This window comes from Allobosea sp. 05T433, assembly GCF_056396065.1.
Genome location: NZ_JBFTKS010000021.1, coordinates 54239 through 109943 on the forward strand (window position 1 = coordinate 54239; position 55705 = coordinate 109943).

Consider the following 55705-nt stretch of genomic DNA (forward strand, 5'->3'; position numbering starts at 1 on the left):
CATGTCGATGGTCTTGAAGCCGTGCTTCTCGTAGAAGGCGCGGGCGCGTGCGTTGCGCTGGAAGCAGAAGAGATGCAGCCGCTGTGGGCTGCGCTCCCTGGCCTTGGCGAGGAGCTGTGAGCCGAAGCCTTGCCGATAGTGACCGGGCTTCAGATAGAGTTGATCGAGATCGTCGCCGTCGAGCGCCATGAAGCCGACGACCTCGTCGCCCAACCGGGCAACCCAGTTCTCGCCGCGCGCCAGGCGATCATGGATGATCCAGTCGCGCACTGCCTCATCGCTATGGACTCGGCGCAGCCAGGGCAGTGCATCAGCCCGGGCGGCGAGGTAGAGATCGGCGATGGCGGCGGCGTCCGACGCAGCCGCGCGCCCGATAATGGCCAGGTCGCCCGATTTCGTCGAGACAGCCGCGGCCATCAGGCGTTACGCCTCGAAGACGTCGGCGAGGAAGTCGCGCTTGCCGATGTCAAATCCGTTCTCGCGCAGGATCGCGTAGGCGGTGGTGGCATGGAAATAGAAATTGGGCACGGCAAAGCGGGTCAGATAGGCCTCGGCCGTCATCGTGACCGTCTGCTGCGGACCGCGCGGGAAGGTAACGTCCTTGCCGATGCCGCTTTCGAGGGCGGCATCGTCGATGCTCTGCACGAAGGCGAGCGTCTTGGCGATCCGCTCCTTCAGTTCCGGGAAGGTCTTCTCCTCATCCGGGAATTTCGGGTTCTCGCCGGCGCTCACGCGCGCCGCAGCATTCTTGGCGAAGTCGCAGGTGAGCTGGATCTGTCGGGTGAAGGGCAGCATGTCCAGCGCCAGGCGGCTGTTGAGCAGGACCTCGGGCTGGATCTTGCGGGCTTCCGCCTGCGCCACAGCCTTGTCGAGAATGGCGTCGAGCGCCTTCAGGGTCTGGATAATGCCCGCGAAGGCGGCGGCATGAACGGAAATCGGCATGATGCAGGATCCCTCAAAAACGAAACGGGCCCGGAAGGGCCCGTTCCACTATCGATAATACTGCTGGCCCGTCGATGACAGGGGCAGGGCTGCATCAGTCCTTGGCGCGCTCGACATAGGAGCCGTCAGCCGTCATCACGACGATGCGGGTGCCGGGTCCGATGTGGGGCGGCACGGCGGTGCGCACGCCGTTGGTCAGGATCGCGGGCTTGTAGGAGGACGAGGCAGTCTGACCCTTGGTCACCGGCTCGGTCTCGGCAACCTCGACCGTGACGCGCTGCGGCAGCTCGATTGCGACAGCCTTGTCCTCGAAGACCGAGAGAGAGACCTTCATGCCTTCCTGCAGATAGGGCGCCGTGTCGCCGACCACGGAGTTGTCGACATGGATCTGGTCGAAGGTCTCGGGGTTCATGAAGACGTACTGTTCGCCGTCCTGGTAGAGATAGGTGAAATCCCGGTCTTCGACATAGGCGCGCTCGACCTGCTCGGTCGTCTTGTAGCGCTGCGTCATCTTCACGCCGTCGGAGATGCGGCGCATGTCGATCTGCGTCGTCGGGGTGCCCTTGCCGGGAAAGAAGCTCTCAGCCGAGATGACGGAGCAGAGATGCCCGTCGAGTTCGAGAACGTTGCCCTTGCGAACGGAGCTGGCGATGACCTTGACCACGTGAGTTTCCTTGCTGGTGCGCATCGAGCGCGCGCGCTATGCGGATTTCGTCGCCGCGGAACTACCGCATTCGCGGGCGAAACGGAAGCTTGCAGAGATTCTTAACCGAGGTTCGATGGTCGAGGGACATCCGCCCTGGTGGCGGCGGGACATTCATGCCGACCGCCGGCCCGCATTGCTGGCGCGCGGACGCATCAAGGCAGCGCTGAGACGCTGGTTCGAGGCGCGCGACTTCATCGAGGTCGAGGCGGCGATCCTGCAGGTCTCGCCGGGCAACGAGACACATCTGCACGGCTTCGCGACCGCGCTGATCGACGATGCCGAGGGCGTGCATCCCTATTACCTGCACACGTCCCCGGAATTCGCGGCCAAGAAGCTGCTGGCGGCCGGCGAAAGCCGTATCTTCGATTTCGCCCGGGTGTTCCGCAATCGCGAACGCACGGCGCTGCACCATCCCGAATTCACCATGCTGGAATGGTACCGCGCCGGCGAGGATTACGACGCGCTGATGGCCGATGCCGCGGCTCTGCTGGCCGAGGCGGCCCGCACCGCTGGCGCAAGTCAGCTGCACTGGCGGGGGCTGGTCGCCGATCCTTTCGCCGAACCCGAGCGCCTGACCCTGCATGATGCCTTTGTCCGACATGCCGGCATCGAGCTGCTCGCGACCATCGCGGAGAACGGGGCGACCGATCGAGAGGCTCTCGCCGCAGCTGCGCTGGCTGCCAATATCCGGCTTGCTGGGGACGACAGCTGGTCTGACATTTTCAGCCGGGTTCTCTCGGAGAAGATCGAGCCGCATCTTGGTCGCGGTTGCGCCACCATCCTTTGCGAATACCCGATCTCGGAGGCGGCCCTGGCGCGGCCGAAGCCGGACGATCCGCGTGTCGCCGAGCGTTTCGAGCTCTATGCCTGTGGTGTCGAGCTTGCGAATGCCTTTGGCGAACTGACGGACCCGGCCGAACAGCGTCGGCGGTTCGAGGCGGACATGGACGAGAAGCAGCGCATCTACGGCGAACGCTACCCGCTCGATGAGGATTTCCTMACAGCGCTGGATGCGATGCCTCCGGCCTCCGGCATCGCGCTCGGCTTCGATCGGCTGGTGATGCTCTGCACCGGTGCGCGCCGGATCGAGGACGTGCTCTGGACGCCGGTAGCCGAAGCGGGCAGGACACGCCGATGACCGCCCATACCCCTCTTCGCAGCATCGACGCGCTTGTGGCGCGGGGGCTTGTCGTGCCGGCGCGGCGTGAGGCGCTGGATGCGGTTGCCGAACGTTACGCCGTTTCCGTCACTCCCGCGATCGCGGCATTGATCGACCCGTCCGATGCGGCCGATCCGATCGCGCGCCAGTTCATCCCCGATGCGGCGGAACTGCTGACCATGCCGCAGGAAATGGCCGACCCGATCGGAGACGACGCGCATTCGCCGGTCGAGGGGGTGGTTCATCGCTATCCCGACCGCGCGCTGCTGAAGCTCGTCCATGCTTGCCCGGTCTATTGCCGCTTCTGCTTCCGGCGCGAGATGGTCGGCCCCGGTGGCGCCTCGCTTGCCGGAGAGAAGCTCGACGCGGCGCTGGCCTATCTCGCGTCGCGGCCGGAGATCTGGGAAGTCATCATGACGGGGGGCGACCCGTTCATCCTCTCGGCGCGCCGCGTGCGCGAGGTCGCCAAGCGGCTGGCGGCGATCCCGCATATCAAGGTGACGCGCTGGCACACGCGGGTGCCGGTGGTCGACCCCGAGCGGATCACGGCCGATTACGCCCGCGCCCTGCGCGTGCCCGGCAAGGCGAGCTACATCGCCATTCATGCCAACCATCCGCGCGAATTCACGCCGGCGGCGCGTACCGCGATCGCGCGCCTCGCCGATGCCGGCCATGTCCTGCTCAGCCAGAGCGTGCTGCTCAAGGGTGTCAATGCCGATATCGAGACCTTGGCTGCGCTCATGCGCGCCTTCGTCGAGAACCGGGTGAAGCCCTATTACCTGCACCATCCGGATCTCGCACCGGGCACCTCCCATTTCCGGCTGTCTCTGGCGGAGGGACAAGCGCTCGTCAAAAGCCTGCGAGGCCATCTTTCGGGCCTGTGCCAGCCGACCTATATCCTCGATATTCCCGGAGGGGCCGGCAAGATTCCGGTCGGTCCATCCTTCCTTTCGGGCTGCGAGATGCCGGGCGCCGAGGCGCAGGCTGAAGACCGTTTCGGTACGCAGCATTCCTACCCGCCAGCTTGAGTACCAGCGCGGCGCATCGCCAAGGAGCGATCATGCAAGAGAAAATGCCCATCGCCATCGTGTCGGATGTGGTCTGCCCGTGGTGCTTCATCGGCAAGGCGCGGCTCGAGACGGCGCTGGCCAATCACGGCCTGACCGACCGCGTCGCCATCACCTGGCTGCCCTATGAACTCAATCCGGACATGCCTGCGGAAGGTGCGGACCGGGCGAGCTATCTCGATGCCAAGTTCGGGCCCGGCAAGCGCAAGGAAATCGAGATCAGGCTCTCGGAAGCGGCACTCGAAAGTGGTGTGACGTTCAACTGGTCGAAGGTCATGCGTACGCCCAACACCCGTATGGCCCATATGCTGATCGCGGCCGCGTCCACCGTGCAGCGCGGCAGTGAGATGAAGGCAGCCCTGTTCAAGGCCTATTTCCAGGACGGGCGAGATATCGGCGATCTGGAGACGCTGGTGGCGATCGCGACCGAACTCGGGTTCGAGGAAAATGCGGCTCGCGACGAACTCACCAATGATGAATTGCGTGAGACGATCATCGGCCTCGAGGCCCACGCCCAGAAGGTCGGGGTGACCGGGGTGCCTTTCTTCATTGTCGACGGCAAGCTCGCGGTTTCGGGCGCGCAGACGCCGGATGTCTGGACCAAGGTCTTTGCCCAGCTTGCGCGCGAGACGGCGTGAGCGAGAATATCTCCGGTTTTCGTTTGCCTCCGCGCTGGTCTAGAAGGGGCCGGCGGGGGGCAGAGTCGAGATGAGATCGGACGCGACGACACGGGCCGTTACGACTGCGGACGGCCGATTGACGATCGAGGGCGAGCGCAATGCGTTCGTACAGAGCCCGGCCCGGCACCTCCTTCTTGAAACGGGGCCGCTCGATGTGGTCTCAGGCTATGCCAGCCAGAACGGTTCGCTCGGTTCCGCTGCTAGACTTCGCGGATTTGGCTCCCTGGGGCGCGATTGGCTCGGGCGTGCCGGATTTGCGGACCGTGCTCAGCACGTCGCGCTGAGCATACGGGCCCTTCCTGAAACCGGCGAAGGCAAGATGCTGCTCAGGCTGGGTTTTGACGACGAAGCGGATGCTCCGCATGCCGGGGCCTTTTCGGCCGATCTTTTCGTCTCCGCACCGGTCTATGCCGAATTGAAGAGCGATCTGCAGGCGGGCCTGGTCGATGCCATCTCGATCTCGGCGGCGACCAATCTCTGGATCAGCGATGCCGATCGCGATCCGCCGGCCGGCGGCCCTGTGACCTGGTATCTCGGTATCGAGGCGGACGGTCGCACGAGTGGCAGTGCCAAGGGGCTGGTGCAGAGCCTGAGCTGGTCTCAGCGCGGGCGCAGGCAGGAAGAGCCGCATCCGGTGCTTGCTGTCCATCCCACTGGAGCTGCGGGTGAAGACCCGGAGGACGGTATCGAGTTCCGCAAGCTGCGCCAGATGACCGTGCTCAATCGCTGGATGATGAATCTGCTGATTGCGCTGATCGCCATCATGTTCGTGCTGGCTTTGAAGTGATGTTCATGTGCGAAGGTCCGATGTGATGGGTGTCGTCCGCTATCTCAGCCACCCCCAGGTCAAGATTGATCCAGCCGTGCCTGTGCCCGATTGGGGGCTGTCGGATATCGGCCGGGCACGGGCCCAGGCCTTTGCGGCTGCGCCTGGGCTCGTCGGAACCCGGCTCGTCGTCTCGTCGGCCGAGCGCAAGGCGATCGAGACGGCCGAATGCGTCGCGGAGCAGCTCGGCCTCACCGTCAAGATCCGCGAGGCCATGCACGAGAACGATCGGTCGGCCACGGGTTTCCTGCCGCCGTCGGAATTCGAGAAGGTGGCCGACGAGTTCTTCGCCAATCCCGAGCTGAGCGTTCGCGGCTGGGAGCGTGCGCTCGATGCGCAGTTGCGGATCGTTCGGGAAACAGAAGCCGTACTGGCCGCGGCGGGGGATGGCGACATTCTGCTCGTCGGCCATGGCGGGGTCGGCACCTTGCTGCTCTGCGCTACGTCTGGCTGGCCGATCAAGCGCCTGCGCGATCAGCCCGCAGGCGGTGGCAATCTCTTCGCATTCGACGTAACGACGCGAATCGTGCAGCACGGCTGGCAATCGATTGAGGAGTTCGCAGCGTTATGACCGCCAAKATCAACGATCTTCGTGACCGCATGATCGTGGCGCTCGACGTGCCGACGATCTGGGACGCCTACCGCATCGTGTCCGAACTGGGCGATGGGGCGAGTTTCTACAAGATCGGCTACCGCCTCGCCTTTGCCGGCGGGCTCGACCTGTCCCGTCAGCTGATCTCGGAGGGCAAGAAGGTCTTTCTCGACCTCAAGCTGCACGACATCGGCAACACGGTCACCGAGGGGGTCGATTCCCTGACCAAGCTCGGCGTCACCTTCCTCACCGTCCACGCCTATCCGCAGACCATGCGCGGAGCGGTCGAGGGGCGGGCCGACTCCGATCTGAAGCTGCTCGCCGTCACCGCGCTCACCTCCTACGATGATGGCGATCTGCGCGATGCCGGCTACGGCCTCGCCGTGCGCGATCTCGTGCGCCTGCGTGCCCAGCAGGCCCGCAGCGCGGGCATCGACGGTATCGTCTGCTCCGCCGCCGAGACCGAGATCGTGCGCGACATCATTGGTCCCGACATGGTCATCGTGACGCCCGGCATTCGCCCCGCGGGAAGTGCCGCCGGCGACCAGAAGCGGACCCTGACGCCCGGCGAGGCGATCCGCGTCGGCGCCGACTATCTCGTCATCGGGCGCCCCATTATCCGCGCGGCTGACCCGCGTGCGGCGGCTGCCGCGATCATGGACGAGATCGCCGCGGCTTCGTAGTCTGGCCGGATCAGGTTTCAACCAAAGAACGGAAGCTGGAAATGCCCAAGGGATATGTCATCGGTCGCGCCATGGTCTCCAACGCGACGCTCTGGGCGGTCTACGCCGCCAAGGCCTCCGAGGTGATCAAGCAGTATGGCGGTACGCCGATCGTGCGTGGCGGCCAGATGACGGTGGCCGAAGGCGAGGGCCGGGCCCGCAACGTCGTCATCGAATTCAAGGATTTCGAGACGGCCAAGGCCTATGCGAATTCGCCGGAATATGCTGCGGCCCGCAAGGAGCGCGAAGGCGCTGGCGAGATCGATCTCGTTGTCGTGGAAGGGCTCTGAGCCATGGCGAAGGGATATTGGGTCGCCCGCGTCGATGTCGAGGATCCGGAGGCATACGCCAGGTATCGCACCCTGAATGCCATCGCCTTCGCCAAATTCGGCGCGAAGTTCCTGGTGCGTGGCGGCGAGTACAAACTCGCGCGCGGCGAGGGACGCAAGCACAACGTCGTCATCGAGTTCAAGGACGAGGCAACGGCGCGCGCCTGCTACGAGTCGCCTGAATACCAGGAGGCGACCAAGCATCTGGCGCAGGCGGGTCAGTCCGACCTCGTCATCATCGGGGGCTATGACGGGCCTCAGCCCGGCGCGTGATGCCTCCGCACCAGCGATAGCGCGCCTGCAATCGCATCGCCTCTGACGGCGGAGAGCCTGCGCCTGACATCGGGCGCAAGCCAGGCCTCCATCGCGGAGGACAGGCCGCCGATCAGCGCAACGCGTGGCACCTCGCGCTCGAACAAGGTGCGCACCATGGCGTCGATCAGGGCCGCGCCATTCTGCATGATGGCCCGGGCATGCGAGTCGCCGAGGTCCGCATGGCGCAGCACCAGGGGCGCGAGCGTCGCGTAATCCGTGGCGTGGGCCTTGTCCATCCAGGCGATGACCTCGAACGGATCGCCCTGGAACCTGGCCAGGACGTCCGTCGTGAAGCGCGTTTGCGGCTCCCGGCCGTCATGGGCACGCAGCGAGACGCGAATGGCGGCAAGGCCGAGATCGGCGCCGCTGCCCTCGTCACCAACCGGGAAGCCGTAGCCGCCAATCCGAATCTCGCGTCCGTCGACGCGGGCGAGGCCGATCGAGCCGGTGCCGATGATGATGATCCCACCGTCCTCACCGGCATGAGCGCCAAGGCAGGCGCCGAGCCCATCGCTCTCGAAGACTGTGACGGCGAAGGGGCTTGTCCAGCCTGCAAGCTCCTCCTGCATGCCCTTGCGGCCGATGCCGGCAAGGCAGATTCCGGCGCGGACCCGACTGAACTGATCCTCGCTGAGGCCAGCCTCGCTCATCGCGCCGCGCGCTGCCTGCATCACCGCGGCAAGCGAGGCCTCCAGACCGAGACGGAGCGAGGCCGGCCCCGCGATGCCCGAGCCGAGCACCTCTCCCTGGGCGGTCTCGAGCCGGCAGCGGCAGCCAGTGCCGCCGCCATCGACACCAAGATACAGATCGGCCACAGCGCTCATGCGCCGACCCGTTCGATATCGGCGCCGCAGCGCCTGAGCTTGCGGTCGAGAGCCTCATAGCCGCGGTCGAGATGGTAGATGCGGCTGACCACGGTCTCGCCCTCGGCAGCGAGCCCTGCGAGCACGAGGCTGACCGAGGCGCGCAGGTCGGTCGCCATGACCGGCGCCGCCTTGAGCGCTTCGACGCCGCGCACCATGGCGCTGGTACCCTTCAGCGTGATGTCGGCGCCGAGCCGGACCAGCTCCGGGACATGCATGAAGCGGTTCTCGAACACCGTTTCGCGGATCAGCGAGGTACCGTCCGCCACGCTCATCAGCGCCATGAACTGCGCCTGCAGATCGGTCGAGAACCCGGGATAGGCCTGGGTCATGATGTCGATGCCGGTGAGACGGCCTGGCCGCGACACCATCAGCCCGCGATCGGTCGGCCAGAGTCTGACGCCGGCGGCTTCGAGCGCTTCGCCGACGGCTGCGAGATGTTCGAGCCGTGCGCCGACCAGTTCGAGTTCGCCGCCGGTGATCGCGGCCGCAACCGCATAGGTGCCTGCCTCGATGCGGTCGGCGACGATCTCATATGTCGCTGGCCTGAAGCTCTGGGCGCCCTGGACCTGCAGGCGATGGCTGCCGATACCCTCGATCCTGACGCCCATTGCGACGAGGCAGCGGGCGAGGTCGAGGACCTCCGGTTCCTTCGCCGCGTTGACGATCTCGGTTTCGCCGCTGGCAAGGCCCGCCGCCAGCAAGGCGGTTTCGGTGGCTCCGACCGAGGAGAAGGGAAAGACGATGCGCGCGCCGCGCAGACCGGCGGGAGCATTTGCCTCGATATAGCCGCCGGCGACGCTGATTTCGGCGCCGAGGGCCTCAAGCGCCTTCAGGTGAAGGTCGACCGGGCGTGCGCCGATCGCGCAGCCGCCGGGCAGGGAGACGCGGGCATGGCCGAAGCGGGCGATGAGCGGCCCCAGCACCAGAATGGTCGCGCGCATCTTGCGGACGATGTCATAGCTCGCATCCCGCGGCGCGGCTTCGCTGGCGTTGAGCGTCAGCGCATCCGCCGCGCGCCCGGAGAAGCTGACGCCGTACCCTTCCAGCAGGGCCTGCATTGTCCCGATATCGACCACATCAGGCAGGTTGCGCAGGGTCAGTGGCTTGTCGGAGAGGAGCGCGGCTGCAAAGGCAGGCAAGGCGGCATTCTTGGCGCCGCGGATATCGACGGTTCCGGACAGCCGCTGGCCGCCGCGGATCAGGAGCTTGTCCATCAGGGGGCCTCTTGCGCGCGTTCGGGGGACTTCTCATAGCGCAGGAAGCGGTGCTCCGCGCCGGCGAAATCGCGGCTGTACTCGCTGGCTCGATGCCAGCCAGCCCGCTCATAGAAGCGTCGCGCGCCCATATTGGCCGCGAAGACCTCGAGCGAGCAGGCGCCATTCGCCTCGGCATGGGAGAGCAGGGCTGCTCCATGGCGGCGGCCGGTCTCGGCCACGAAAAGCATGATGACATGACCGTCGAGCAGCAGCAGGACGCCTCTGACGCCGCCATCGTCCAGGACTGTGAGATGCTCCAGGTCCCGTTCGAACCGGGCCTCGAAATGCGCAACGTCATAGGTCGACGCCGCATCGCCGATGATGGGACGGAAGCTGGTCTGATAGGCTTGCGCAAGGATGGCTGCCGCCGGAGCGATATCGCCAGGCTCTGCCTTGCGGATGATCACGACCGGCCCCGCAGACGGGGATCGAGTTCATCGCGGAGCGCGTCGCCGAGCAGGTTGAAGCCGAGCGAGAGGAAGAGGATGCCGAGCCCGGCGAAGATCGCGTTCCAGGGCGAGAGCAGCACGAAATTGCGCCCTTCCGCCAGCATCAGCCCGAGCGAGGGCGTCGGCGGCTGGGTACCGAGGCCGAGGAAGGAGAGCGAGGCCTCGACCAGGATGGCGGCCGACAGCAGCAACGAGGTCTGGACCAGGATCACGGAGGCCAGATTGGGCAGGATATGGCGCAGCATGATGCGCAGGTCCGAGGCGCCGATCGAGCGGATGCCGGCGACGAAGTCGCTCTCGACCAGAACGAGGGCCGGGCCACGGATCAGTCGTGCGAAGATCGGCACATAGACGACCGCAATCGCGATGGCGGCGCTTTCCGTTCGCGGCCCGAGCATGGCGATGATGCCGATGGCGAGCAGCATCACGGGAAAGGCGAAGAGAATGTCCATCAGCCGCATCACGATGCGCTCGCACCAGCTGCGATACAAGGCTGCGAGGAGGCCGAGGCCGCCCCCGACGAGCAGCGCGAGGCCGACGGCGATGCCGCAGGCGATCAGGGCGGTGCGGTAGCCATAGAGGATGCGCGCCAGGATATCGCGGCCGAGATGATCGGTGCCAAGCCAATGCGCGAGGCTCGGCCCCTTCAGGCGGGCGACGATGTCCTGGGCGAGCGGGTCATAGGGCGCAATCAGGGGGGCGGCGAGCGCCAGCACGATCTGCAGCGTGACGATGATGCCCGCTGCGATGGCGATACGGCGGCTCTGGCTCATCACGTAGTCCTGAGCCTTGGGTCGATCAGCGCATAGGCGAGATCGACCAGGGCGTTCACCAGCACGAAGCCGACGGTGACGATGAGGATGGTGGCCTGGACCAGCGGGTAGTTCCGCTCGGCGATGCCGCCGAGGATCAGCCGCCCGAGGCCCGGAATCGAGAAGACCTGCTCGACCACGATCGCGCCCCCAAGCAGATAGCCCGTCATGATGCCGACGCTGGTGACGAAGGGAATGAGCGCGTTGCGGAGCGCATGCCGGTAGAGCACCGCGGTCTCCGAAAGCCCCTTGGCGCGGGCCGTGCGGATATAGTCCTGGCTGAGCGCGTCGAGCATCGCTGTGCGGACAAGGCGCGACAGATTGGCAAGGATCGGCAATGCCAGCGCGATCGCCGGCAGCAGCAGCCGCTGCAGGTTACCGAGCGGGTCCTCGCTGAACGGGACATAGCCGAGCGAGGCGAAGCTTGGGGCCAGGCTTGCCACGGTGATCAGCATGACGATGCCGAGCCAGAAGGACGGGATGGTGAGCCCCGCGATCGCGCCGATGCGCAGGACGAGATCAGCCCGTCCGCCGCGCCAATGCGCCATCAGGCAACCGACGGGCACAGCGAGGCCGGCGCCGATGACGAGCGCCAGCACGGTGAGCTGCAGGGTCGGCCAGATCTGGGCCGTGATTTCCTGGAGCACCGGCCGGCCGGTCCAGATCGAGGTGCCGAAGTCACCGTGGAGCGCTCGCCCGAGCCAGCTCAGATATTGCTCGAGCAGCGGCCGGTCGAGCCCGAGTTCGCTGCGCATCGCCGCAACGCGTTCCGGCGTCACTTCGGTATTGGCGCCGAGCATGATCGCGACCGCATCGCCCGGGATCAGCCGGATCATCATGAAGACGATCACGGAGATTCCGAAGAGCACGATCGCGAGGTCGAGGCAGCGCTGGAGCAGATGGCGGAGCATGCCTCGACCGTGCCGGATCAGCGCAGGCTGGCGCGGCCGAGCGAGACCAGCGAGCGGTTGGCGTAGATGTCATAGCCCTGCAGGTTGCCGCGCACGGCGCTGAACAGGGTGGGATAGGCGATATGGGCCGCCGGGCCCGAGCAACCGAGGATCTTTTGCGCGTCGCGATACGCCGCCTGCCGCGCTGGCTTGTCGAGTGTCGCGCGGCCCTTGTCGAGCAGCGCATCGAGCTCGGGGTTGCTGTACTTGAAGACGTTGGTCGATCCTCCCGTGCGGAACGCGCGGTAGAAATAGTCGTCGGGCTCGATGCTGCCGGCATTGGTCGAGGCGAAGAGGTCGAAATTCGAGTTGCGCCAGTCCTGTACGAACTGGCCTAGCTCGGGGTTCTTCAGCTCCACCTTGAAGCCGGCCTTGCCGAGCTGCTGCTGCACGACCTGGGCGATGTCGCGGATGTCCTGCCGCGGCAGGACCGTCATGCTGACCGAGATCGGCGTGGCGATGCCGGCTTCCTTGAGCAGTGCCTGGGCCTTGGCCGGATCATGCGTGTAGCAGGGCAGGTCCTTCACATCGACCGCCCAGTCCTTCAGCACGGGAGGCAGCGGGGCAGCCGGTGCACCGCTGCCGAACAGCGCTGCGTCGATGATCTCCTTGCGGTTCAGGGCGTAGTTCAGCGCCTCGCGCACCTTCGGATTGTCGAAGGGCGGCTTGGAGACGTTCATGCCGATCAGCGTGTAGGCGAGCTCCATCGTCTCGCGGATCGCCACATTGGGCTTGCCCTTGAGCTGAAGCGCGGTGGCTGCATCGATATGCGGCAGCAGCGCGAACTGGCCATTGCCGATTCCGACCTGGCGCGTGGCCGCTTCGGGAACGAAGTTGAACTTGACGCCTGCAAGCTTCACCTCGGCCGCATTCCAGTAGCCGGCATGCTTGGCGAGTCGGATGAAGCCGTTCGGCTGCCATTCCTCGAACTTGAACGGGCCGGTGCCCATCGGCGCGCGCTGCAGCGCGTCCTTGTTGCCCTCGAGCCCGCGTGGGACGATCGCGATGCCGGTCAATGATGCGAGCAGCGGGGCCGACGGCTCCTTGAGCTTGAGCTTGAGCGTGGTCGCGTCGACGGCCGTTGCGCTTTCCAGCGCTCCGAGGCGGCTCGCGAGCGGCGAGCCGACATCCTTCGAGAGCACCCGCCGCAAGGACGAGGCGGCGTCTTCCGCTTCCATCGGCTTGCCGTCATGGAAGGTCACGCCGGAGCGGAGCTTGAAGGTCACGGTCTTGCCGTCGGCGGACGCGGTCCAGGACTCGGCCAGGCCGGGGATGATGTTGAGGTCCTTGTCGAGCGCGGTCAGTCCTTCATAGATCGGGCCGAGCACGAGCTGCGACGAGGCGAAGGCTGTGACGATATGGGGATCGAGCCCTGCGGGAGAAGCCTCGACGGCGACCTCGAGCACCTGGGCGGACGCAGCACCGGCGATCAACGCGAAGGCCGTGGCAGCGATGCTGCTGCGCAGCGCGCGGCATCGTCCCGAACCCTGCTTCATGGCGCGATACATGGCCCATCCCTCCCGGCAGACGGCGCATTCTCGGGCGCTCGTGCGATCAGTTTCGCATATGGACCACTTAGGGACCAATCTGGACAACGCTTAGCCGATCGCCTAGAGCCAGTGCAAGCCTTGAAGCTTGCCATGGGCATTAGGGAACGGAAGATGCGCGATCTGGCCAAGCAGACACTGACCGCGATCGGCGTGATCAGCGGCACGTCGATGGACGCGATCGACGTCTCCATCGTCGAGAGCGATGGCCGCGAGACGCTCCGCTTCGGCGCCGGCGCTTCCTACCCTTATCCGGCACAGACGCGGCGTGAACTTCAGGCTCTGATTGCCGAGGCCGAACGAGCGGTCAAGGAACCGCTGCTCGAGCTGGAGGCGGCTGTCACCGCCGCCCATCTCGATGCGGTCAGGCGCTTCATGGCCGAACAGGCGCTCGATCCGCAGAGCATCGACCTCGTCGGCCTGCATGGCCAGACCGTCTACCACCGGCCGGAAATCCGCTTCACCCGCCAGCTCATCGACGGGCCGGCGGTTGCAAGAGCGCTTGGCGTCCCGACCGTCGATCGCTTCCGCTACGCCGACGTTGCGGCGGGCGGCGAGGGGGCTCCCTTCGCGCCGCTCTATCACCGTGCGCTGGCGCAGGGGCTGGAGCAGCCCGTGATGGTGCTGAACCTCGGTGGCGTCGGCAATGTCACCTATATCGACGGCGACGACGTGATCGCGTTCGACACCGGTCCGGCCAGCGCGATCCTTGACGATTTCGTCTTGCGGCGGTTGGGCCGTGAATACGATGCCGGCGGGGCACTGGCGGCGAGCGGGCAGATGCGTGAGGACCTCGTGGCAGATTTCATGGCGAATCCGTTTTTCGAACGCCCAGCGCCGAAATCTCTGGACCGCAATGATTTTCATCGCCGCGCCAAGGGCGTGGAAGCTCTCTCCGACGCCGATGGCGCCGCAACCCTCGCCGCCTTTACGGTGGAAAGCGTGGTCGCCGCGCTGCGTCATGTGCCGAAGGCGCCGAGGCGCTGGCTGGTCACGGGCGGCGGTCGCCTGAACAGTCATTTCATGGCGAGGCTGCATGAGCGCCTCGGTGTGCCGGTCGAGCCCGTAGAGGCTGCTGGCTGGGCTGGCGATGTCATCGAGGCGCAGACCTTCGGTTATCTCGCGATCCGCTCGGTCAAGGGCCTGCCGCTCAGCCTGCCCGGCACGACCGGCGTGCCGGAACCGCTGACCGGCGGGCGGCTCAACCTGCCGAGCTAGTCTTCGCGTCGGCGGCGCGCTTCGGGCAGCCAGCGCCGGGCCCCGCATCGCAGCATCCGCAATCCGACCTTTGGCGGCGCAGCCCAATGATGAATTGGCCCGCCGCGGCGCGATCGGCTGGCTTGCCTTGCCGTGAAGCGAGAATCGGGTCGGCGTGGTTGGTCCGACAACCGAGCAAAACGAGGGACGCTGGTCGAGGCCGCATGCCTTCCAGACGAAACAACTCTTCCCTGTCGGTTCCTCGCTTGCTACTGGGCTAAAGTGGACTTATTTTGGTCTGGTCACGAGGGGGCTATCCATGGCGACTGAAGACGTCAGCGCGCGCTTTCGAGAACTTGATGCCTGGGGCGACCTCGACATCCTCAAGGCGCTTTACGAAGGCCAGCTTGCAGCGGTCGCCACCATCGCGTCGTCCTTGCCGGCGATTGCGGAAGCCGTTGCCGCGGCCGTGCCGCGCCTCGAGGCCGGTGGCCGCCTGATCTATGCAGGTGCCGGCACCTCGGGCCGCATCGGCGTGCAGGACGGCGCGGAACTGACCCCGACCTTCGACTGGCCGGAAGAGCGGTTGGCCTTCGCCATCGCTGGCGGCGACGAGGCGATCCTCCACGCCGTCGAGAATGCCGAGGATTCGGTTGATGACGGCGCGGGCGCGATGCGCCGCACCGATGTCGGGCCGAACGACGTCGTGATCGGTCTCGCTGCCAGCGGCCGCACGCCTTACACGCTCGCCGCCATCGGGGAAGCCAAGGCGCGTGGCGCCCTGACCATCGGCGTCGCCAATAACCGCGGCTCGGCACTGCTGCGCACGGCGGATCTCGGCATCCTCACCGAAACCGGGGAAGAGGTCGTTGCCGGCTCCACCCGGATGAAGGCCGGAACCGCCCAGAAGATCGTGCTCAACCTGTTCTCGACGCTGCTGATGATTCGTCTCGGCCGGGTCTATCGCGGCCTGATGGTCCATATGCGCGCGACCAATGCCAAGCTCCGGCTGCGGGCGGCGCAGATGGTCGAGATGATCACCGGATGCGGCATGGAGGCCGCCGCCCGCCATCTCGACCGCGCCGGCGGCGATGTGAAGCGCGCCGTGCTGCTTGCAAGCGGCGCCGAGGCTGCCTTGGCCGAGAGCTTGCTCGCTCGCCATCATGGCAATCTGCGCCTGGCCCTGTTCGATCTCGGCGTCGGGACGAACGGCCCGGCCAAGGCGCCTCCAAGGGCGGCCCGGTGAGCGAAACCTCACCCGGGCGCGGTCCGCGGCGTCCGCGCGAGGGCGCGTCCGACGCTGCCCCCGAAGCGATGCCGGCCAAGCAGCAGGCGATCCTTCAGGCGCTCGCCGGAGACGACCCGACGCCACGTTATCTCAGGCTCGCCGGCGCTCTGTCCCGGCTGATCGAGACCGAGGTCTTCCTTCCCGGCGATGCCGTTCCCTCCGAGCGCGACCTCGCCCAGCTGACCGGCTATGCCCGGGTCACCGTGCGCAATGCCATCGACGAGCTCATTCGCAGCGGCGCGTTGTCGCGACGGCATGGCTCGGGCACCTTCGTCGCCTCGCGTATGGAGCAGCCGCTCTCGGTCCTGGCGAGTTTCTCGACCGATATCGAGAACCGCGGCGGCCGGCCGGGCTCGATCTGGCTGTCGAAGGAGCTGGCGCGGCCGAAGCCGCAGGAATCGATGGCGCTGGGTCTCGGACCGAGCGACGCTGTCGTCCGGTTGATCCGGGTCAGAACGGCGGATGGAGAGCCGCTGGCGATCGAATGCGCCGTCGTGCCCGCCACCATCCTGCCGTCGCCGGATCTGATCGAAACCTCGCTCTACGCCGCGCTCGCGCAGAGGGGGGCAGCACCTGCCCATGGCGTGCAGCGCATCCATGCCGGCCTCGCGACGGCGGATGAGGCAAAGCATCTCGGCATTCCGGCAGGCAGCGCGCTGCTCAGGATCGAGCGCCGTGCGTTTCTCGGCAATGGCAAGCCGGTCGAGTTCACGCTCTCCGCCTATCGCGGCGATCGCTATGATTTTGTCGCGACCTTGAAGGGCGAAGCGATGGGGCCGCAATCGTGACACTGCAGGATCGAAACCCCTCCCGCATGTCAGCCGAGATCGCTGAAATCCCCGAGGCCGCGACGCGGCTTCTGCAGGAGGGGCAAGGCGAGATTGCGCGCGTCGCCGATGCGCTGCAGATGTCGCGCGTCAGCCATGTCGTCGTCAGCGGCCGGGGCAGTTCCGGCCATGCAGGCACGCATCTGCGCTATCTCATCGAGACCCGCCTGGGCTTGAGCTCTGCGGCGGCGGCCCCTTCGGTGGTGACGCGCTATGGCGCAAGCCCGCGTCTCAGGGAGGCGCTCTATATCCTGATCTCGCAGTCTGGCCGCAGCCCCGATCTGGTGGCGGCGGCCGAGCAGGCGACAGAGGCCGGGGCGCAAACGGTCGCCATCGTCAATGATCCCGATTCCCCTGCCGCTCGGGCCTGCCGCCATGTCATCCCGATCGCGGCAGGTCCCGAGCTCGCCGTGGCCGCAACAAAGACCGTTGTGAACACGATGCTGGCCGGCATGCTGCTGGTCGCGCGTCTGAGCAGGGACGCTGCGCTCGCGACATCTGCGCAATCGGCTCCCGAACGTCTTGCCCAGGCGCTCACCCTCGACTGGTCGGCCTGGGCGCGCCGGCTGTCCGATGCACCGGCGGGTTTCGTCATCGGGCGCGGTCTGACGCTGGGACCAGCGCGCGAGGCCGCGCTCAAGGCGGCCGAGGTCCTGGGCGTGCCCGTGCTGGCGTTCAGCTCGGCGGAAGTCCTGCACGGACCCAAGGCCGCGATCCGGAGCGAGCATCCGATCCTCGGCCTCAATGCCGGTGGTGAGGTTTCGGAGAGCATCGAGGAGGCCCTGGCGACGCTTCGTCACGAGGGGGCGTCGATCTTCTCGGGAAGCGGACTGCGGCCGACACTCCCGGGACTGGCAGCGGGCGACCCGGCGCTCGACGCGATCGCGCTGCTGGTGCCCGTCTATCGCGCGCTGGAAGCCGAGGCGGTGCGGCTTGGCCGCGATGTCGACCGTCCACCGGGGTTGGTCAAGGTCACGGAGACGCTGTGATGGCAGCGCGGCGGCAGGGCTGGCGTGCGCGGCGCCTGTTCGATGGCGAGCGGATCTGGCCGGATCGCCTCGTCATCGCCGAGGATGGGATCGTCACCGAGATGCTGCCGTCAAGCGCGCAGCCGCACTGCGTGATCGAGGAACTGCCGGATGACGGCGTGCTCGCGCCGGGCTTCATCGATGTTCAGGTCAATGGCGGTGGCGGCGTCATGCTGAACGATACACTGAGCTGCGACGGCATAGCTGCGATCAGCGCTGCCCATGCCCGCTTCGGCACGCGGTTCCTGCTGCCGACCCTCATCAGCGCCAGCAGGGCAGATATCGCGAAGGCCATCGCAGCCGCACGCGAAGCGATTGCGCGCGCTGTGCCGGGCGTTCTCGGCATTCACATCGAGGGCCCCTTCATCAATCCCGAACGTCGTGGCGCGCATCTGGTCGCCAATCTCCTGCGGCCCGAGCCGGAGGATGTCGATCTGTTGACGTCGCTCGGCGCCGCTGGCGTGACACTGGTGACGCTCGCGCCCGAATGCGTGCCTTCCGGCTTCATCCGCGCGCTGGTCGCGCGTGGCGTCAAGGTCTGCGCGGGCCATTCCAACGCGAGCGCGGCTGAGATGGCGGCGGCCCATGCCGAGGGCCTGAGCGGTGCCACCCATTTGTTCAACGCCATGTCGCAGCTCGGCTCGCGCGAGCCGGGCGTGGTCGGTTCCGTGATGTCGGGCATGGGGTTGACCGCGGGCATCATCGCGGACGGGCACCATGTCGCCTGGCCGTCCTTTCAGGCTGCGTTTCGCGCGATCGGGCCGGACAGGATGATGCTTGTCACCGACGCGATGGCGACGATCGGCGCCGACGGGGATGCCTTCGAACTCTTCGGCGAGACGATTCATGTCAGCGGCGGCCGGCTCGTCAATGCCGAGGGCCGCCTCGCAGGCGCTCATCTCGACATGAATGCCGCGATTCTCAATGCCTATCGGCACGGCGGCGCGACGCTTGAGCAGGCCTTGGCGATGGCGAGCGCAACGCCTGCGGCCTATCTCGGCCTATCCACCAGCCATGGCCGGATCGCGCCGGGGCGGCGGGCGGAATTCTCCGTGCTGCGCACCGGCGGCTAGTTCCGCAGAGCGGATATCGTATCCTGCCGGAGGGCTTGGCCTTCTGTGATCGCGTCGGCTTCCCCGACGATCGCAATCCGCTCTTCGGGCCGATGGTTGGCGCCATCGGCTCAGGTGAGCCTGTTCCTGAACATCCAGGCGGCGAAGGGCAGGGTCACGGCGGCAATGGCGACGAGCGCCAGCATCTCCGGCAAGAGCTGCCTGATTCCGGCACCCTCCAGATAGATTTGATGCGTGATGCTGATGGCGTAGCGCAGCGGGTTGATCAGGGTGAAGTACTGCAGGATCTCGGGCATGTTGCCGATCGGCGCCGTCAGGCCCGAGAGCAGCATGAACGGCATCAGCAGCACGAATGAGCCGATCATTGCCTGCTGCATATTGCCCGCGATGGACGAGATGAAGAGGCCGATCCCGACCGATGCCGAGAGGAACAGGAAGAGGCCGAGATAGAGCATCGCAAAACTGCCGGAGAACGGGATCTGGAACCAGAGTTGCGCCACCAGCAGAATCAGCGTCGACTGGGTGAGCCCGATCAGCATGGCGGGGACTGCCTTGCCGACCATGATCTCCGAGGGCCGGAACGGCGTCACCAGCAACTGATCGAATGTGCCTTCCTCGCGCTCTCGCGCCACCGACATCGCAGTCAGCATCATCGTCATCATCATGGTGATGGTGCCGATCAGGGCCGGAACCATGTACCAGCGCGTTTCGAGGGTGGGGTTGTACCAGGCCCGTGTGGTCATGCGAACGGGTGGGCCGGGCTGGCCGTGCGAACTCTGCCAGTCGGCTCCAAAGCCGGTGACGATCTGGCTGACATAGGTTTGGGCGGTACCCGCGGTGTTTGAGTTGCGCCCGTCGGCGATGACTTGCACGGCGGGCGCGGTCCCCGCCTGCAGACCGCGCTCGAAATCGTAGGGAATGGTGATCACCAGCAAGGCGCGCTGGTCGTTGATGATGTCGGCGATCTGGCGCTCGACGTCGAGCGTGGCGACCCGCGTGAAGGTGCCGGAACCGTCCAGGCGCGCGATCAGTGCGCGCGAGACGGCGCTTCGATCGTGGTCGAGCAGTGCATAGGACACGTTGTTGAGGTCATAGGTCGCGGCATAGCCGAAGATCAGGCACTGCAGGACCGGTGGGGCGATCAGGGAGATGCGGCTCTTCGGATCCTTCAGGATCGCGAGCAGTTCCTTGCGGATTAGGGCGAGGATGCGCAGCAGCGTGTCGAGCATGGCCCACCTCACACGATGGTCTTGCGCGTCGCGCGTATCGCAAGCGCGATCAGCACTGCGGCCATGACGGCCAGCACCGCAGCATTCGGCAGGATTACCGGCCAGATGTCCCCGGCGAGGAACAGGGTCTGCAGAACGCTGACGAAATAGCGCGCCGGGAAGATATGCGTGATCACCTGGATCGCGACCGGCATGCTGCGGATGTCGAACATGAAGCCGGACAGCATCATCGCCGGGAGAAAGGTGGCGATGATCGTGATCTGGCTCGCGACGAACTGGCTCTTGGTCAGTGAGGAGATCAACAGGCCGATGCCGAGCGCGACAATCAGATAGAGCATCGACACGGCAACGAGCAGCCCGAGCGAGCCTCTGATCGGCACGCCGAAGAGCAGCTTGGCACCAAGGATCGAGAGGGCGAGCCCGATCATGCCGAGGATGAAATAGGGCACGGTCTTGCCAAGCAGGATCTCGCCGGGACGCACGGGCGTGACGAACAGCGCCTCGAAGGTTCCGCGCTCCCATTCCCGCGCAACGACAAGCGCGGTCAGCAGCGCACCGATCAGCGTCATCACCAGCACGATCAGGCCGGGAACCAGGAAGTAGCTGCTGTTATTGGCATCGTTGAACCAGAGCCGGCTCTCGATCGAGACTGGCGGACCGGCGATGATGCGGCCCATCGCGGCCTCGCGCGCCATCCAGGTTGCAACGGCACCCTGAGCATAGCCGAGCGAGATGCGGGCGGTATTGGCGTCGGTGCCATGGACCAGCACCTGGATCTCGGCCGTGCCCTGCTCCATCCGGCGCGCGAAATCGGGCGGTATGCGGACAATGGCGTGGACGCGCTTGTCGAGCATCATCCGCTCGGCCTCGGCCATGGTCTTGACCTGCACCGCGTTGAAATAGTCGGAGAGTTCGAAACTCGACGCCGCGCCGCGCGCCTCGGCCGAGATGTCCTCCATGACGATCGCGACCGGGACGTTCTTGACGTCGAAGGAAAGCCCGTAGCCGAAGAGCACGAGCAGCAGCATCGGCATGATCACGCCGATCGCGATGCTGCTCGGGTCGCGCACGACCTGCCAGCCCTCCTTCCGGATCAGCGCCGCGATGCGGCGCAGCCTTGCCATTCCGCCGGTCTGTGAGGTCACGGCGGTCATGCTGCGGGCCTCTGCTCGGCACGCCCGTCACGCGACGTCTCGACGATGGCGATGAAGGCATCTTCCATCGTCGGTTGGCGTCCGTCCTGGGCCGTGGCATGGGCCCTGATCTCGGCCGGCGTGCCTTCTGCCAGGCTGCGTCCGGCATCGAGGATGATGATCCGGTCGCAATATTCTGCTTCCTCCATGAAATGCGTGGTCACGATCACGGTGACGCCCTGCTCGGAGAGCGCCGTGATCCGGCCCCAGAATTCGCGCCGCGCGATCGGATCGGCGCCGCTCGTCGCCTCATCGAGGAAGAGGATGTCCGGCTCGTGCAGCAGGGCGGTGCCCATCGCGAGGCGCTGCTTGAAGCCGCCCGGCAATTGCCCGCTCGGCAGCCGGGAGAAGGCATCGAGCTCGAATTGCTGCTTCGCCCAGGTGATCCGGTCCGCCTTGCGCCTCCCACGCAGCCCATAGGCACTGGCGAAGAAATCGAGATTCTCGTCGACGCTCAACTGGCCGTAGAGCGAGAATTTCTGGGCGACGTAGCCGAGCCTGCGCCGCGCCTCGGCACGAGATGTCCGCAAATCCGCGCCAGCGACACGCAGCGTGCCGTGCGAGGCTGGCAGCAGCCCGCAGAGCATCCGGAACGTGGTGCTCTTGCCGGCGCCGTTGGGGCCGAGAAGCCCGTAGATCTCGCCGCTCCGAACCTCGAAGCTGACATGATCGACAGCGGTGAAATCGCCGAAGGTGCGGACGAGGTCACGCACCTCGACCGCCATGGCGCCGGAACCCGGGGAGGTGGGCTGGTCGAGCGTCATGGCACTGCTGCGTGTGCGCTCGGCGACGGCAGCAAACAGCACCATGAACCCGTCCTCGAAACGTGGCGGCACGCGGCGATGCCGAAGCGTGCCGTCGCCGAGGGGCAGGGCGCCCGTTTCGCTCGGAGCTGCGAGCACGACGCGGACTTGCCCGGCTTCGGGCACGGCATCGATGACGCCGTCCTGCTGAAACAAGCGTGCCTGCAGCGAACGTGCCGGCATTCCCTTGGGCGTCTCGATGATGAAGGTGCGGCCTTCAGCTTTCGCCGTGATCTCGCTCGGCGTGCCCTGCGACAGCACCTTTCCGGCATGCATGACGACTGCATGGTCGCAGAGCTCGGCCTCGTCGAGATAGGAGGTGCTGACGATGACGGTGAGCCCATCCTCGCGCACCAGCTTGAGCACGATCGCCCAGAGCTCGCGCCGCGACAGTGGGTCGACGCCGACGGTCGGCTCGTCCAGCAGCAGTAGTTCGGGAGCACGGACGAGGGTGCAGGCGAGCCCCAGTTTCTGCTTCATGCCGCCGGACAGCTTCCCGGCCAGCCGCTCGCGAAAACGCCCGAGCTGGGTCATCTCGAAGAGGCGAGGGTAGATGTGCTCGCGTTGGTCGGCACCGACGCCGTGCAGATCGGCATAGAGATCGAGGTTCTCCTGGACGCTCAGATCCTCATAGAGCCCGAATTTCTGCGGCATGTAGCCGATGCGGTCCTGTACGGCCTGGGGATCGTCAGCGACGACAATGCCGAGAACGTCGAGCATACCCTCATCGGGTTTCATCAACCCGGCGATCAGCCGTAGCAATGTGGTCTTGCCGGCACCGTCGGGGCCGACGAGGGCGGTCAGCGTGCCTTCCCTGGCTTCGAAGGAGACATCGTCGAGTGCCTTGACGGTTTCGCCGGTGGCCCGGCGGAACGTCTTGTGGAGGGTCCGCGCCGTGACGGGTGAGACGGGCGCGGCGGGGGTCATGGCTTGGTCTTCCCGGTCTCGGGTACAGCAGCGCTGTTTGCGACCGCAGCCTCGGCTCCCGGCAACATCTTGATGGTGGCTGGCATGCCGAGGCGCAGCCTGTCCTGCGGGTCCTCGACGAAGACACGCATCTCGTAGACGAGGCTCGTGCGCAGATCCTCGGTCTGCACCGTTTTCGGGGTGAACTCGGCGACGGGTGAGATGAAGCCGATCCAGCCTTCGAGCGGCTGGTTCGGAAAGCTGTCCGTGGTGACCTGCATCCGCATGCCAGAGCGGACCTGTCCGAGCTTCGGCTCAGCCACATAGGTCCGCACCCATTTCGTGCCGGTCATGGCCAGTGAAAGCACCGGGCGGCTGGGCGAGGCCATCTCGCCGGGTTCCATCAGCCGCGAGCGAACCACGCCGTCGAAGGGAGCAAGCAGCTGCGCATCGACCAATTGGCGCCGGGCGAGCGCAAGCTGCGCCTGGTTGCCGCGGAGCTGTGCCTCTGCCTGCGCGATGTCCTCCGAGCGCGGGCCGGCGAGAGAAAGGTCGAGGGCGCTCTTTGCGACATCGAGCTTTGCCTTGGAGGTCTCGGCAAGAGCCTTGGCGGCATCGAGGTCCTGCTGGCTGACGGCATTCGCGGACAGGGCGCGCCGCCGCTCATATTGCGCGGCGGCGTTGACCGAATCCGCCCTGGCCGATTCCAGGTTGGCGCGGGCCTGGGCGATCTCCTCGGGGCGAGAGCCGTTGCGCAATCGATCGAGTGCGGCCTTCTGGGCCCCGACAATCGCTTCCATCTGGTCGATCTGCGGTTGCAGGCGGCTCGTATCCAGCTTCGCAAGGACCTGGCCGCTGCGAACGACATTGCCCTCCTCGACAAGGATCGCGGCGATGCGTTCGCTGCCGTTGAAGGCCAGCGAGGCCTGCCTGAGATCGACATTGCCGTAGAGGACCAACTCGGATGTCGCGGCGGGGCGGTGGCTAAACCACCAGGCGCCTGCGGCCCCCAAGAGGGCGATGACAGCCAGTATGCGCGGTGCCTTGCTCATGCCTTCAAGGATAGGCGCGTGGTGCAATATGTCAAATCTGAATTTAAATTCTATCTTTCAAATATTCTTGATCGGCGTTAAGCTCGGGTCATGAAACGAGCGATTCCTCAAAAACGACCCGGTCGCCGCGAGGACGGTGCGGCCACCAAGGCGCAGATTCTCGATGCGGCCGGAGAGGTCTTTGCGGAAAAGGGCTTTGATCGCGCCACCGGCAAGGAGATCGCCGAGCGGGCGGGCAGCAATTCTGCTGCCGTGAATTACTATTATGGCGGCATCGACGGGCTCTATGCCGAGGTGTTGGTCGAGGCGCATCGCCGCCTGCTGACCTATGATCGGCTGCTCAAGCTGGCAGAAGCCCCAGGGACTCCGGAGGACAAGCTTCGCACCCTCATTGGTCTCGTGGTCCGCACGATCATGGGGCCCGCCTCCTCGAGCTGGTCCTTGCGGGTCCTGAGCCGTGAGGTGCTGGCTCCAACACCCGCTTTCGCAGTGCTGCGGGATCGCGAGATTCTCCCGAAGAAGCGCATCGTCACCGGGATCGTCGGCGAAATCCTGGGAGTGCCGCATGATCACCCCGTCGTTGCCCGGTGCTGTCTCACTGTCATCGCCCCCTTCGTGGTGATGCTCGTCGGCAACCGCCAGGTCCTCGCGCAGGTCTTTCCCGACCTGGCGTCGGACCGGGGCGCTGTCGACGAGATGGTCGCCCATTTCCAGCGCTTCGCTTTCGGCGGCATCGCTGCCGTGGCAGCGGAACTCGATGCGCGGGAGGAAGCTCGTTCCGCCTGAGGTGATGTGCTGCCGATCAGGCTTGCATCCATCCGACCTCCAACCGTCGGATCCCGCGCCATTGCCTGTGGTCATCGCTAGACACCATCGTCGCATGACTGCCCGCTCCAAAGCTCCATCCGCTGAAGCGTGGAAATCCGAGCTTCTGTGATCTGCGTCATTGAGTGCGGCCCGGCGCAGGCGCAGAATTCTTGTGGCGGGGGGCTGAGAGTTCATGACCCATTCGGGAGGAACGATCATGCAAGCCCAGAGCCTCACGACACTGGCGGCCGGAACGAAATCCATCAGCGCCTCAGCCATCGAGGCGCTCGCCGCGCAGCTTCACGGAAGCGTGCTCGACGAGACTGATGCCGCATATGACGATGCACGCGCGATCTGGAATGGGATGGTCGATCGCAGACCTGGCCTGATCATACGCTGTGCGGTGGCTGCCGATGTCGTCAGCGCTGTGCGATTTGCGCGTGACAACGGACTATTGCTCTCTGTGCGTGGCGGCGGACACGGCATTGCCGGAAATGCCGTCTGCGATGGCGGCCTGATGATCGACCTGTCACCGATGAAATCGGTCCGAGTCGACGAAGCATCGCAGCGCGCCTGGGTCGAGCCGGGCGCTACCCTGGCCGATGTCGACAGGGAAACCCAGGAATTCGGATTGGCGGTGCCGACGGGCATCAATTCGACCACGGGCATTGCCGGCCTGACGCTGGGCGGCGGCTTCGGCTGGATCACGCGGAAGTTCGGGCTTACCCTGGACAACCTGCTGTCGGTCGAGGTGGTGACGGCTGACGGCGAGCTCAGGCGCGCTAGCCAGTCGGAAAATCCGGACCTGTTCTGGGCCCTGCGCGGCGGCGGCGGAAATTTCGGGGTGGCCACCGCGTTCGAATTTCGGCTTCACAAGCTTGGCCCCCAGGTTTTGGCTGGCCTTGTCGTGCATCCCTTCGATGATGCCGAGGCCGTCCTGAAGGAATATCGTCAGGCGCTCGAAGTGGCGCCCGACGAGTTGACCTGTTGGGTCGTGATGCGGCAGGCGCCGCCCCTGCCGTTCCTGCCGGCCGAGTGGCATGGCAAGGAAGTGCTGGTGCTCGCGATGTGCTATTGCGGCGACATCGCCGAAGGCGAAAAGGCAACCGCCAGGCTGCGTTCCATCGGAAAACCGATCGTCGACGTGGTGGGGCCGGCGCCTTTCGCGACGTGGCAACAGGCTTTCGATCCTCTGCTCACAGCCGGTGCCCGCAACTACTGGAAGAGCCACGACTTCACCGAGCTCTCGGACGCGGCGATCAGGATCCTGATTGGCGCGGTGCGTCGCCTCCCGGGGCCGGAATGCGAGATCTTCATCGGCCATGTCGGTGGGGCGGCCGGCCGCGTTGCGGCGGATGCGACCGCCTTTCCGCAGCGCAGCTCCCATTTCGTCATGAATGTTCATGCGCGCTGGCGCGAACAGGGCATGGATCAGGCCTGCATCGCCTGGGCGCGCGCGCTCTTTGATGCCGCAAGGCCGTATTCAGCTGGAACGGCCTATATCAACTTCATGCCGGCAGACGAGATGGACCGCGTCCAGGCGGCTTACGGAGGCAGTTACCATCGCCTTGCCGAGCTGAAGCGGCGCTACGACCCGATGAACCTGTTTCGCATGAACCAGAATGTGAAGCCGACGGCGAGTTCGCAGGCCGCCTGAGCCCAGCTGCCTGAGCAGTTAGGACGAGGTTGGATGGCTGGCCCAGGCCGCAGGGATCGACGCGTATTGTGTCCCTGCGGGCTGGTGCGTCTCCATGGCTTAATGAGACTCTCCGCCGGCGCCGGGCCGGCTCTCCAAAGCGTGCCTTAGGTCCTAGGCGCAATGCGGCAAGCTGGAGCGCCGCTGGATCAGGTCGTCCTTGGCGAAGAGCTCGGCCAGCCAGTCGACGAAGACACGCACCTTGTTGCTGAGATGACGGTTCGGTGGGTAGACGATGTGCAGCGGCTTGGGGGTCGAGCACCAATTCGTCAGCAGCGGTACGAGCCGGCCGGCGGCGATATCCTCCTGCACCATGAAGGTTGGTGCCTGAACGATGCCGAGCCCCGCCAGCGCGGCAGCGACGTAACCAGCACCTTCGTTCAGCGATACGACGAAACGTCCCCTGATCTCGTGGCTTTCCTTACCGTCGGCATAGGTGAAGGGGGCTGTGCGACTGGTCCCGGCATAGCGGTAGCCGACGATGAAATGATCGCCCTCGAGGTCGGTCGGATGCTGGGGCTCGCCATGGCGCTGGACATAGGAGGGGGAGGCGCAGGTCACGAGATACATCTCGCCGATGCGCCGGGCGATCAGGCTCTGGTCCGTGAGCTCGCCGGCCCGGACGGCGCAATCGAGATTTTCCGCCAGCAGATCGGCAGGTCGGTCACTGAGGCCGAGGTCGAGCTGGATGTCGGGATAGCGCGCATGGAATTCAGGCAGGTTCGGGATGATGACGCGCATGGCCAGCGGCGCGCTGACGTCGACGCGCAGGCGCCCGCTCGGCCTGGCCTGTGACGAGGCCATGCTGCCGTCGAGCTCGTCGATTTCGTTCAGGACCCTGAGCGCGCGCTCGTAATAGGCCGCCCCGTCCATCGTCACCGTCACGCGCCGTGTGGTGCGGTTGAGGAGTTTGGCGTGGAGATGCGACTCAAGCTGCTGGATCTGCTTGGTCACCGTCGGCTTGGGGATGTCGAGCAGATCGGCAGCACGGGTGAAGGTGCCGGCTTCGACGACGCGGACAAAGGCGCGCATGGCGCTGAGCTGGTCCATGGCTTTTTCGAACAGGTCGCTTCTTCGATTGTTTCCATATGGAAATAATGAATGAGCTTTACGGGTATTTATTGCCGAAACACGATGGTCTAAATCAGGTTGCATTGCAACAGAAGCCGCCGGGACACGCCATGTCCGCTCAAACCGCCACCCTCGATCGCCCCATCTCCGTCACATGGCGGGACGAGGTGATCGCTGCCAAGCCAGTCTCGCTGGCAGCGCGTGTGTTCATCCCGGCAGAGCTCAACCGCAACACAGCGCTCGTCATGCACCTGCATGGCGGCACCTTCAACGAGGGCTCGCTGGCAAGCGGAGAGGCGGTCGCGACGATCCTGGCTCGCGCCGGTGCCGCTGTCGTTTCGGTCGATTATCCGCTCGCGCCAATGCACCGTTTCCCCGATGTGCTGGAGGCCGTATTTGGTGGCTTGCTGGCGCTCTACAAGGCGCGCAGCCGCTGGGTCGCGAAAAGCGCCCCATTCTACGTCGCTGGCGAAGAAGCCGGCGGCAACCTGGCCGCGGCTCTCGCCATGATGGCGCGGGACCGGCAGGGACCGCCGCTCGCCGGGCAGATCCTGCTCTCGCCGATGCTGGATTCCTGCCTTGGGACCTATTCGCTGCGCGAGGCCGATGCCGGTCCGGTGGGATGTCGCTGGGCCGATGGCTGGCACGACTATCTGGGTTCGCCTGACAAGGCGGCTCATCCCTATGCCGCGCCGCTCAACGCCTCCCGGCTTGCCGGGCTGGCTCCTGCCCTGCTGATCACGGCGGAGGATGATCCGCTGCGTGACGAATGCGCGAGCTATGCCTGTCGGCTGCAGGAAGCGGGTGTCGCGGTCAGTCGCTACGTGCAGACTGCGCCAACCAATTGGCCCGGTGCCTATGCCGAGGCTCCCAAGGAAGGTTCCTGCCTCTGCCTGGCATGTGACCATGTAACCGAGTTCTTCAAATCCACCGCGCCGTCCTGATCGGGGCCAACGCGACCAACTCGATCCTCTCTTCTCTCGCAAGGAATGAACCCATGATTCAGGGAACGATCCGTCATGGCCTGCTGGGCGGAAGCCTGGCCGCCACCATCTCTCTCGCCGCCGTCCTGCTTGTGATGAACGGCTCCGACAAGGCCCAGAGCGATACCGCTCCGGCGGCCGCGCAGGCGACCCCGGTTTCGGTCGCGCTCGTCGAGCAGCGTGAGCTGACCAACTGGGCCGAGTTCTCCGGCCGCCTGGAGGCGATCGAACGCGTCGATGTGCGCTCGCGCGTCGCCGGCGTCGTCGAGGCCGTGCACTTCAAGCAGGGCAACCTCGTCAAGCAGGGCGACCTGCTGATCAGCATCGACCAGGCGCCCTATCTCGCCGAGTTCGAACGCGCCCAGGCCCAGGTCCTGGCTGCCGAAGCCCGGGTGGCGCTTGCCGCCAACGAGCATGAGCGCGGTCAGAAGCTGATGACGACGCAGAACGTGTCGCAGCGCGATCTCGACGCCCGTCTGAATGCTCTTCGTGAAGCGCAGGCCAATCACCGCGCGGCCCAGGCGGCCCTGCAGACAGCGCGGCTGAACCTCGACTACACCCAGATCAGGGCGCCGATCAGTGGCCGGATCGGGCGGCTCGAGGTCACTGTCGGCAATCTCGTCGCAGCCGGGGCGGGGGCTTCGCTGATGACGACACTGGTCTCGGTCGATCCGATCTATGCCAGCTTCAATGCCGACGAGAACACGGTGCTGAGGGCTCTCGGCTCGCTGCCGGCCTCGGATGGTCCGCGTGCGCTGGAGCGCATCCCGGTTCAGATGGGCACGGCGACGCAGGACGGCACTCCGATCAACGGCAGGCTGCAATTCGTCGACAACAGTGTCGATGTCGGCAGCGGCACCGTTCGGGTGCGGGCGATCTTCGACAATCCCGATGGCACGCTGATGCCGGGCCAGTTCGTGCGCCTGCGCATGGGCCAGGCCCGGACCGAGCCTGCGCTGGTGATCAATGAGCGCGCGATCGGCACCGACCAGAACAAGAAGTTCGTCTTCGTCGTCGGCGAGGACCTCAAGGCGAGCTGGCGTGAAGTGACGCTTGGCTCGGCCAATGAGGGGCTGCGCATCGTCACCGCCGGGCTCAAGCCGGGCGAAAAAATCGTCGTCAACGGCCTGCAGCGCATTCGTCCGGGCGCAGCTGTCGCTCCCGAGCAGGTGCCGATGGCCGAGAAGTCAGAGCTGCGCCGGGTGGCCGGTGCAGGACCCACGGAAATCGCCCAGCGCTGAGCTGGGACGCCTATCAGAACTCGGGTGCTGACGACGTCGCGTGATGGCGCCCGTCGTCAGGCCTGAGGCGCCCGAAGGGGGCATCTCATGAATCTCTCCAAGTTCTTCATCGATCGCCCGATCTTCGCGGGCGTGCTGTCGGTTCTCATCCTGGTCGCCGGCCTGCTCTCGCTGCGTGTGCTGCCGATCTCGGAATATCCCGAAGTCGTGCCGCCGACCGTGGTGGTGCGCGCGCAATACCCGGGCGCCAATCCTCGCGTCATCGCCGAAACCGTGGCCACGCCGATCGAGGAGCAGATCAACGGCGTCGAGGGCATGCTCTACATGTCCAGCCAGGCGACGACCGACGGCGTGATGACGCTGAACGTCACCTTCAAGCTCGGCACCGATCCCGACAAGGCACAGCAGCTCGTGCAGAACCGCGTCTCGCAGGCGGAGCCCCGCTTGCCGGAAGAGGTGCGGCGCCTCGGCGTCACCACGATCAAGAGCTCGCCGGATTTGACGATGGTGGTGCACATCACCTCGCCGAACGATCGCTACGACATGACCTATCTGCGCAACTACGCAGTCCTGAACGTCAAGGACAGGCTGGCGCGCATCGACGGCGTCGGCCAGGTCCAGCTCTTCGGCTCGGGCGACTATTCGCTCCGCGTCTGGCTCGATCCGCAGAAGGTCTCCGAGCACGGGCTCTCGCCGAGCGACGTCGTGCGCGAGATCCGCGCGCAGAACGTCCAGGCTGCTGCCGGCGTCATCGGCGCCTCCCCGAACGCCCCGGGCCTCGATCTCCAGCTCTCGGTCAATGCCCAGGGGCGCCTTCAGAATGAGGAGGAGTTCGGCGAGATCATCATCCGCACCAGCCCGACCGGGGCTGTGACGCGGCTGAAGGATGTCGCGCGCATCGAACTCGGCGCGGCCGACTATGCCCTGCGCTCGCTGCTCGACAACAAGTCGGCGGTCGCGGTGCCGATCTTCCAGGCGCCGGGCTCGAATGCCATCGCCATCGCCGACAACGTCCAGGCGGTGATGCGCGAGATCAAGCAGAACATGCCGGAAGGCGTGGACTACGCGATCGTCTACGACACGACCCAGTTCGTGCGCGCCTCGATCAAGGCCGTCATCACCACGCTGCTCGAGGCCATCGCGCTGGTCGTGCTCGTCGTCATCGTCTTCCTGCAGACTTGGCGGGCCTCGATCATCCCGCTGGTCGCCGTGCCGGTCTCGGTCATCGGCACCTTCGCCGTGATGTATCTCTTCGGCTTCTCGATCAACGCGCTCAGCCTGTTCGGCCTCGTGCTCGCCATCGGCATCGTCGTCGACGACGCCATTGTCGTGGTCGAGAATGTCGAGCGCAATATCGAGCAGGGGCTGGAGCCCCGCCAGGCGACCTACAAGGCGATGCGCGAGGTCTCCGGCCCGATCATCGCGATCGCGCTGGTGCTGGTCGCGGTTTTCGTGCCGCTCGCCTTCATCAGCGGCTTGACCGGCCAGTTCTATCGCCAGTTCGCGCTGACCATCGCGATCTCGACGGTGATCTCGGCGATCAACTCGCTGACGCTGTCGCCGGCGCTGGCAGCCCTGTTGCTGCGTTCGCACCACGCCCCGAAGGATGCGCTGACCCGCGTCATGGACAAGCTGTTCGGCTGGTTCTTTCGTGGCTTCAACCGCTTCTTCAATCGCAGCTCTCAGGCCTATGGCGGCGGCGTGCGCCGCATCCTGACCCGCAAGACGGCGATGATGGCGGTCTATCTCGTGCTCGTCGGCCTGACGGTCGTGCTGTTCCGCACTGTCCCGGGCGGCTTCGTGCCCGGCCAGGACAAGCAGTATCTCGTCGGCTTCGCGCAACTGCCCGACGCCGCCACGCTCGACCGCACCGAGGACGTCATCCGCAAGATGGGCGAGATCGCCCTGAAGCATCCCGGCGTCCAGAGTGCGGTGTCCTTTCCCGGCCTCTCGATCAACGGCTTCACCAACTCGTCGAATGCCGGCATCGTCTTCGTGACGCTGAAGCCCTTCGAGCAGCGCAAGGACCCCTCGCTCAACGGCGCCGCGATCGCCATGCAGCTCAACAAGGAGTTCGCCGGCATCAAGGAGGCATTCATCGCGATGTTCCCGCCGCCGCCGGTGCAGGGGCTCGGTACGATCGGTGGCTTCAAGCTGCAGATCGAGGACCGCGCCGGCCTTGGCTACAAGGCGCTCGATGAAGCGACCAAGGCCTTCATGGCCAAGGCTGCGACGGCGCCCGAACTCGCCGGCATGTTCTCGAGCTTCCAGGTGAATGTTCCGCAGCTCTATGCCGATATCGACCGCACCAAGGCCCGCCAGCTCGGCGTGCCGGTGACCGATGTCTTCGAGACGCTGCAGATCTATCTCGGCTCGTCCTATGTCAACGATTTCAACAAGTTCGGGCGTACCTACACCGTCCGCGTCCAGGCTGATGCGCCCTTCCGGGCCTATCAGGAGGATATCGGCAAGCTCCGGGTCCGTTCGACCTCAGGCGAGATGGTGCCGCTGAGCGCTGTGCTGAACGTGCGTGCCGATGCCGGGCCGGAACGGGCGATGCGCTATAACGGCTTCCTGGCCGCCGACATCAATGCCGGTCCGGCACCCGGCTTCTCGTCGGGGCAGGCTCAGGCGGCGGCGGAGCGCATTGCCAACGAGACGCTGCCGAAGGGCTTTGCCTTCGAATGGACGGACCTGACCTATCAGGAGATCCTGGCGGGCAACTCTTCGCTGATCGTCTTCCCGATCGCGATCCTGCTCGTCTTCCTGGTGCTGGCGGCCCAGTATGAGAGCCTGACGCTGCCGATCGCGATCATCCTKATCATCCCGATGGGCCTGCTTGCCGCCATGGCTGGCATCTGGTGGAGCGGCGGCGACAACAACGTCTTCACCCAGATCGGTCTCGTCGTGCTGGTCGGGCTATCTGCGAAGAACGCGATCCTGATCGTCGAGTTCGCCCGCGAACTGGAGTTCGAGGGCAAGACGCCGGTCGAGGCCGCGATCGAAGCCAGCCGTCTGCGCCTGCGTCCGATCCTGATGACCTCGCTCGCCTTCATCATGGGCGTGGTCCCGCTGGTGATCTCGACCGGTGCCGGCGCCGAGATGCGTCAGGCGATGGGCATCGCGGTCTTCGCCGGCATGATCGGCGTCACCGCCTTCGGCATCTTCCTGACTCCGGTCTTCTACGTGCTGATGCGGGCCCTGACCGGAAACAAGCCGCTGAAGCATGTCGAGGCGGAAGCGGAACTGGCGCAAGCCGCCTGACCGGGGCACAGGCTGCCCTGAGGGGGAGTCTGACGGCTTCAACCAGCCAGAACGCGCCGGGCCCTGTCCGGCGCGTTCTGCTGCGAGGCGCCGGTATTGTCAGCCGTCGGCTCGAGCCAGCCGCGATAGTGCACAACCAGTCCGATTAGCGGCAATGCGATCGGGACATCGAAATGGAAGCGGCCATCCTCCTCCCATTCGCGCGCCAGCGATCGAGGCGCCAGGGCAAGTGGCATGGGGACGGGGCCCAGCCACCAACGCTTCAGGTGCATCGCGAGCCCCTTGTCGTCAGCGAGCAGATCGAAGCCGAAGCGCAGCGGGCCAAAGCGCTCCATGAGCAGCCGCCCCTGCTGCGACAGCCGGCTGCTGAAGCGGCGGCCCGAGAAGTCGCGAATCCAGGTTTCGACGCCGCCACTCTCCGCAAAGGCGACGTGCAGCCCATGCTCCCCTTCAGGCGGAAAGCCGAATAGGGCCGCTATAGCGCGTGCAACCGGGTTGTGCCCGCGCGTCACCATCGCCCGTCCATGGGCGCCGCGATCGCGGAGGACAGTGTGGATCGCGCGGAGGGCCGCAGGCAGGGTTGCGAAGGCATCGCCGAGGACCCGGGCATAGAGCGGGGGAGGCTGCGGCAGCTCTGCCATCTCGTGCCGGATCGCCAGTCGCGTGAAGGCCGGCTCGAACTCTGGCAGTGACAGCATCTCGCCGGCATCGCGGGCCCCGGCTGGAACGTCACGCCTGGCGAGCCTGTCGACGAGGATTGCGGCCGCCAGGCCTGGAATCTCCGGACCATCGCCCTTGCTCGCGATCAATGTCCATCGCCGTTCGACACCCCGGCCGTCAGCGTACCCGAACAGTCGAACCATCATGCCGGAGCGATCGCTGCCCCATGAAGAGCTCAGCCGCTGCGCTTGAAGGACCAGGGGCGCAAAGCGGGTCAGGTTCTCGATCCAACCCCATCGAACAGGCCAGCTTGCCAGCCAAAGCGCACGGTTCTGCCAGCGGAGCTCGGTGCCGGCTCTAAAACTGACGGAGGGCTTTCCCGGAAGGCGATCGGGCAGGAGAGTGAGATCGGGCACATCTGCCAGGGCCACGAGGCGGCCAGCAAGAGGTGGCTCGCCGGCAATCGTAAAGTCTTCGCGCCTGATGTCCTGCCAGCCAAAGCCGTTCGCCCGGCGCGCTGCGCGCCAGAGCGGGATCGGCTTGCCGATATAGGAGAAGATTGCCTTCGTGACCGAAGCGCCCGCGGTCGCGCGGTTTGAAGCGCTGATCGCGAGCTCGACGGCGCTGAGCTGATCCATACCGTCTGCGAGGGCGCGAACCACAGCGCCCGACAAAGCAGGGACGCTGGAGGCGCCCGAGACGACGACCACGTCGGCGGCCAGGGCCGCTTCAGCGAGAGACCCGATGCCGGTGACGAAATCGCGCGCATCGGCGATGTCGAGATAGTGGCACCGCGCGGCGATACAGGCGCGAGCGACCGCATAATCCAGGCCCTGAAAGGGGCCTGCGGCGTCGATCAGGACAGCAGGGCGGTGCTCGGCGAGCGCCAGCGCGATATCGCGGTCCCGGTCCAGGAGAAGCGGGGTGAGGCGCAGTCTGCCAGCGCAGAAGCGTTCCGCCTTCTCCAGGCTGCGCCCGGCGACCAGGACTTCGTGCCCCGTATCGGCCAGCCGCCGCGCGATGCGGGCACCGAAGCCGCCATAGCCACCGAGCAGGAGAACCTTCACAGGATGCGGTCCGCCATATCCGGGGTGGGGCGCCAGCAGGTTTCGCGTCGGCCGAACCAGCGATAGCGATTGCGGGCAACAAGGCGATAGAGCCGGTCGCGGAGCGGTCGTGGAATGACGCGTGCCGCCAGTGCGATGCGCCAGGGCCAGCCCAGCCCTGCCGCAATGGCGATGACAGCGTCCGACCGGCCCAGGATTCGCCCGCCCTCGATCAGCAGCATCGTCTCGAAGTCCGACTTGGGAAGGCCGAGGCGGTGATAGAGTTCCTGGCCAAGGGGCCCTTGCGCGGTGGTGAGCGTGAAGCGGCGTTCATGGTCATTGCGCATGACGAATTGTGCCTGTTGCGAGCACATCACGCATTCACCGTCAAACACGATCACGCGCCTGCCTTGGGTCTGCGCCTCGATTGCGTCGCCCAGCGTGATCGCCGCTGGGGCGGGCAGCCCGAGCCGTTTCAGGGGTGCGCCGATCAAACCGCTGACCATCGCCGCCAGGATGGCAGGGGCCGGCCAGATCCGGGCGAGCGGCCCGACGATCCGATCGCGGAGCAGGGGCAGGATCCGGCTGTCGGATTGATAGACCGGCGTGAACATCGCGCTCATGGTCTGATAGAGCCGGACATGTCGGCGACGCGCGGCGATGGCAAAACCTGGCGCAGTCGTCGTCTCGTTCCCGTCGCGCAGCGCCTTTGCGAGCGCGAAGGCGTCGAGCAACGCCATATTGGCTCCCTGACCGAGCTGCGGGCTCGTCGAATGCCAGGAATCGCCGATATGGATCAGGCCAGGCTCCGTTGGGACGGGCGTGGTCCTATGGGCATAGCGTGCGAAAGTCAGTTGATCCGGCGTTTCGATCTGCGCGAGCAGGGGCGCAGTTGCCGGCCATAGCTTGAGGACGTCCGCCTTCCACGCCGCAAGTCCGGAGCGTTGCCAGTCCGAGAGACGGTCGCAGCGCAGCGACCAGAAGAAGGCTGCCTTTGCGGTCGGCGCTTGGGCCAGCCGGCCGATGGGTAGGACCCCGACCATCGTGCTCGCGCGGATATAGCGCTGTTCCAGCGTCGCCATGTCGAAGCCCGCGTCGTCGGGCCAATCGAGGCTGGCCCAGAGCGCGCCATAGGCCAGCGGCCGGCCCTGATGGCGCGCGAGCGGGCTCATGGTGCCAAGGGCATCCACGACAAGGTCGAAGGGCTCCGTCCGTGTGCCGTCGGCAAAGATGAGCGCGCGCCTGTTCGCCCCGACGATTTCGCTCGAGGCCACGCTGCGGCCTCCCTCGATCGCAATTCCGGCCTCTCGTGCGGCGTCGTGCAGGATGTCGAACAGTGCAGCGCGATGAATGCCGATGCCATGGCCGGCATCCTGCCCAAGTGCCGCATAGCGCACGTCGAGTACGATGCGCTGCGACGGTTCGGCGCGCCCGAAGAGCCGGTCGATCCTGGCCCCCGCCGCGAGGGTGGCTTCGGCGAGCTTCAATTCCCGGAGGACGGCGAGACCGGTCGGCTGGATCATCAGACCGGATCCGACCGGACGAGGCGTCTCGAAGCGCTCGAACAGCCTGACGCGATGTCCGTCGCGATGCAGCATCAGTGCGGCCGCCAGCCCTGCCGGGCCGCATCCCGCTATCGCGATATCCTTGGCTGGCATGAAACCCGACTTGGAGGAAACTGAACCCTTGCACGATAGGCAGGGCGAACCCCGCCGGCAACGGGGCATGCCGCTCGTTTCGCCATTCGGGGGCCGCAACCTGTCCGTGCAATGTTCCAGCAAGCCAACGCGCCGACCACTCCAGGTGATTCACCGTGGAGATTGGGGCGATGCATCTCAGGGAAGAACGATCAGTGGGCCTCGCGGGGCGCGCGTTGCATGCGTATCTGAATCTCGTGGCGCAAACCACGCGCTTCAAGCCGGTGATCCCCGGCGCGCGGCCCTGGGAGCGCAGCCGCGAACCGTTCATCGCCATGACCTGGCATGGCCAGCAGATGTTGAGCCTTGTCGCCCTGGACGGGGCGCCCAAGACAGCCGTGCTGGCCTCGCTCCATTTCGACGGTTCGGTGGTCGCCTCGGCGATGGAGCGCGCCGGCTACCGCGTCATTCGCGGCTCGGGCACGCAGAGCCGGCTGAAGATCCAGGCCAAGCGCGGCGTTCCGGCCTTCATCGAGATGCGCGACGCGCTGCGCGGCGACACCAGCGTGCTGTTGACGGCCGATGTGCCGAAGGTTTCGCGGGTTGCCGGCAAGGGGGCCATCCAGTTGGCGCGGGCGTCGGGCCGGCCGATCTATCTCTTCGCCGCAGTGACGACGGCACGCGTCGATCTCGACAATTGGGACAAGGCCAGCATCGCCTTGCCGTTCGGACGCGGGTGCGTGGTCTGGTCCGAACCGCTCTATGTCCGGGCATGCGCCGATGAACGCGAGATCAACCTGACTGCGCTGGAGATCACCGCCCGGCTCGACGAGTTGCATGCCCTGGCGCATCAGCATCTCGGACATCGCGCCTGACGCGCGCGAGGCGTTCGGTCCGACCGTGCTCGTCTTCCTTTTAGCGTCGGCCCGGCGGTGGGCAATCGGCCGGGTTTGCGCAGATGTTTGCAGGAGGGCGCAGGACGCCGCGATCATTCGCAGGCTCGATGCGGATGCGGCTGAGTTCCCCCGACAATCGCAGGCCGAGCCCGGAGGAGATCAACACGATCCGGGCTCGGTCGGAGGCGAGGACCATCGCATTGGCGCCGGCCACAAAATGCGCGCCGCCGCCGAGGCTGGCATAGACCCCGAAGACGTCTTCATGTCGGTCGAGGCCGTAGACCAGCATGATCACCCGCCCGTAATCGGCCCCGAGCCCGATCCCGACCGAGAGGGCCGACCATGTCACCGGGGAGGGCATGCCGTCGGCGAAGCGAAGCTCACCGACGCCGTGTCGGCCGCCAACGACGAAGGAGCCACTGACCTCTCCGCCGACAATATAGGCGTTCGGCTCTCCGAAGAGCGAAAGGGAGCGCTCGACGGGGATGCTGACCGTCTTGGAAGCGGTGTCGAAGGCCCGTTCGACGAGACCCAGAATGTCGCGCCCCGGGGCGGTCGGCAGTTGCCCCGGCCTGATGGTCTCCTCAGCCCGGGCGCCCTGCGTCAGGCCAAACAGCAGCGCGAGCATGGCGGCCAAGGCGAAGCGCAAGCGCAGCTCTCCCGATCTGGCTCTGTGCGCACTCATGAGACAAGCAGACTCGAGGGAGGGTTGAACGAAGATGGGGATGCAGTCCATGGACATGGACTGCGGGCGCGGTCCCCGGATTCGCAAGCCATAACCGCACAGAGGCTCCGTGACGATTCATAGCTCGACGAGCACCACGACAGTGAAGCGCCTGACGCCCCAGCGCAATCGGGTGCTGTCCGATCCGTGCGCGGCAAATCTTCGCTCCGGGGGCTGCCGGTGATCTCGCTCTCACGCGCCCTGACGATCCGGCTGACGCTTCTCGGCTTCGCCCTCTTCGCGGCGGTCATCGCCGCTGTGCTGGCCTTTACTTTCATTACCGAGGATCCTGGGGCGCTACGCAACGATGTGACCTCCGAGATCATTCGGCAAGGCGTGCGTCAGACTGCGGCTGACGGGTTGCGGGTGGAGAAGACGCCGACCCTGATCAAGATCGAGAGCGCCAGCCCCAGACTCTGGTATCTGGTTTCCGACGGACGGTCCGTTGTCGAGTATGCCCCAGAATTGCGGCCGAGCCTTCCCATCGATGTCAGGCTCGATGGACCGACGATTGCTGCGCAGATGCGGGTCGGTGGTGGCGGCGACAACGGCCTGGCCTTCGACATCATCGAGATGGAAGGCAGCCGCGTCATCGTCGCGACGGGCGGCGGACGTCCGGGATGGGACCTGATTCTTGCCTATTTCCTGCGGGCCATCGCGATTCCGGCGCTGGTCATCTCTTTCATATTCGGGGTCATCATCGCCTCGGCGATCGCCATGTCGGTCTCCTATATCACCGCGCGGCTGCGGAGTGCGGCCGAAGCTGCGGCCAGCATCGATCCCAGGGCGCCGCGAGGCCTGCTGCCGACACAGGAAACGCCGGTCGAGCTGATGCCGCTGACGACGGCGCTGAACTCAGCGCTCGACCAGATCGCCAGCAACATGGATGTGCAACGGCGCTTCATGAACAACGTCGCGCACGAATTGCGCACGCCGCTCGCCGTCATGCGGACCAAGATCGACACTGTTTCCGATGGCGTCGTGCGCACCGCATTGGCGACCGATGTGAACCGGCTGACGACGATCGTTTCGTCGATGCTGCAGCTCGCCCGGCTGCACAGCACCGATCTGCCGTTCGAGCCGGTTCAGCTCAACAGCGTGGCCCGTGACGTACTCGTCGATCTCGCGCCGCTGATCCTGCAGAACGCGATCGACGTGGCGCTCGAGGAGGAGGGCGACGACACGCGAACGATCATGGCCAACGAAGCCACGGTTCGCGCCGCGGTGGCCAATCTGATCGACAACGCACTTCGTCATGCCCAGGCGAAATCCAGCATCATCGTGCGGGTCATCGATGGCGTCGTGCTGGAAGTGGCGGATGACGGGATCGGCATCGCGGCAACCCAGCGTTCGGAAGTGACGGAGGCGTTCAACCGCATGTCGCCGCGCTCGACCGGAGCGGGGCTCGGCCTCACCATCGTACGGGACATCATGACCGCACATCGCGGGACATTGACCGTCCTGGCGACGCGCGGCGGTGGCACGACCGTCCGCCTGCTGTTCTCTGAAGGAGAATGACGGGCTCAACCATCGGCCCGAAACGGGGAATGCGGAGTTCGGGAAAGCCGATGCAAGCACGGACGGCCAGATCATCAGGCCCGATACGATATCTGGACTGATGATCTTGGTCGATTGGTGACAGGGACCGAGCCCGGCGGCCTCACACGGGCTGTTCGGACTTCCTCAGGATGTAGCCGATGCCGCGCAGCGACGAGATCTCGACATTCGCGGCAGCCTCCTTGAGCTTGCGGCGCAGCCGCGAGATCTGGGCTTCGAGCGTGTTGGACTCGATCAGGTCATCGAAGCCATAGACCGCTTCGATCAGGACGTTGCGGGTGACGACACGCCCGGCGCGCTGGACCAGCGCTTCCAGGATCAGCGCCTCGCGCCGTCGCAGGTCGAGCGGAACGGCCGAGACCGAGGCGTTGCGACCCTCGATGTCGATCGAGAGGTTGCCTGCCGAGATCACCAGCGAGCGGCCGGGATAGCGGCGCCGCGCAATGACCCTGATGCGGGCGATCAGCTCGCCCGGTTCGAAGGGCTTGACCAGGTAATCATCCGCGCCGCCATTGAGGCCGTCGATCACGTCGGATTTCGCATCTCGCGCGGTCAGGATCAGGAAGGCTGGACGGGGTTCCGCCGTCTTCATCGCCTTGACGATCGACAGGCCGTCGCCGTCCGGCAGACGCCGGTCGACGACGGCGATGTCGAAGGGCGCCGTTTTGAGGGCGGCCAGCGCCGCTTCGACACTGCTGGTGCGGTCGACAATAAAACCTGCACCAAGCAGGAGGGACGACAGGAACGACATCAGCTCCGGTTCGTCTTCGACAATCAGAGCGCGCATGTCGTTCCTGCCGTAGGCCATGGCTGGAACGCGTCGCAGAAAAGCTCGGGGCAGCTCTTCAAACGCATCACATCCCATCCATGCTCATGAACGGCCCTCTGGGCCGTAGGTTATTCGGGCCCGGAGCGACCGGGCCCCGGATAGTCTAGCGGATCAGAACCGGTAGTTCACACCGGCTTTGACCAGATGTTCATTGACACCGACCTTGGTGCGGGCCGAGCCGAACTGGAAGTTCTGCTTGCCGAGCGAGACGTAGTTGTACTCGACCTTAGCCGACAGGTTCTCGGTGATGCCGTACTCGACGCCGCCGCCGAGGACATAGCCGACCTTGCTCTTCGTCTTCGAGATCCCGTTATTCGTCGCCTTGATGTTGCCATAGGCAAGACCGCCGGTGGCATAGACGAGGACGCGGTCGAAGGCGACGCCGGCGCGGGCCTTGGCGGTTCCGACATAGCGCGTGTCGGCGCTGGTGCCGACGGTGCTGCGCGACGAACCCTTGCCGAAGCCGTTCATCGAGATATCGCCCTCGAGACCATAGACCATGCTGCCGGTCTGGACGTTGTAACCGATCTGGCCGCCAAGCAGCGTCTCGTTGCGGCTCTTCCTGGTCACTCCTGTGAAGCGGTCGAATGCGCCGCCAGCGTGAATACCGGCATAGACGCCGTTCCAATTATAGCGAAGCGGCTGGGTGTGGGTCGGCCATTGCTGGGTGCGCGGCACCGGGCGATCCGCCGCAGCCGCTGGGACCGCAAGCACTGCCAGCAGGCAGAGGCTCATGATCGGGATTGAACGATGCATCGATAACTCCTCGCGGCAGCCGGGGGCCTCGCCGCGTCTCCTTGCTCCCGAATCCGTGGATCGGATCAGTCGAACACCGCGCAAATTGCTGGTGAAGATTACGGCAACGTTGCCCGCCATGCGTGCAGCGGCGGAAGCGCTGGGATGGTGAACGAAGGCTTATCGCGCAGGGGCGGTGCGCGGGCGCCTGGTCCCGATCCAACGCCGGACGCGGCGCTGATAATCGCGATAGGGTTCGCCGAGCGAGGCTGCGAGCACGCGCTCCTCGATCCTGACCTGCAGGGCGATCGCCGCGAATAGCGCCAGCGTCAAAGCAATCTGGATCAGATTGGGCAGCACGATGAAGAGGCCGGTGAACAGGACGGCCTGGCCGACGAAGACCGGATTGCGCGAGATCGCGAAGGGACCGCCATCGACGATGGGTCCAAGCTCGCCCTCGGCCGCGCCGATACGCCAGGACACGCCCATGAAACGCTGCGAGATGATGGCGATGCAGGCGCCGACGACAACAAGAAGATGGCCGAACACGTCGAACCAGGGACCGTCGAGCCAGATTGCCAAAGGGTCGGCCTTGATCGGGTTGCCGAAGATCGCCAGGCCGAGGGGCCAGAGCACGCCGCCGATGAAGGCGATCCGGAAGAGCAGGGCCGGCACGCCCTGCGGCTCCGAGCCCTTGCCGAACAGCCAGATCGGCCGTCCGGCCTCCTTCGCCAGGATGGCCGACATCGCGAGGAAGCTGATGACGTAGACTACGACCATCAGATAGCTCGCGATCTCCATCGGACTCATGGGCAGGCTTCCGTTCCCTTGATCAGCCGGCCTTGCCTGCGTCGAAACGCAGAAGGCGCAGTGCATTGGCCGTGACGATCACGGTCGCGCCGGTATCGGCGAGGATCGCGACCCAGAGCCCGGTATAGCCGAGCACGCTGGTGACCAGGAAGACCGCCTTCAGCCCGAGCGCAATCGTGATATTGGTGCGGATATTGCCCATCGTGGCCCGCGCCAGCCGGATCATCGCAGCGATGTCGCGCACGCGGCTCTTCAGCACCGCGCCATCGGCGGTCTCCAGGGCGACATCGGTGCCGGACCCCATGGCGACGCCAACGGATGCTGCCGCGAGCGCCGGGGCATCGTTGATGCCGTCGCCGACCATCATCACAGGCGCGTCGGCGCCGAGCGCCTTGATCGCCGTGACCTTGTCGTCGGGCATCAGCTCGGCCTTGTGATCCAGGCCGAGTGCGCGGGCGATGGCCGCGCCGGTGCGGGCATTGTCGCCGGTCAGCATGATGGAGCGGACGCCGAGATCCTTCAGCTCTGCGACCGCTGTCGCGGCATCGGCTCTGGGCTCGTCGCGCAGCGCGATCAGGCCGGCGAGAGCGCCGTTCGCGATCACGGCCGCCACTGTCTTTCCAGCCGATTCGAGCTGTTCGACCGCAGCGCTCGCCTTGGCGTCGAATTCGGCGCGCCTGGTCGCGTGACGCGGTGCGCCGACGAAGATCGAGATGCCATCGAGCGTGCCGGTGACACCCTGGCCGGGGATGGCGGCTGCCTCGGAGGCGGGGCGGATCGCGATGCCATCCTGCTTCGCACGTGCCAGAACCGCCTCTGCCAGCGGATGGCTCGAACCGGTCTCGACCGCAGCGGCCAGGGCGATCACATCGGCCTCGGTCTTGCCGAGGCTGATGACCTCGGTGACGCGCGGGCGCCCCTCGGTCAGCGTGCCGGTCTTGTCGAAGGCGACGATCCCGGTCTTTGCGGCGGTTTCGATGACGACGCCGCCCTTCATCAGCAGGCCCTGTCGGGCGCCGGAGGAGAGCGAGGCGGCGATCGCGGCTGGAACCGAGATGACGAGCGCGCAGGGGCAGCCGATCAGCAGCAGCGCCAGGGCCCGATAGACCCAGACCGCCCATTCACCCCCGAAGAACAGCGGCGGGACGAGTGCGACGGCGAGCGCAAGACCGACGATCGCAGGCATATAGACACGCGAGAACCGGTCGATGAAGCGTTCGGTCGGTGCGCGTGCTTCCTGCGCCTCTTCGACCAGCCGGATGATGCGGGCGATGGTGTTGTCCTGCGCCGCCTTGGTCACCCGCACACGCAGCGCGGCTTCGCGATTGACCGAGCCCGCAAAGACCGGTTCGCCGACGCCCTTCGTCTTCGGCACGGATTCGCCGGTGACCGGGCTCTCGTCGATCCCGGAGATACCGTCGGTGATGTCGCCGTCGGCAGGGATGCGGTCACCCGGACGGACGAGGACCGTCTGTCCGATCGCGAGCTTGGCCGCATCGACCTGGCGGGTTGCGCCGTTCTCCTCGACGAGGGCGGTCTTGGGAACGAGGTCGCCAAGCGCGCGGATCGAGGCACGCGCGCGATCGGCGGCGACGCCCTCGAGGACCTCACCGACGGCGAAGAGGAAGACGACGAGGGCCGCCTCCTCCGCTGCGCCGATGAAGAGCGCGCCGGCGGCAGCGATCGTCATCAGCATTTCGATGGTGAAGGGCATGCCGGCGCGGGCGGCGGCGAAGGCGCGGCGTGCCACGGGAGTGACGCCGATCACGCAGGCGAGAATGAAGGCCCAATGGGCTGCGGCCGGCCAGATCAGGCCCGCGGTCCAGGCGCCGCCGAGCAGGGCGCCGGTGCCGAGAACGAGCCGGCCCTTGTTGGTCTGATACCAGGAGACGCCCTTCGGCGTCGCTTCGTGAACATGGCCGGGCAGGCCGTGCCCCTGGTCAGCCGTTCGTGCCGCAGCTTTCGCTTCGCCTGCATCCGAACGGGCATGCGCGTGGCCGTGATCATGATCAGGGTGGCCATGATCGTCATGGGAGCAGCCAGGGCCGTGAACATGCGCCGGCTTGGGTGCGGCGTGGCTGTGATGATCATGGTCGTCATGGGAGCATCCGGGACCGTGAACATGGGCCGGCTTGGGTGCAGCATGGCTATGATGGTCGTGGGCCTCGGAGCCATGATCGTGCCCGCATCCTCCGGGCGCAGCGGTCTCAGCGACGGGCGCTGCTTTCGCCTGGATCGAGGTCGTGGTGTAGCCAAGGCTTGCGACGCGCTTTTCGATTGCCGCCGGCTTGGTGCGGCTCTCGTCGAGGGCCAGCGACAGCGTCTCGGCCATGACGGAAAGCTTGACCTCGCTGACGCCGGGCAGGCGCTCCACCGCGCCACGAATGGTCGCCGCGCAGCTTGCGCAGTCCATGCCGCCAACCTTCCAGCTCAGGAGCTGCGGTTTGGCTTGGGCAGTGCTGGACATGACTTGTCTCCGCTTGACGGGCTTGTGAGACACCCCATGTACAATCTGGAGTGACTAGAGGTTCAAGAGGGAAATCATGCTCGAGGCAAAAAAACTCGAACGGGTGGTTCCGATCGGCGGACTTTCCGATCGGACCGGCGTCAAGGTCGAGACCATTCGCTATTATGAGCAGGTCGGGCTGCTGCCGCCACCCGAGCGTTCGGAAGGCAATCAGCGCCGCTACGGACGACGCCATATCGAGCGGCTCGCCTTCATCAAGCACGCTCGAGATCTGGGTTTCCCCGTAGAAGGCATCCGGACCCTGCTCCGCCTCTCCGACAATCCGGCGATGGCCTGCGATGAAGCCCATGCGATCGCGGTCAGCCATCTCGACGAGGTCCGCGACAAGATCGCGAAGCTGCGCTCGCTGGAGACCGAGCTCGCTCGCATCGCCACCACTTGCTCGGGCGGCGTCAAGGCTTGCGACTGTGCGATCATCGAGGCCTTGGCCGATCACGGACAATGTCGCCACGGTCATTGACAGGGTTGAGCCCGAACCGTCCGGGATTGCCGGCGGTTGCCGAGCATTGCGCGACCGGAGGACCGGGGGTCGACAGCCACTGGCGCTTGCTCCGGGCTCAGGAGCCGTCCTTGGCGAAGGCCAGGGGGATCGCAGTTGTCGACTTGAGCTCCTCCATTGCGAACATGGAGGTCACGTCGTTGAGGTCGACGCGTGAAATCAGCTTCTTGTAGAGGGCGTCATAGGCCGCGATATCGGGCACGAAAGCCTTGAGCAGGTAATCGATTTCGCCGCTCATCCGATAGAAATCGACGATCTCGGGCAGGTCGGCGACGGCGGCGTGGAAGCGCTCGAGCCACTCCATCGAGTGGCGGCTCGTCTTGACCGCGATGAAGACGGTTACGCCGGCTCCCAGCCTTGTACGGTCGAGCAGCGCCACCCGCTTTCGAATGAGGCCGCTGCCTTCCAGCTTCTGCACGCGGCGCCAGCATGGAGTGGCCGAGAGGCCAACCTCTGCGGCCAGCTCGGCCAGCGGCATGCTGGCGTCCCTCTGCAGGCAGGAGAGAATTCTGAGATCGAACTCATCCAGCTTGGCCATGGTCCCTCATGCGATCGCGCGATCCGGTTGCCCATTTGATCATGGAATGGGTAACAGATTTCAAGGACAGAGAACAAATTGGTATGAGTTTCTAGAAGTGGGGAATTTTTGACCGAGATCGCAAACGCGTTTCCCGTCTCCCGAGTTATCCTTGCTGCAAGCGATGGAGAGGGGAGTTCGCGTCATGCAGGGGTTCTTGAGCGAGGGCAGGCGCGCAGACGTGCTGCAGGTCCTGCGGACGGATAGCGGCACGCTTTCCCGCGATTACCTCAAGGCGGCCCGCGCGGTGCTCGAAGAGATCGTTGCCAATCCGGAAGCCATTCTGCGCCTGCCCCTGGAGCGCAAGCCCGGCAGCTATGCCCGGAACCTTCTCGTGGGTGACGATGGCGTCAGCGTCTGGGCGATGGTCTGGAGCCCCGGCGCAGCGACGTCGATCCACGATCACCATTGCTCCTGCTGCTTCGGGGTGGTCAGCGGAACGGTCACCGAGACCTGGTATCGCGCCGTCGACGAGAGCCGTGCCGTCCCCACCCAGGAGCATGCGCGCATGCCGGGCTTCGTGGGCTGCATGCTGCCCTCAGGTCCCAATATCCACCGCATGCAGAACCTCGGCAGCACGGACGCGATCTCGATCCATATCTACGGCTTCGATCATCAACGCCACGCCTCGTCGATCGAGACTGAGTTCACCGTCCTGACGAACTGAACTGCGCTGCAGGCGAGCGCGGCCGGCAGGGATCGAGGCTTAGGCCAGGCGCCTCGGTCGGCGGACGGCTCTCACCTTGCCACTGTTTCCGCCTCCGCAGAAGAACTGATCACCGCCATCGGCCTCGAGCCCTGACACGCCCATGCCGGGCGGCAGATCGAGCACCTCCAGGACCTCTCCCGTTCGAGGGTCGACTCGTCTCAAGTCGCTCTCGTCACCGTCCCATGTGCCGTGCCAGAGTTCCTGGTCGCTCCACGTGACTCCGGTGACGAAGCGATTGGATTCGATTGTGCGAAGAATCGTCCCGGTCTCGGGATCGATCTGATGGATTTTGCGGTCCCGGTACTGCCCCACCCAGAGTGTCCCTTCGGCCCAGGCGAGCCCCGAGTCGCCGCCGCCGCCCGGAGCGGGGATCGTCGCAAGCACATGACCGGTCTTCGGATCGATCTTCTGAATGCGGCTTTCGGCAAGCTGAAACAGGTGTTGGCCGTCGAAGGCCGTTCCGGCATGTGCTGCCACCTCGATCGAGCGAACCGTCTTCCCGCTGGCAGGGTCGAGCGCGCTCAGCTTGTCGCCGGACGCGAACCAGACGTGCTGGCCATCGAAGGTCAATCCGTGGACGTGGTCGACACCCGGAAAGGGACCATACTCACGGAGAATTTCGGCTGCTGATTTTTCCATGCCTCTCATCCTAGTCGCTTGGCAGCGGAGCGGGGAGTAACAAGGTTGTCGTGAATCCCGGCATCGGCGGGGTGATCCAGCGCCGCGCCCGTCCGTGACCGAAGGATTGCACCTTTCCGGTTGCCGCAAGCGCGTCCAGCGCCCGCTGCACGGTCCGCTGGCTGGCGCCAAGCGCAAGCGCGAGCGCGGAGCTCGACCACGCCTCACCATCGGCAACGAAAGCCAGCACGTCCGCATGCCGTTCCTCAACGGGCCGGGCCAGGACGGCGACATCGCCAGCGTGGTGCAGCGCTAGCGAGAAGCCTTGTTTCGTCGCGCTTAAGCCGGCCAGCCCCCGCAGCAATCGGCGCAGCCGCCCAATTTCGACCCGCAACCGGGCGCGGTGCGATTCGTCGGCCTGCTTCGCTCCGAAGGCCCGCGCGACGAGCATGTCGCGCGATACGTCCCCGGGCCACGCTTCGGCCAGTGTCCGTGCCAATGCGAACAAGACCGGGCGGGTGGCGAGTGAGACAACCCTGTGCGGGGCGCGCACCACATATCGGCACGCATCCACCACGAGAGCATCCGACGCCTGCAGCGTCTCGACATCCTGGAGCAGGAGCGGGCGCTCCTCGCCACGCGCGATCAGCCGTGCTGCCGTTGTGCTCAGCAGGAGGGCCGCGCTTTCGACCTCTGCGGTCAGCGCCGGGATACCGGCACGGCGCGCCGCATCTTCGGCATGCGCAAGCGCAACACGCGCCGCCTTCGTCCGGAGGCGTCGCATCGCGATTCCTGCCGCCACCAGTTCGTGGACGGTCCGCGATGCGGGCGGAAGGGGGATGGGGTCGAGTTCGGCAAGCTTGCGCTCGGCCTCGTCGAGGCGCCCGATCAGCAGGAGCCGGCGCACCTCGAGATGCCGCGCATGGGCGCCGTTCAGCCGGTCACCGTGCTCCTCGAGTGTCGCGCGCGCTGCATCGAGCGCCTTCGCAGGCCAGCCGAGATCGCGGGAGGCGAGCGCGATCTCGGCCTCGGCGACAATGCACCGTGCTCTCGCCACGGCCTCTTTCGGGCCGAAGGAACGGGCCGCGCGCCGCAGGAGACCCTTCGCCCGAACGAGATCCCCGAGCTGGGCCATCGCGATGCCCCGCAGCGCGAGCGCGGGCGCATCGTCGCGCAGCGCAACCCGGTTCAAGGCGCCGAGGGGATCGCCTGCGGCAAGCGCGCGCGCCGCCGCGGTGATCAGAGAGTCCATCGGAATCCCGTCACATTTGTCACTCCCACCCCTCGAGGCGCTGTCCCTATCAATCTCATCACCGCCGACCACCCGTCGCTTCGCAAGAGGGGCGAGCGGCGAAGGTCACCTGACGACAGGAGCTGCGACAATGACGATACATATCACCGGGACGCGTGAAGAGTGGCTGGCCGCCCGGCTCGGGCTGCTCGATGACGAGAAGGACCTGACACGGCGCAGCGACGAACTGGCGCGGCGGCGCCAGGAACTGCCCTGGGTGCAGGTCGACAAGGAGTACCGCTTCGAGACCGATGATGGCAGCGCCGCACTGACGGACCTCTTTCGAGGGCGCTCGCAACTCCTCGTCTATCATTTCATGTTCGGGCCCGACTACAAGGCGGGGTGCCCGTCCTGCTCTGCAATCGCCGATGGGTTCAACGGCTTCTACCTGCACCTCGCGAACCACGATGTGACGCTCACGGCGGTGTCGCGGGCGCCGCTCACCAAGCTGCAGGCCTACAAGCAGCGGATGGGGTGGACGTTTCCCTGGGCATCCTCGGCCGGCGGCGACTTCAATTACGACTTCAACGTCTCGTTCACCGAGGACGTGCAGCGCGCGGGGGCGATAGACTACAACTATCGGCGCAGCGGTTTCGTAATGGACGCACTGCCGGTCACGGGCCCCGTCGCCGATTTCGCGGCCATGTCCGGGACCGATGTGCCGACATATACGCGCGACAGGCCGGGCATGAGCGCCTTCGTGCGCGACAATGGCGTCGTCTACCACACCTATTCCACCTATGCGCGCGGGGTGGATGGCATCTGGGGCATGTATCCCTGGCTCGACCGCGCACCCAAGGGGCGCAACGAGGCCGGTGGTCCCTGGTGGCGCCGCCACGACGAATACGAGCAGGGGTGAGTGAGGTCATGGCGATCCGTTCCGAAAGCGGCGGCGTGGCGGCTCACGGTGCTGCCGACTGGCTATGCCTCGCGGCAGCGCCGACCTTCGCGGTCATGGCGCTGCTCACCGGCATGAATGGCGGTGGTCAGCTGGATATCCTCTGCACGGCCGCACAAGGCGCATCTCCGTTGAACGGAATGGTGCCGATGTACGTGCTGATGAGCGCTTTCCACATGGCGCCCTGGCTGAAGCTGATCGCCAGTCGGCAGGAGCGGCGGCGCACGCTGAGGACTTGGCGCTGACGTTCACGATGACGATGGCGGACACCGGCCATAATGCCCGAGTCCGGCTTTGCGCCACAACGGCCTCCCTGCGGGGGGCATCAAGCGATTTCGTGCCGTTGGTATCCGCTCGCACGCCGGTGCGCGGGCGGTTATCCCCGCCGGAGCTCACCCGGGCATCGCGTAAGCCGCGCGGTCGATGCCGTGACGGGCGAGCTTGTCGTAAAAGGTCTTGCGCGGGATGCCCAGCATCTCGAGGGTTGCGCGGACATCGCCGCGATTGGCTTCCAGCGCCTCGCGGATCAGGTTCGCTTCGATCGCGGTGAGGCGCTCGGGCAGGCTGGAGGGCACGGCATCCTCGCGCGCCTGCGCAGCCGGCATGTCGCCGGAGAGCCCGAGCGCCACGCGTTCGGCGAAATGGACCAGCTCACGGACATTGCCCGTCCAGGCATTCTCGACCAGGTGACGCTCGACGCTGCGGTCCAGCGCCGGCACCTCGCGCCCGTATTTTCGCGCCGCCCGGGCGAGGAACTGGGCAAAGAGCAGCGGCACGTCGCGGCGCCGCTCGCGCAGGGGAGGGATGCGCAACGTGACCACGTTGAGGCGGTAATAGAGATCCTCGCGGAAATCGCCGCGCTGCGCGGGGTCGCCTAGATCGAGCTTCGTCGCGGCGACGACGCGCAGGTCGACGCGGCGCAGGTCGTTGGAGCCGAGCGGCGTGATCTCGCGCATCTCCAGCACGCGCAGCAGCTTGACCTGGGCTGCGGGCGGCATGCTCTCCAACTCGTCGAGGAAGAGCGTGCCGCCGCTGGAATGCTCGATGCGGCCGATCCGTCGCTTCTGCGCGCCGGTGAAGGCGCCGGCCTCGTAGCCGAAGAGCTCGCTCTCGATGACGCTCTCGGGCAGCGCGCCGCAGTTCAGCGCGACGAAGGGCTTGTCGCGGCGGCGACCGAGCCGATGCAGCAGATTGGCGACGACCTCCTTGCCCGTGCCGGTTTCGCCCAGCACCAGGACGTCGACATCGACATCGGCGAGATCGCGAATGGTCTGGCGCAGGCGCAGGATGGCAGGCGCCTCGCCGAGCAGCGCGGTCTCCTCGTCGGAGCTGGCGGCAAGCGCACGCAGGCGACGGTTCTCGATGATGAGCGCGCGCTTCTCCACCGCACGGCGCAAGGTTTCGACCAGGCGCTCGGTCGAATAGGGCTTGGCGATGAAGTCATAAGCGCCTTCGCTCATCGCCTCGACCGCCATGGCGATATCCGCATGACCGGAGATCACGATCACCGGAATGTCCGGATCGAGGGCGCGCAGTTGCCTGGACAAGGCGATGCCGTCCATGCCGGGCATACGTACATCGGTCACGACGACGCCGGCATAGTCCGGGCCGATACGGTCGAGCGCGGCCTGGGCCGAGCCCAGTGGCACCGCACGGAAGCCGGCGAGGCGCAGCGCCTGCGCATTGGCGTCTCGCAGATCGGGATCGTCATCGACGAAGGCGACCTCGATGATGCCGTGGGTGCTGTCGGGACCGGTCATGCGGCTCTCTTCAGGCTGATCGTGAAGGTGCTGCCTTTTCCGGCGCGGCTGGCGACATTAAGCGTGCCGCCGAAGGCCGCGACGATGTCGTGGGAGATCACCAGCCCGAGGCCGAGCCCGCGCGATTTCGTGGTGCGGAACGGGGTGAAGAGCGCCGCCAGGGCCTCCGCGTCGAGCCCCGGTCCGTTATCGACGATGGCGATCTCGACGTGCTCGGCTTCAGTTGCGATGCTGATGGCGAGCCGCGGTGCCTGCCCGTTCCGGCGCTGGGCCATGGCCTCGATGGCGTTGCGCATCAGGTTGACGAGGACCTGTTCGAGTTCGACCGGGCGGGCAAGCACCGAGACCGGCGGGGTCAGCGCCGGGACCACCGGCGTGACGCCGGCCTGGCGCAGCGCGGCATCGAGGATCATCAGCGCGCCGTCGATCGCCTCTCGAAGATCGACCGGCCCAAGCGGCCCCCCGCCGCGCCGCGCGAAGCCGCGCAGCGTGTCCGTGATGGTGCCGATCCGCTCGGTCAGCCTGACGATCTTGCCCAGCGCGCCGTCGACGCTGGCCGCATCCGTACGCTCGAGGAAGGCGCGGGCATTCTCGGCATAGGTCCGCATCGCGGCGAGAGGCTGGTTGATTTCGTGGGCGACGCCGGCCGTGACCTGGCCCAAGGTTGCGAGTCGGTTGGCCTTTGCCAACTCCTCGCGCGCATAGGAGAGGCGCTCCTGCGCCCGCGTGCGCTCCGCCATCTCTTCGACGAGCCGGGCATTCGCTCCGGCGAGCGCGGCGGTGCGCTCGGCGACGCGCCGTTCGAGCTCGTCCTTGATCCGCGCCTCGGCGCTGCGCCTGGCGAGGTTGACCTGACGGCGGCGCAGCGCCAGCGCGCCGAGCGCGGCGCCCGGCATGAGCAGGAGCGCGATGAGCGTCTGCAGTTCCGCCCGCTGGTCGCGGATCGCCTGGTCGACCGGGAGGAGCACCTCGAGCCTCCAGTCGGTGGTCGGGATCGGGATACGCGAGGCGACATGCGCTCCGGCAACAGCGCCGGTGCCGCGGACGATTTCGTCCTCGCGCTGCAAGGGCAGCAGCGTCAGCGGCGCGGCGCCGAATAGCAGGGACTGCCGGATCTCAGCTGCTGTCTGTGGGGCCAGGGCCTCTTCGACCCGGAAGCGCCAGTCCGCAAATGTGGAGAGCAGCACGACGCCGCGCTTGTCGACGACGAAGGTCTGCCCGCCGAGCGCCCGCCAATCGGCCTCGACCTGGTCGAACTCGACCTTGACCACGATCACGCCGAGCGCGGTCTCGCCGTCATCCACGCGGCTGGTGATGTAGAGGCCGGGGCGCTTGCTGACCGTGCCGAGCGCAAACTGCTCGGCCGCGCCGCCGGAGACGGCAGCGCTGAAATAGTCGCGGAAGGCGTAGTCGTTGCCGACAAAGCTCGTCGGCTCGCGCCAGTTGCTCGCGGCGATCGTGATCCCGTCCTTGCCGAGCACATAGATCACGGCGGCGCGGGTCTCGCGCGCGATCGCCTCCAGCTTGCTGTCGAGGGCCTGCCTGTCGCCATCGACCAGGGCCGCGCGCACATCGGGATCGCGCGCCAGGATGACCGGCAATGCGCGCTGCTTCTCCAATTCGCCGCGCAGGATCGCGAGCGCCAGCGTGCCGGCATCCTCGGCGCGAGCGTGCGTGGTCGCGATGGCGCGGTTGCGGCCGATATCGCCGGCGATCACGAAGGCGACGACGGCGATGACCGCGACAAGCAGCCCGAAGGCGATCCAGCGGCGCCTGGCCGCCCAGCGGTCGCGCTCTTCCGGCGGGGGTATGGTCATGTCCCATCATGTGCGGAAATCCGCACAAATCAACCTTTCGCTGTGCGGGGGATCGCCAGGGTGCATCGCCGCGAGAAGCGCGTGGCCGGTCAAGCCTTTGAATATACGCAATTAAATTCGTCTTCAGGGCTTGGCACGGCGATTGCCAACAGCGCGGCCAAGCGGCGTCCAGAACAGCAAGAACACCGCGAGACCGACCCCAAGGAGGAAGTCATGGCGATCACGCTCGACCAGGCGCCGGCCCAGCCGGCCCCTGCCAGGAAATTCTATCAGCATCTCTATGTGCAGGTGCTCGCGGCCATCGCGGCCGGCATCCTGCTCGGCCATTTCTGGCCGGAGCAGGGCGCTGCCCTCAAGCCGCTCGGAGACGCCTTCATCAAGCTGGTGAAGATGATCATCGCGCCCGTCATCTTCCTGACGGTCTCGACCGGCATCGCCGGAATGAGCGACATGCAGAAGGTCGGGCGCGTCGCCGGCAAGGCGATGATCTACTTTCTGACCTTCTCGACGCTGGCGCTGATCATCGGGCTTGTGGTCGGTAACTTGCTGCAGCCGGGCGCCGGCCTGCACATCAACCCCGCCAGCCTCGACGCGAAATCGGTGCAGGGCTACGCGACCCAGGCGCATGATTCCAGCGTGGTCGGCTTTCTCCAGAACATCATCCCGAACACGATCGTCGGCGCCTTCGCCTCCGGCGACATCCTGCAGGTGCTGTTCTTCTCGGTGCTGTTTGGCCTGTCGCTGTCGATGGTGGGCGAGCGCGGCAAGCCGGTGGTCGACTTCCTGCAGGCCCTGTCGGCGCCGATCTTCAAGCTCGTCGCCATCCTGATGAAGGCGGCCCCGCTTGGCGCCTTCGGCGCCATGGCCTTCACCATCGGCCGCTATGGCATCGGCTCCGTCGCCAATCTGGCGATGCTGATCGGCACCTTCTACCTGACCTCGGCGATCTTCGTGCTCGTCGTGCTCGGTGCGGTCGCGCGCTATAACGGTTTCTCGATCCTGGCGCTGATCCGCTACATCAAGGAAGAGATCCTGCTGGTGATCGGCACGTCCTCCTCGGAGGCAGCGCTGCCGACCCTGATGGAGAAGATGGAGCAGGCCGGCTGCAAGCGCTCCGTCGTCGGCCTCGTCGTGCCGACCGGCTACTCGTTCAACCTCGACGGCACCAATATCTACATGACGCTGGCGGCGCTCTTCATCGCCCAGGCCATGGACATCCACCTGCCGCTCGGCGACCAGATCCTGCTGCTGCTGGTGGCGATGCTGAGCTCGAAGGGAGCGGCCGGGATCACGGGCGCTGGCTTCATCACGCTGGCCGCCACCCTGTCCGTCGTGCCGGCCGTCCCGGTTGCCGGCATGGCGCTGATCCTCGGCATCGACCGGTTCATGTCGGAATGCCGTGCGGTGACCAACTTCATCGGCAACGCCGTCGCCACGATCGTGGTGGCGCGCTGGGAGGGCGAGCTTGATCAGGACCGGCTCAAGGCCGCGCTGAGCGGCGATCTGCCGGACCTGCTCGACGAGCCCTTGCTCGCCCCGGCCGAGTGATCCTTGCCGCCGCTGGCACGTGAGCGGACCTGAAGCTGCGGAATGTGCCAGCCACCKGCTGGCCAGTCCGCAGCGCAGGGCAGCCCTTGAGCGGCCCGGCCCCAGCCGGGCTGCGATCTACAGGCGGCGATCGGCCGCTCCTCCCTTGAAGGCCGCGAGCGCGATGGCGACGAAGGCGCCGACGCTTCCGAGGCTGCGGGTCTCCCGGCGCGTGACCAGATACTCTCCGGCCATGACATCGAAGTCGCGGACGGTCAGCGCGCGCAGCCGGGGGTCGAAGCCGCGCTCGCGGTCGAGCACGATTCCGACGCCGATGCCGGCCGCTACGGCCTCCTTGACCGCCTCCCGGCTGCCAAGGATCAGATGCGGCGTGATCTCGATGCCGTGGTCGGCCAGCGCCGTCTCGAAGAGATGGCGGGTCATTGAGCCGGCCTCGCGCGTGACGAGGCGCTGACCCACCAGTTCGGCTGCCTCGACCTGGCTGCGCTCCCACCAGGGATGGCCGGCATGGACCAGGATCTCCAGCCGCTGATCGAGCAGAAAGTTGCAGGCAAAATCCGGATGCGGCTCGCGCAGGGTCGCGATGCCGATGTCGACGCGGTGCTGCGCGACGAGGTCCAGCAGGTTGCTGGAATTTTCGAGCCGCAGGTCGAGCTGCACTCCCGGATGCTCGACGGCAAAGCGCTTCAGGATCGGCATCGCCACATAAGGCGCGCATAGACCGATGGAGAGATGACCCACGGCAAGGCTGCGGCCGTTGCTCATCCGGGCTGAGATATCGTCGAGCATGAGGATTGCCTGCCGGACTCTCGGCAACAGGTCGAGTGCGTCCGGCGTCAGTTCTACACCGCCCGCCATGCGCAGGAACAGGCGCGTCCCGACGGCATCCTCAAGGGATTTCACGTGCTGGGTGATCGCAGGCTGGCTGACGCCCAGCGCCTGGGCGGCGGCTGAGAACGTGCGATGGCTCGCGACGGCGTGGAAGGCACGGAGTTGGGACAGGTTCATGGGGCGGGCCGGCGTTAGAATAAGTGAAGCTTCATTTCAGTGTCACACAATTTAGCAACACTTATATCACGACAGCTCCTAAAGGCACGGAGACATTCATGCCAAGCCCCAGCATCAAAGGCCTCACACGGATCGCCGCCATCGCGGCGGCGGCGTTCACCCTGGCAGGCGGCGCCGCACACGCCAGGGAGGTCGTGATCTACAACGCCTCCGACAGCGTCAACACCGCGCTGGTCGGCGCCTTCAAGAAAAAGCATCCCGATATCGAGGTGAAGTTCGTATCGGGTTCGACCGGCCCGATCGCCGAACGCGCGATCGCCGAGAAGGCCAAGCCCCAGGCCGACGTCGTCTATCTCGTCAACAACGCCGCTCTGGAGCAACTCAAGCAGGCCGGCGTATTCGAGCCCTACGAGCCGAAGGGCTCGAAGATCCTGCCCGCCTTCCGCGACGCTGATGGTTTCTACAACAAGTACTTCGCCACGACGATGTGCATGGTCGTCAACAAGGAACGGTTGGCGCAGAAGGGCCTGCCGATGCCCGCGACCTGGGAAGACCTGATCAGGCCGGCTTATCGCAAGGAGATTTCGCTGCCGTCGCCGCTCAAATCGGGCACCGGCGGCGCCATCCTCACCACTTTCGTCGACGCTTTCGGCTGGCCGTTCGTCGAGAACCTGAACGAGAAC

Annotated in this window: 53 protein-coding genes (2 of these 53 cut by a window edge); 26 read left to right on the top strand and 27 right to left on the bottom strand. The window is 66.0% G+C overall.

Annotation, left to right across the window (positions count from 1 at the left end):
• From AC1DGP_RS24660 to efp, 3 genes are all read right to left on the bottom strand, one after another.
• A protein-coding gene (locus tag AC1DGP_RS24660; RefSeq protein WP_441507269.1) for a GNAT family N-acetyltransferase crosses the window boundary here: on the bottom strand, positions 1-417 show its 5' portion. 69 nt of this gene lie to the left of the window's left edge; only the first 417 of its 486 coding nucleotides appear in the window; the start codon lies at positions 415-417; its stop codon lies off the left edge, out of view.
• Positions 418-423: 6 nt separating this feature from the next.
• Positions 424-942 (bottom strand): DUF1993 domain-containing protein, encoded by a 519-nt coding sequence (locus tag AC1DGP_RS24665; protein WP_441507268.1) that lies wholly within the window; start codon positions 940-942, stop codon positions 424-426.
• Positions 943-1036: 94 nt separating this feature from the next.
• Positions 1037-1630, bottom strand: coding sequence for an elongation factor P (gene efp / locus AC1DGP_RS24670; RefSeq protein ID WP_441490200.1), 594 nt, complete (start codon positions 1628-1630; stop codon positions 1037-1039).
• Positions 1631-1721: 91 nt separating this feature from the next.
• Here efp and epmA point away from each other — a divergent pair, with 91 nt between their 5' ends.
• From epmA to AC1DGP_RS24710, 8 genes are all read left to right on the top strand, one after another.
• Complete coding sequence (gene epmA, locus AC1DGP_RS24675) at positions 1722-2786, top strand: EF-P lysine aminoacylase EpmA (protein WP_441507267.1); 1065 nt, start codon at positions 1722-1724, stop codon at positions 2784-2786.
• Positions 2783-3835: a lysine-2,3-aminomutase-like protein gene (locus AC1DGP_RS24680; protein ID WP_441507266.1), complete on the top strand. Its 1053-nt coding sequence runs from the start codon at positions 2783-2785 to the stop codon at positions 3833-3835. The genes epmA and AC1DGP_RS24680 overlap by 4 nt, the downstream gene beginning before the upstream one ends.
• A gap of 32 nt (positions 3836-3867) precedes the next feature.
• Positions 3868-4512 carry a DsbA family oxidoreductase gene (locus tag AC1DGP_RS24685; RefSeq protein WP_441507265.1) on the top strand — a complete coding sequence of 215 codons (645 nt, stop codon included), beginning with the start codon at positions 3868-3870 and terminating at the stop codon, positions 4510-4512.
• 70 nt (positions 4513-4582) lie between these two features.
• Positions 4583-5341 carry a hypothetical protein gene (locus tag AC1DGP_RS24690; protein WP_441507264.1) on the top strand — a complete coding sequence of 253 codons (759 nt, stop codon included), beginning with the start codon at positions 4583-4585 and terminating at the stop codon, positions 5339-5341.
• Between the two features lie 25 nt (positions 5342-5366).
• Positions 5367-5951 carry a histidine phosphatase family protein gene (locus tag AC1DGP_RS24695; RefSeq protein WP_441507301.1) on the top strand — a complete coding sequence of 195 codons (585 nt, stop codon included), beginning with the start codon at positions 5367-5369 and terminating at the stop codon, positions 5949-5951.
• Entirely contained in the window at positions 5948-6655 is a 708-nt protein-coding gene (gene pyrF, locus AC1DGP_RS24700) for an orotidine-5'-phosphate decarboxylase (RefSeq protein ID WP_476832631.1), read from the top strand. Before AC1DGP_RS24695 ends, pyrF begins: the two co-directional genes overlap by 4 nt.
• A gap of 41 nt (positions 6656-6696) precedes the next feature.
• Complete coding sequence (locus tag AC1DGP_RS24705; protein ID WP_069877716.1) at positions 6697-6984, top strand: DUF1330 domain-containing protein; 288 nt, start codon at positions 6697-6699, stop codon at positions 6982-6984.
• Positions 6985-6987: 3 nt separating this feature from the next.
• Positions 6988-7296 (top strand): DUF1330 domain-containing protein, encoded by a 309-nt coding sequence (locus AC1DGP_RS24710; protein WP_441490194.1) that lies wholly within the window; start codon positions 6988-6990, stop codon positions 7294-7296.
• On the opposite strand, the gene AC1DGP_RS24715 is transcribed toward AC1DGP_RS24710, so the two are convergent.
• The 6 genes from AC1DGP_RS24715 to AC1DGP_RS24740 are packed head-to-tail and all read right to left on the bottom strand — an operon-like array spanning position 7281 to position 13179.
• Positions 7281-8162, bottom strand: coding sequence for a glucosamine kinase nucleotide-binding domain-containing protein (locus tag AC1DGP_RS24715; protein WP_441490193.1), 882 nt, complete (start codon positions 8160-8162; stop codon positions 7281-7283). The genes AC1DGP_RS24710 and AC1DGP_RS24715 overlap by 16 nt on opposite strands.
• A complete protein-coding gene (gene murA, locus AC1DGP_RS24720) occupies positions 8159-9418 on the bottom strand; it encodes a UDP-N-acetylglucosamine 1-carboxyvinyltransferase (protein ID WP_441507263.1) in 1260 nt (419 codons plus the stop codon). The genes AC1DGP_RS24715 and murA overlap by 4 nt, the downstream gene beginning before the upstream one ends.
• A complete protein-coding gene (locus tag AC1DGP_RS24725; RefSeq protein WP_476767800.1) occupies positions 9418-9867 on the bottom strand; it encodes a GNAT family N-acetyltransferase in 450 nt (149 codons plus the stop codon). The genes murA and AC1DGP_RS24725 overlap by 1 nt, the downstream gene beginning before the upstream one ends.
• Positions 9864-10682 carry an ABC transporter permease gene (locus AC1DGP_RS24730; protein ID WP_476832632.1) on the bottom strand — a complete coding sequence of 273 codons (819 nt, stop codon included), beginning with the start codon at positions 10680-10682 and terminating at the stop codon, positions 9864-9866. The genes AC1DGP_RS24725 and AC1DGP_RS24730 overlap by 4 nt, the downstream gene beginning before the upstream one ends.
• Complete coding sequence (locus AC1DGP_RS24735) at positions 10682-11632, bottom strand: ABC transporter permease (protein ID WP_441507260.1); 951 nt, start codon at positions 11630-11632, stop codon at positions 10682-10684. The genes AC1DGP_RS24730 and AC1DGP_RS24735 overlap by 1 nt, the downstream gene beginning before the upstream one ends.
• Positions 11633-11649: 17 nt before the next feature.
• On the bottom strand, positions 11650-13179 hold the full coding sequence (locus AC1DGP_RS24740) for an ABC transporter substrate-binding protein (RefSeq protein ID WP_441507259.1): 1530 nt from the start codon (positions 13177-13179) through the stop codon (positions 11650-11652).
• Positions 13180-13332: 153 nt separating this feature from the next.
• On the opposite strand from AC1DGP_RS24740, the gene AC1DGP_RS24745 reads away from it, so the two are divergent.
• From AC1DGP_RS24745 to nagA, 5 genes are all read left to right on the top strand, one after another.
• A complete protein-coding gene (locus AC1DGP_RS24745) occupies positions 13333-14436 on the top strand; it encodes an anhydro-N-acetylmuramic acid kinase (protein ID WP_476767798.1) in 1104 nt (367 codons plus the stop codon).
• A gap of 298 nt (positions 14437-14734) precedes the next feature.
• A complete protein-coding gene (locus AC1DGP_RS24750; RefSeq protein ID WP_441507257.1) occupies positions 14735-15661 on the top strand; it encodes an N-acetylmuramic acid 6-phosphate etherase in 927 nt (308 codons plus the stop codon).
• Entirely contained in the window at positions 15658-16491 is an 834-nt protein-coding gene (locus AC1DGP_RS24755) for a GntR family transcriptional regulator (protein ID WP_441507256.1), read from the top strand. The genes AC1DGP_RS24750 and AC1DGP_RS24755 overlap by 4 nt, the downstream gene beginning before the upstream one ends.
• A gap of 26 nt (positions 16492-16517) precedes the next feature.
• Positions 16518-17519, top strand: a complete 1002-nt coding sequence (locus AC1DGP_RS24760) for an SIS domain-containing protein (RefSeq protein WP_441507255.1) — start codon at positions 16518-16520, stop codon at positions 17517-17519.
• Positions 17519-18631: an N-acetylglucosamine-6-phosphate deacetylase gene (nagA, locus tag AC1DGP_RS24765; RefSeq protein ID WP_441507254.1), complete on the top strand. Its 1113-nt coding sequence runs from the start codon at positions 17519-17521 to the stop codon at positions 18629-18631. The genes AC1DGP_RS24760 and nagA overlap by 1 nt, the downstream gene beginning before the upstream one ends.
• A gap of 110 nt (positions 18632-18741) precedes the next feature.
• Here nagA and AC1DGP_RS24770 read toward each other — a convergent pair whose 3' ends face one another.
• From AC1DGP_RS24770 to AC1DGP_RS24785, 4 genes are read right to left on the bottom strand one after another with little or no spacing between them, the layout of a single operon-like run.
• Positions 18742-19860 carry an ABC transporter permease gene (locus tag AC1DGP_RS24770; RefSeq protein WP_441507253.1) on the bottom strand — a complete coding sequence of 373 codons (1119 nt, stop codon included), beginning with the start codon at positions 19858-19860 and terminating at the stop codon, positions 18742-18744.
• A gap of 8 nt (positions 19861-19868) precedes the next feature.
• Positions 19869-21014 carry an ABC transporter permease gene (locus tag AC1DGP_RS24775; RefSeq protein ID WP_441490181.1) on the bottom strand — a complete coding sequence of 382 codons (1146 nt, stop codon included), beginning with the start codon at positions 21012-21014 and terminating at the stop codon, positions 19869-19871.
• Positions 21011-22783: an ATP-binding cassette domain-containing protein gene (locus AC1DGP_RS24780; RefSeq protein ID WP_441507252.1), complete on the bottom strand. Its 1773-nt coding sequence runs from the start codon at positions 22781-22783 to the stop codon at positions 21011-21013. Before AC1DGP_RS24780 ends, AC1DGP_RS24775 begins: the two co-directional genes overlap by 4 nt.
• Positions 22780-23814, bottom strand: coding sequence for an HlyD family secretion protein (locus tag AC1DGP_RS24785; RefSeq protein WP_441490179.1), 1035 nt, complete (start codon positions 23812-23814; stop codon positions 22780-22782). Before AC1DGP_RS24785 ends, AC1DGP_RS24780 begins: the two co-directional genes overlap by 4 nt.
• Positions 23815-23904: 90 nt before the next feature.
• Here AC1DGP_RS24785 and AC1DGP_RS24790 point away from each other — a divergent pair, with 90 nt between their 5' ends.
• Complete coding sequence (locus AC1DGP_RS24790) at positions 23905-24600, top strand: CerR family C-terminal domain-containing protein (RefSeq protein WP_441490178.1); 696 nt, start codon at positions 23905-23907, stop codon at positions 24598-24600.
• A 238-nt stretch (positions 24601-24838) separates the two neighbouring features.
• Positions 24839-26278 (top strand): FAD-binding oxidoreductase, encoded by a 1440-nt coding sequence (locus tag AC1DGP_RS24795; protein ID WP_441507251.1) that lies wholly within the window; start codon positions 24839-24841, stop codon positions 26276-26278.
• Positions 26279-26431: 153 nt separating this feature from the next.
• On the opposite strand, the gene AC1DGP_RS24800 is transcribed toward AC1DGP_RS24795, so the two are convergent.
• Positions 26432-27367: a LysR family transcriptional regulator gene (locus AC1DGP_RS24800; RefSeq protein WP_441490176.1), complete on the bottom strand. Its 936-nt coding sequence runs from the start codon at positions 27365-27367 to the stop codon at positions 26432-26434.
• Positions 27368-27498: 131 nt separating this feature from the next.
• Between AC1DGP_RS24800 and AC1DGP_RS24805 the strand changes: the two genes are divergently transcribed.
• From AC1DGP_RS24805 to AC1DGP_RS24815, 3 genes are all read left to right on the top strand, one after another.
• Positions 27499-28332: an alpha/beta hydrolase fold domain-containing protein gene (locus tag AC1DGP_RS24805; RefSeq protein WP_441490175.1), complete on the top strand. Its 834-nt coding sequence runs from the start codon at positions 27499-27501 to the stop codon at positions 28330-28332.
• A 53-nt stretch (positions 28333-28385) separates the two neighbouring features.
• On the top strand, positions 28386-29612 hold the full coding sequence (locus tag AC1DGP_RS24810; protein WP_476775450.1) for an efflux RND transporter periplasmic adaptor subunit: 1227 nt from the start codon (positions 28386-28388) through the stop codon (positions 29610-29612).
• Positions 29613-29699: 87 nt separating this feature from the next.
• Positions 29700-32876, top strand: coding sequence for an efflux RND transporter permease subunit (locus AC1DGP_RS24815; RefSeq protein WP_441490173.1), 3177 nt, complete (start codon positions 29700-29702; stop codon positions 32874-32876).
• Positions 32877-32914: 38 nt separating this feature from the next.
• Here AC1DGP_RS24815 and AC1DGP_RS24820 read toward each other — a convergent pair whose 3' ends face one another.
• Both AC1DGP_RS24820 and AC1DGP_RS24825 read right to left on the bottom strand, forming a co-directional pair.
• Positions 32915-34603, bottom strand: coding sequence for a saccharopine dehydrogenase family protein (locus tag AC1DGP_RS24820; RefSeq protein ID WP_441490172.1), 1689 nt, complete (start codon positions 34601-34603; stop codon positions 32915-32917).
• Complete coding sequence (locus tag AC1DGP_RS24825; RefSeq protein ID WP_441507249.1) at positions 34600-36240, bottom strand: DCC1-like thiol-disulfide oxidoreductase family protein; 1641 nt, start codon at positions 36238-36240, stop codon at positions 34600-34602. The genes AC1DGP_RS24820 and AC1DGP_RS24825 overlap by 4 nt, the downstream gene beginning before the upstream one ends.
• Positions 36241-36410: 170 nt before the next feature.
• Here AC1DGP_RS24825 and AC1DGP_RS24830 point away from each other — a divergent pair, with 170 nt between their 5' ends.
• Complete coding sequence (locus AC1DGP_RS24830; RefSeq protein ID WP_476832633.1) at positions 36411-37094, top strand: lysophospholipid acyltransferase family protein; 684 nt, start codon at positions 36411-36413, stop codon at positions 37092-37094.
• A gap of 40 nt (positions 37095-37134) precedes the next feature.
• Here AC1DGP_RS24830 and AC1DGP_RS24835 read toward each other — a convergent pair whose 3' ends face one another.
• Positions 37135-37764, bottom strand: coding sequence for an EipA family protein (locus AC1DGP_RS24835; RefSeq protein ID WP_441507247.1), 630 nt, complete (start codon positions 37762-37764; stop codon positions 37135-37137).
• A 222-nt stretch (positions 37765-37986) separates the two neighbouring features.
• On the opposite strand from AC1DGP_RS24835, the gene AC1DGP_RS24840 reads away from it, so the two are divergent.
• Positions 37987-39357, top strand: a complete 1371-nt coding sequence (locus tag AC1DGP_RS24840; protein ID WP_441490168.1) for a sensor histidine kinase — start codon at positions 37987-37989, stop codon at positions 39355-39357.
• 142 nt (positions 39358-39499) lie between these two features.
• On the opposite strand, the gene AC1DGP_RS24845 is transcribed toward AC1DGP_RS24840, so the two are convergent.
• From AC1DGP_RS24845 to AC1DGP_RS24860, 4 genes are all read right to left on the bottom strand, one after another.
• Complete coding sequence (locus AC1DGP_RS24845; protein WP_441507245.1) at positions 39500-40183, bottom strand: response regulator transcription factor; 684 nt, start codon at positions 40181-40183, stop codon at positions 39500-39502.
• 153 nt (positions 40184-40336) lie between these two features.
• Complete coding sequence (locus AC1DGP_RS24850; protein ID WP_441507244.1) at positions 40337-40981, bottom strand: outer membrane protein; 645 nt, start codon at positions 40979-40981, stop codon at positions 40337-40339.
• Between the two features lie 159 nt (positions 40982-41140).
• Positions 41141-41770: a methyltransferase family protein gene (locus AC1DGP_RS24855; RefSeq protein WP_441507243.1), complete on the bottom strand. Its 630-nt coding sequence runs from the start codon at positions 41768-41770 to the stop codon at positions 41141-41143.
• A gap of 22 nt (positions 41771-41792) precedes the next feature.
• On the bottom strand, positions 41793-44237 hold the full coding sequence (locus AC1DGP_RS24860; RefSeq protein ID WP_441507242.1) for a heavy metal translocating P-type ATPase: 2445 nt from the start codon (positions 44235-44237) through the stop codon (positions 41793-41795).
• A 103-nt stretch (positions 44238-44340) separates the two neighbouring features.
• On the opposite strand from AC1DGP_RS24860, the gene AC1DGP_RS24865 reads away from it, so the two are divergent.
• Positions 44341-44757, top strand: a complete 417-nt coding sequence (locus AC1DGP_RS24865) for a MerR family transcriptional regulator (protein WP_441490493.1) — start codon at positions 44341-44343, stop codon at positions 44755-44757.
• A gap of 97 nt (positions 44758-44854) precedes the next feature.
• Here AC1DGP_RS24865 and AC1DGP_RS24870 read toward each other — a convergent pair whose 3' ends face one another.
• Entirely contained in the window at positions 44855-45325 is a 471-nt protein-coding gene (locus AC1DGP_RS24870; protein ID WP_441490492.1) for an Lrp/AsnC family transcriptional regulator, read from the bottom strand.
• 193 nt (positions 45326-45518) lie between these two features.
• Between AC1DGP_RS24870 and AC1DGP_RS24875 the strand changes: the two genes are divergently transcribed.
• The gene (locus AC1DGP_RS24875; protein WP_441490163.1) at positions 45519-46040 is read left to right on the top strand and encodes a cysteine dioxygenase; all 522 of its coding nucleotides are present in this window, start codon (positions 45519-45521) and stop codon (positions 46038-46040) included.
• Between the two features lie 39 nt (positions 46041-46079).
• Here the strand turns inward: AC1DGP_RS24875 and AC1DGP_RS24880 are convergent, their stop codons facing one another.
• Together AC1DGP_RS24880 and AC1DGP_RS24885 are read right to left on the bottom strand one after the other, a co-directional pair.
• Positions 46080-46721, bottom strand: coding sequence for a Vgb family protein (locus AC1DGP_RS24880; protein ID WP_441507241.1), 642 nt, complete (start codon positions 46719-46721; stop codon positions 46080-46082).
• A gap of 10 nt (positions 46722-46731) precedes the next feature.
• The gene (locus AC1DGP_RS24885; RefSeq protein ID WP_441507240.1) at positions 46732-47952 is read right to left on the bottom strand and encodes a helix-turn-helix domain-containing protein; all 1221 of its coding nucleotides are present in this window, start codon (positions 47950-47952) and stop codon (positions 46732-46734) included.
• A gap of 130 nt (positions 47953-48082) precedes the next feature.
• Here AC1DGP_RS24885 and AC1DGP_RS24890 point away from each other — a divergent pair, with 130 nt between their 5' ends.
• Together AC1DGP_RS24890 and AC1DGP_RS24895 are read left to right on the top strand one after the other, a co-directional pair.
• Entirely contained in the window at positions 48083-48850 is a 768-nt protein-coding gene (locus tag AC1DGP_RS24890; protein WP_441507239.1) for a DUF899 domain-containing protein, read from the top strand.
• Positions 48851-48858: 8 nt separating this feature from the next.
• The gene (locus AC1DGP_RS24895) at positions 48859-49134 is read left to right on the top strand and encodes a hypothetical protein (RefSeq protein WP_476767783.1); all 276 of its coding nucleotides are present in this window, start codon (positions 48859-48861) and stop codon (positions 49132-49134) included.
• A 147-nt stretch (positions 49135-49281) separates the two neighbouring features.
• On the opposite strand, the gene AC1DGP_RS24900 is transcribed toward AC1DGP_RS24895, so the two are convergent.
• Together AC1DGP_RS24900 and AC1DGP_RS24905 are read right to left on the bottom strand one after the other, a co-directional pair.
• Positions 49282-50649: a sigma-54-dependent transcriptional regulator gene (locus AC1DGP_RS24900; protein ID WP_441507237.1), complete on the bottom strand. Its 1368-nt coding sequence runs from the start codon at positions 50647-50649 to the stop codon at positions 49282-49284.
• Positions 50646-52466, bottom strand: coding sequence for a sensor histidine kinase (locus AC1DGP_RS24905; protein ID WP_476832634.1), 1821 nt, complete (start codon positions 52464-52466; stop codon positions 50646-50648). The genes AC1DGP_RS24900 and AC1DGP_RS24905 overlap by 4 nt, the downstream gene beginning before the upstream one ends.
• Before the next feature lie 213 nt (positions 52467-52679).
• Here AC1DGP_RS24905 and AC1DGP_RS24910 point away from each other — a divergent pair, with 213 nt between their 5' ends.
• A complete protein-coding gene (locus tag AC1DGP_RS24910; protein ID WP_441490156.1) occupies positions 52680-54014 on the top strand; it encodes a dicarboxylate/amino acid:cation symporter in 1335 nt (444 codons plus the stop codon).
• Between the two features lie 117 nt (positions 54015-54131).
• Here AC1DGP_RS24910 and AC1DGP_RS24915 read toward each other — a convergent pair whose 3' ends face one another.
• Complete coding sequence (locus tag AC1DGP_RS24915; protein ID WP_441507235.1) at positions 54132-55022, bottom strand: LysR substrate-binding domain-containing protein; 891 nt, start codon at positions 55020-55022, stop codon at positions 54132-54134.
• Between the two features lie 98 nt (positions 55023-55120).
• Here AC1DGP_RS24915 and AC1DGP_RS24920 point away from each other — a divergent pair, with 98 nt between their 5' ends.
• Positions 55121-55705, top strand: partial view of an extracellular solute-binding protein gene (locus AC1DGP_RS24920; RefSeq protein ID WP_441507234.1) — the 5' portion only. It continues 387 nt past the right edge of the window; the window shows 585 of its 972 coding nt (coding positions 1-585); the start codon lies at positions 55121-55123; its stop codon lies beyond the right edge, outside the window.

Coding starts and splice junctions, on each gene's coding strand:
- AC1DGP_RS24690 (WP_441507264.1), top strand. CDS start 4,583: ATGAGATCGGACGCGACGACACGGGCCGTTACGACTGCGGACGGCCGA.
- AC1DGP_RS24875 (WP_441490163.1), top strand. CDS start 45,519: ATGCAGGGGTTCTTGAGCGAGGGCAGGCGCGCAGACGTGCTGCAGGTC.
- AC1DGP_RS24745 (WP_476767798.1), top strand. CDS start 13,333: ATGCGCGATCTGGCCAAGCAGACACTGACCGCGATCGGCGTGATCAGC.
- AC1DGP_RS24715 (WP_441490193.1), bottom strand. CDS start 8,162: ATGAGCGCTGTGGCCGATCTGTATCTTGGTGTCGATGGCGGCGGCACT.
- AC1DGP_RS24860 (WP_441507242.1), bottom strand. CDS start 44,237: ATGTCCAGCACTGCCCAAGCCAAACCGCAGCTCCTGAGCTGGAAGGTT.
- AC1DGP_RS24750 (WP_441507257.1), top strand. CDS start 14,735: ATGGCGACTGAAGACGTCAGCGCGCGCTTTCGAGAACTTGATGCCTGG.
- AC1DGP_RS24895 (WP_476767783.1), top strand. CDS start 48,859: ATGGCGATCCGTTCCGAAAGCGGCGGCGTGGCGGCTCACGGTGCTGCC.
- AC1DGP_RS24805 (WP_441490175.1), top strand. CDS start 27,499: ATGTCCGCTCAAACCGCCACCCTCGATCGCCCCATCTCCGTCACATGG.
- AC1DGP_RS24780 (WP_441507252.1), bottom strand. CDS start 22,783: ATGACCCCCGCCGCGCCCGTCTCACCCGTCACGGCGCGGACCCTCCAC.
- AC1DGP_RS24890 (WP_441507239.1), top strand. CDS start 48,083: ATGACGATACATATCACCGGGACGCGTGAAGAGTGGCTGGCCGCCCGG.
- AC1DGP_RS24775 (WP_441490181.1), bottom strand. CDS start 21,014: ATGACCGCCGTGACCTCACAGACCGGCGGAATGGCAAGGCTGCGCCGC.
- AC1DGP_RS24830 (WP_476832633.1), top strand. CDS start 36,411: ATGCATCTCAGGGAAGAACGATCAGTGGGCCTCGCGGGGCGCGCGTTG.
- nagA (WP_441507254.1), top strand. CDS start 17,519: ATGGCAGCGCGGCGGCAGGGCTGGCGTGCGCGGCGCCTGTTCGATGGC.
- AC1DGP_RS24740 (WP_441507259.1), bottom strand. CDS start 13,179: ATGTATCGCGCCATGAAGCAGGGTTCGGGACGATGCCGCGCGCTGCGC.
- AC1DGP_RS24845 (WP_441507245.1), bottom strand. CDS start 40,183: ATGCGCGCTCTGATTGTCGAAGACGAACCGGAGCTGATGTCGTTCCTG.
- AC1DGP_RS24915 (WP_441507235.1), bottom strand. CDS start 55,022: ATGAACCTGTCCCAACTCCGTGCCTTCCACGCCGTCGCGAGCCATCGC.
- AC1DGP_RS24885 (WP_441507240.1), bottom strand. CDS start 47,952: ATGGACTCTCTGATCACCGCGGCGGCGCGCGCGCTTGCCGCAGGCGAT.
- AC1DGP_RS24685 (WP_441507265.1), top strand. CDS start 3,868: ATGCAAGAGAAAATGCCCATCGCCATCGTGTCGGATGTGGTCTGCCCG.
- AC1DGP_RS24825 (WP_441507249.1), bottom strand. CDS start 36,240: ATGCCAGCCAAGGATATCGCGATAGCGGGATGCGGCCCGGCAGGGCTG.
- AC1DGP_RS24785 (WP_441490179.1), bottom strand. CDS start 23,814: ATGAGCAAGGCACCGCGCATACTGGCTGTCATCGCCCTCTTGGGGGCC.
- AC1DGP_RS24810 (WP_476775450.1), top strand. CDS start 28,386: ATGATTCAGGGAACGATCCGTCATGGCCTGCTGGGCGGAAGCCTGGCC.
- AC1DGP_RS24760 (WP_441507255.1), top strand. CDS start 16,518: ATGTCAGCCGAGATCGCTGAAATCCCCGAGGCCGCGACGCGGCTTCTG.
- AC1DGP_RS24795 (WP_441507251.1), top strand. CDS start 24,839: ATGCAAGCCCAGAGCCTCACGACACTGGCGGCCGGAACGAAATCCATC.
- AC1DGP_RS24730 (WP_476832632.1), bottom strand. CDS start 10,682: ATGAGCCAGAGCCGCCGTATCGCCATCGCAGCGGGCATCATCGTCACG.
- AC1DGP_RS24695 (WP_441507301.1), top strand. CDS start 5,367: ATGGGTGTCGTCCGCTATCTCAGCCACCCCCAGGTCAAGATTGATCCA.
- AC1DGP_RS24850 (WP_441507244.1), bottom strand. CDS start 40,981: ATGCATCGTTCAATCCCGATCATGAGCCTCTGCCTGCTGGCAGTGCTT.
- AC1DGP_RS24905 (WP_476832634.1), bottom strand. CDS start 52,466: ATGACCATACCCCCGCCGGAAGAGCGCGACCGCTGGGCGGCCAGGCGC.
- AC1DGP_RS24800 (WP_441490176.1), bottom strand. CDS start 27,367: ATGGACCAGCTCAGCGCCATGCGCGCCTTTGTCCGCGTCGTCGAAGCC.
- AC1DGP_RS24710 (WP_441490194.1), top strand. CDS start 6,988: ATGGCGAAGGGATATTGGGTCGCCCGCGTCGATGTCGAGGATCCGGAG.
- AC1DGP_RS24900 (WP_441507237.1), bottom strand. CDS start 50,649: ATGACCGGTCCCGACAGCACCCACGGCATCATCGAGGTCGCCTTCGTC.
- AC1DGP_RS24680 (WP_441507266.1), top strand. CDS start 2,783: ATGACCGCCCATACCCCTCTTCGCAGCATCGACGCGCTTGTGGCGCGG.
- AC1DGP_RS24705 (WP_069877716.1), top strand. CDS start 6,697: ATGCCCAAGGGATATGTCATCGGTCGCGCCATGGTCTCCAACGCGACG.
- AC1DGP_RS24665 (WP_441507268.1), bottom strand. CDS start 942: ATGCCGATTTCCGTTCATGCCGCCGCCTTCGCGGGCATTATCCAGACC.
- murA (WP_441507263.1), bottom strand. CDS start 9,418: ATGGACAAGCTCCTGATCCGCGGCGGCCAGCGGCTGTCCGGAACCGTC.
- AC1DGP_RS24855 (WP_441507243.1), bottom strand. CDS start 41,770: ATGAGTCCGATGGAGATCGCGAGCTATCTGATGGTCGTAGTCTACGTC.
- AC1DGP_RS24910 (WP_441490156.1), top strand. CDS start 52,680: ATGGCGATCACGCTCGACCAGGCGCCGGCCCAGCCGGCCCCTGCCAGG.
- AC1DGP_RS24880 (WP_441507241.1), bottom strand. CDS start 46,721: ATGGAAAAATCAGCAGCCGAAATTCTCCGTGAGTATGGTCCCTTTCCG.
- AC1DGP_RS24770 (WP_441507253.1), bottom strand. CDS start 19,860: ATGCTCGACACGCTGCTGCGCATCCTCGCCCTAATCCGCAAGGAACTG.
- AC1DGP_RS24735 (WP_441507260.1), bottom strand. CDS start 11,632: ATGCTCCGCCATCTGCTCCAGCGCTGCCTCGACCTCGCGATCGTGCTC.
- AC1DGP_RS24790 (WP_441490178.1), top strand. CDS start 23,905: ATGAAACGAGCGATTCCTCAAAAACGACCCGGTCGCCGCGAGGACGGT.
- efp (WP_441490200.1), bottom strand. CDS start 1,630: ATGCGCACCAGCAAGGAAACTCACGTGGTCAAGGTCATCGCCAGCTCC.